Genomic DNA, 55,486 nt, shown 5'->3' on the forward strand with positions numbered 1-55,486 from the left:
GGCAACCCCTGGTGATCGGGGGTTCGAGAGGAGAACCCATGTCGCTCGACGTCTCACCGGCCCTACTCGAACAGGCCGAGCGAGGCGAGGTCGACGAAGCTGCCTTCGTCGACTGCGTCCGGACCTCCCTGCCCTACGCATGGGAGATGATCAGCTCCCTGGTGGCCCAGCTGAAGGTCGACGGCGGTCAGTTCGCCGACAACCAGACGCCTCCGCCGGACGAGCAGGCACGCGGTCAGCTGCTGCGTGCGCTCGCGAGTGACGCGATACGCGGCGCGCTGCAACGGCACTTCGGTGTGCGGCTTGCGTTCCAGAACTGCCACCGAGTGGCGGTCTTCCCGTTGGACTCCTCCGTCGACGAGACGCTCGCCCGCTTCACCTCGGTACGCAACCAGCTGTTGAACCAGTCTCCGGAGTTCCGGGACTGCTGACAGCAATGAGCTGCCGGCTTGCCGCTCCGTACGCAGGAGGTGCCTCAGTACCGGGGCGGCAAGCTCTCTGCCGGACAGGACAGTTGAGGGGGGTGGTCAGCCGAGGTGCGGGATGACCTCGGTACCGAGCCGCCGTACGTTCTCCTCGGTGGCCGCAAGGTCTCCCGAGCCCTCGACGAGCAGGGCGAAGCGGGAGATACCGGTCCGTTCGCTGGTCGCCGCGAGACGGTCGGCGCACAGCCGGGCGTTGCCCACCGGGTGCAGTCCGCAGAGCAGTTCGGTGTACGCCAGCGGGTCGCGCATCCGGCGTTCGCTGCCGTCCACCGTGACATGGGCGCCGAGCCCGTGCTTCAGCCAGCCCGGCATCGCCTTCAGCAGCGTCTCCACCGCGTCCTGGCGCCGGTCGGCGATCTGGCAGACGCCGGCCGAGACATGGCCCGCGCCGAGGACCACCGCAGGCGGATGCCCGCACGCGCGCGCGTGCCTGCGCCACAGGGCGACCATCTCGGCCTTTTCCTCGTCCCCCGCGTGCATCCCGAGCAGCATCGGCAACCCGCGCTCGGCGGCCAGCCGCACACTCGCCGGGGAGGTGCAGGCGACGATCACCTCGGGGCCGGCGGTGTCGGTCAGCGCCTCCGACGGCCGGGGCACGACCGGCACCTCGCGGAAGGTGAACCGCTCGCCTGTCGCGGCGACCGCCGGTTCGCGCAGCCAGCGCACCAGCAGATCGAGTGATTCCGGGAACCCCGACTCGTACGCCTCCAGGCCCGCGCCGAACACCTCCAGATCGACCCACGGACCGCCGCGCCCCACGCCCAGCGAGAAGCGGCCGCCGCTCGTCAGGTGCAGCAGCGCGGCCTGTTCGCCGAGGGCCACGGGGTGGACGGTGGGCAGCACGCTGACGGCCGTGCCGACCTGGATGCGGCGGGTGCGGCCGAGCAGCAGCGCGGCCAGGGTGATCGCCGACGGACATGTGCCGTACGGCACGAAGTGGTGCTCGGCCAGCCAGACCGCGTCCAGCCCGGCTTCCTCGGCCACCTCGGCCGAGCGGACCGCGCGGTGCAGGGCCTCCCCCTGGCCCTGCCCCGGGAACTGGGCCGCCAACACGAAACTGCCTACGTGCATCGCATTTCCTGCTTCCTTGGCTCCGACACGGAGCTCCCCCACCCGGCATAACCGTCTGACACGTGCCGAGGACACGGCCTGGCGAAGGGATTTGCGGATTGTCTGCAGAATGAGTCGCCGCGGAGGGGGACTTGCGAGGGTCCGTTCCCTGCCAGTACCCCGGCCCGTGCCGCGTACGCTGGACACGAGCCCTGCATCCTGTATAGCCCCGTGAGGTGTCCTGTGTCCCCGCGTCGCAACCGACCCAAGGGATCCGACTCGTCGAGCCACAGTGCCGAGGACGAGCGGCCCGGCCGTTACGGCGGCTGGGAGAGCGCGGAGGACTGGCGGGGCGAGCAGTGGAGCGTGCGGCACGTGGCCGGGGCGAGCGCCCAGGGCAAGACGTACCGCTGCCCGGGCTGCGAGCAGTTGATCCCGGACGGCGTTCCGCACGTGGTGGCCTGGCCGGAGCACTCGGGCGTCGACGAGCGTCGGCACTGGCACAAGGCGTGCTGGAACGCGAAGGACCGCCGCACCACGCGCGTGCAGCGGTCCCGTAACGCGCCGAGGTTCTGAGAACCCGGCCTTCCCGACGGGGTTACACGTCGCGCTTCTCCAGCAGGGCGTAGGCACCGGCGAACGCGACGGCCGTCACGCCGAGGGCGATCCACAGCGGGTCCCAGCCGGACGGGCCGGACTCGGTGAGGGAGTTGGAGTAGAAGACGCTGAGCTGGTTCGGGATGGAGTACTCGAACAGGGCCTCGCGCAGGCCCTCCAGCGACTGCGAGAACATGAACAGCGCGATGACCAGCGGGGCCAGCACCAGGCCGATCATGATGGTGATCGCGCCCGCCGAGTGCCGGATGATCGAGCCCACGACCAGCGAGATCAGCCCGAGCAGCGCGACGTACAGCGAGATGCCGACCGTGCCCTTGAGCCACTCCTGGCCGCTCGGCTCCTTGGCGCCGTCCAGCATGGCGACGTCCGCGAGCGCGACGACGACGGCCGACGCCAGGGTGACCACGAACGCGACCACGAAGAACACGATCGCCTTCGCCGCGAGGACCCGGCCGCGGGACGGGCACGCCACCATCGTGGTGCGGATCATGCCGGTGCCGTACTCGGAGGCCGTGGTCAGCACGCCGAGCGTGATGACGCACATGCTGCCGAGCAGCAGCCCGAAGAACCCGAACGACAGCGGGTTCTCGCCCTGAAGGCCGCCCGGGTCGGTGTTGCCGGCGACCACCGCTCCGGCCGCCAGGCCGATGCCGATGACGAGCAGCACGAACACACCGAGCGTCCACATCGTGGAGCGCACCGACTTGATCTTCGTCCACTCGGAGGCGAGCGCGTGCCCGAGGTGCGTGCGCACGACCGGGATCGGCGAGGTGTAGCTGGGGTACGACGGTCCGGGCGCCGCCTGCCAGGCGGGGGCGGCCTGCTGCATCGGGGGCTGCGGGGTGCTCATCGGGCGTCCTCGGGCTTGGTCAGGTCGGAGGCAGGGGCGGCGGGCGGCGCGGGCCGGGCCGCGGCGGGAGCGGCGGCCGGGGGCTGCGGCGCCGCCTGAGCTTGCGCGTACGGGTTGGGCGGGCCGCCCGCGGCGGGAGCGGCACCGGGCGCGCCGGGAGCCCCGTACGGCCCCGTGGGGGGCTGCGCGGGAGCCACCGGCTGGCCGTACGCGCCGGGCTGCCCCTGGGAGCCGGGGTGCCCCTGCGGCACCGGCTGCCCGTGCGCACCGGCCTGACCCGGCGAGAGAGGCTGGCCCTGCGCCCCCGCGAACGGCTGTCCGCCCTGCTGGGGCGCCGGCGGGGCGTACCAGCCCGGCTGGCCCTGTCCCGGTACCGGCATCGGCGGCTGCGCGCCGGGCGGCAGCGGTTGCTGGAGCCCGGCCTTCTCGTCGATGGTCGAGCGGTAGTCGACAGCGCCCTGGGTCATCCGCATGTACGCCTCCTCCAGCGAGGCCTGGTGCGGTGACAGCTCCCACAGGCGTACGTCGGTGCCGTGCGCGATGTCGCTGATGCGCGGCAGCGGCAGTCCCGTCACGCGCAGCGCGCCGTCCTGCTCCGGCAGCACGTGCCCGCCCGCCTCGGTGAGCGCGGACGACAGCTTCTCGCGCAGCTGGGGCTCGGTGTCGGGCGTGCGCACGCGGGCGAAGTCGGCCGAGTTCGCGGAGATGAAGTCCTTGATGTTCATGTCGGCGAGCAGCTGCCCGCGTCCGATGACGATCAGGTGGTCGGCGGTCACCGCCATCTCGCTCATGAGGTGCGAGGAGACAAAGACCGTACGGCCCTCCGACGCGAGCGCCTTCATCAGGTTGCGCACCCAGAGGATGCCCTCGGGGTCGAGGCCGTTGACCGGTTCGTCGAACAGCAGCACCTGCGGGTCGCCGAGCAGCGCGGCGGCGATGCCGAGCCGCTGGCCCATGCCGAGGGAGAAGCCCTTGGAACGCTTCTTAGCCACGTCCTGGAGACCGACCACGCCCAGCACCTCGTCGACCCGACGGGCCGGGATGCCGGACAGCTGGGCCAGGCTCAGCAGATGGTTGCGGGCGGCACGGCCGCCGTGCACGGCCTTGGCGTCCAGCAGCGCACCGACCTGGCGAGCGGCGTTCGGCAGCCTGCGGTAGGGATAGCCGCCGATCGTCACCTGCCCCGACGTGGGGTTGTCCAGGCCCAGGATCATCCGCATCGTCGTCGACTTGCCCGAGCCGTTGGGCCCGAGGAAGCCGGTGACGGCACCGGGCCGCACCTGGAAGGAAAGGTTGTACACAGCGGTCTTGTCGCCGTAGCGCTTGGTCAGGCCGACTGCCTCGATCATGCTCCGCACCCATCGCAAGGTTCAGGACAGCGGGGCACACGCCCCCCGTAAGGGTTAGGAGCTTATCGGGGCGCTGACGGTTCCGCTCAAATGAAAGCAAAGCCCAAGGCTTCGCGTGTCCCGCCCGGGGCTCAGGCGTCCCTCCTCTTGAGCAGCACATATCCTCCGGCGAGCGCGGCGAGCACCCACAGCGCCATGATCCCGAGGCCGCCCCAGGGGCCGTACGGAGTGTCGTCGTTGATCGGGGTGACCACCTGCATGATCTTGCTGCCGGCCTGGTCGGGCAGGAACCGGCCGATCTTCTTCGTGGCGGATACGTTCCCCAGGATGTTGGAGATCAGGAAGAAGAACGGCATCAGGATGCCCAGCGACAGCATCGGCGAACGCAGCATCGCGGCGACGCCCATCGAGAACATCGCGATCAGGGTCATGTAGAGCCCGCCGCCGATGACCGCGCGCAGCACCCCGGCGTCGCCGATCGACGCCTTGTGCTCGCCGAGCATCGCCTGCCCGAGGAAGAAGGTGACGAAGCTGGTGGCGAGGCCCACCGCGAGCACCAGCCCGGTGGCCACCGCGATCTTGCCGGCCAGGAAGGCGCCGCGCTGCGGCACGGCGGCCAGCGAGGTGCGGATCATGCCGCTGCTGTACTCGTTCGACACCACGAGCACCCCGAACACGATCATCGCGAGCTGTCCGAGGCTCATGCCCGCGAAGCTGATGTAGGTGGGGTCGAAGGACAGTTGGTCCTGCGCGTTCATCTTGTCGAACTCGTTCTTCGACAACGCCGAGATCAGCATCCCGAGCGCGATGGTGACGACCACGGCCAGCGAGAGCGTCCACACCGTGGAGGCCACCGACCGGATCTTGGTCCATTCGGACCGGACGACCTGGATCGCCGCCATGCTCAGTTCCCCTTCCAGCCGTCGCCCCACGGCTGCTGATCGGCAGGCGCGTCGGAGTGGGCGTGGTACTCGACCGACTCCGCGGTCAGTTGCATGAACGCCTCCTCCAGGGAGGCCTGCTGGGGGCTCAGCTCGTGCAGCACGAGCTGGTTCTGGGCGGCCAGCTCGCCGATGTACTCGGCCTTGCTGCCGTCGATCTCCAGCGAGCCGTTGCCGGTCTCCACGGCGGTGACCCCGGCACGGTGCAGCACGTCGAGGAGACGCTCGCGCTGCGGGCTGCGGACCCGGACGTACGATCGCGAGTTCTGCGCGATGAAGTCGGCCATGGAGGTGTCGGCGAGCAGCCGCCCCTGTCCGATGACGACGAGGTGGTCGGCGGTCAGCGCCATCTCGCTCATGAGGTGCGAGGAGACGAAGACCGTACGGCCCTGCGCGGCCAGCGTCTTCATCAGGTTGCGGATCCAGTGGATGCCCTCGGGGTCGAGCCCGTTGACCGGCTCGTCGAACATCAGGATCCGCGGGTCACCGAGCAGCGCGCCCGCGATACCGAGACGCTGGCCCATGCCGAGCGAGAACCCCTTGGCCTTCTTCTTCGCGACCGCGGTGAGACCCACCGTGTCCAGCACCTCGTGCACCCGTTTCTTCGGGATGCCGTTGCTCTGCGCGAGGCACAGCAGATGGTTGTGGGCGCTGCGGCCGCCGTGCATGGCCTTGGCGTCCAGCAGGGCGCCGATGTACGTCAGCGGGTCCTTGAGTTGGTCGTAGTGCTTGCCGTCGATACGGACGTCCCCGGCGGTGGGGCGGTCGAGACCGATCATCATGCGCATGGTCGTCGACTTCCCGGCGCCGTTCGGTCCGAGGAAGCCCGTCACGATGCCCGGTCTGACGCTGAAGGTCAGGTTGTTGACCGCCGTCTTCTCGCCGTACCGCTTGGTGAGGCCCTCCAGCTCGATCATGCGGACCACGCTAGGACCCGTGTTCCGCGAATGCCAACCGGCTGGGCAAACGGTGGCCGACGAGTGTGACAAGAAACGTGAAAGACGGCCGGGATCCGGCCACGGGCGGGCGTCGGCGAAGATCGTGGACGACGCGTCCCTGCCGCCGGCCGGGCCGACACGGGCACGACGAAGGCCCGCACCCCCTGAACAGGGGGTGCGGGCCTTCGTCGTACTACGTCGCCCGCTTCTCGGTTACCGGGACTGCTGAGCCGGGACACCCCGGGAGATCGGCTCGTCGTCCGGCGTGCCGGCGGCGGCCACCGCGGCGCCCGTGAGCGTGGCGAGCATCTCGCGCACGTTCGTCAGCTGGGCGTTGATGGAGTCGCGGCGGTTGGTGAGAGCCGCCAGCTCCCGCTCGGATTCCGAACGGATCCGGTCGGCCTTGGCGTTGGCGTCGGCCACGATGTCCTCGGCCTGACGCTGCGCCGTCTCGACGGTCTGACGGGCGCGACGCTCGGCGTCCGTGCGCAGCTTCTCCGCCTCCAGCCGCAGCTGCTCCGCGCGGTGCTCGATCTCCGCGAGACGCTTCTCCGCCTTCTGCTGACGGGACGCCAGGTCGCGCTCCGACTGCTCGCGGCGCTTGGCCAGGTTCGTCTCGAAGTCGGCGGCGGCCTGCGCGGCCTTGGCGCGGGTCTCCTCGAAGAGGGCGTCGGCCTCCTCACGCTTCGACTGCGCGTCCTTCTGAGCCTCGGAACGCAGCTGCGAGGCGTCGCTCTTCGCCTTCTCGATGACCCGGACGCCCTCGTCCTCGGCCTTGGCCTTGCGCTCCGCAGCGAACGATTCTGCGTCGTTGCGAACCTGCTGAGCCGCCGACTCGGCCAGCTCACGGTGCTGCTCGGCGGCGCGACGTGCCTCCTCGCGCAGATCCTTGGCCTCTTCCTCGGCGAGGCGGAGGATCTTCTCGACACGCGCGCCGAGGCCGGCGTACGACGGCTCGGCGTCGTTCACCTGGGCCTGGGCGTTCTGCGTCTCGAGGTGGAGCTCCTCGATGCGCTTTTCCAGAGCGGTGATGCGGGCGAGAGCGCTGTCACGATCGGAGACGAGCTTCGAGATCCGTTCGTCCACCTGCGCGCGGTCGTACCCACGCCGCACAAGCTCGAAGCCGTAGGGGGAAGTGTCGCTCATGGGGATCCTGTCAAATGAGACCGGTGAGGTGATAGGGGGAATCCTAGGGGCCGAAGCGGTCTGTCATCGAGCGGATACGTGTTTGATCTGGAGAATGACACCCCTTTTGGGTGGCTAACCGCAGGACGACTTGCCAAAGACTTGGTCAAAGGCCCCAGAAGGTGCCGGAATCAGCTCTGTGTTCTAGCCCTCTGACGCCTTGCCACCCGAACGAGGGGCACCGATCACGGCCCCCGCCTTGACGCCGTCCTTGCCCGCCCCGGGTGCCTCGAAGGATTCCAACGCCTCCAGGACGTCCTGGACACGGGAGATCTCGGCGTTGATGTCCTCGCGGCGGCGCACCAGGATCTCCAGCTCGCGCTTGCCCTCCTCGACCGTGCGCTTCGCCTCGCGGATCGCCTCCGCCTTGAGCTCCTCGGCCTCCCTGATCAGCGCCGCCTTCTTCTGCTCGGCCTCCTTCAGGAGCCCCTCGGCCTTCTTCACGGCGGCGATCCGGACCTTGCCCGCCTCGGAATTGGCCTCCGACACCAGTTCCTTGGCCTTCGCCTCGGCCTTGGCGAGCTGCTCCTCGGACGCCTTGATGAGCGCGTCGCAGCGGTCGCCGGTCGACTTCATCGTCTCGGCGGCCTCGCGGCGGGCCCGCTCGTGCAGGTTCTCGATCTCGCCCGTGATGCGTTCGCGCAGCTCCTCGGCGCGCTCCCTGATCGCGGTGGCGTCCCGGCGGGCACCGACGAGCAGTTCGTCCGCGTCGGTACGGGCCCGCTCCACCAGCGCGTTGCCCTCGACCGTCGACTCGGACACCAGCCGGTCCGCCTCGGCACGGGCCGCGCCGACCATGCTGTCGGCCTGGGCCTCCGCGTCCGCGGTGGCCTTCTGCGCCTGTTGCTGCGCCTCGGTGAGCAGCTTGTCGGCCTCGGCGGTGGTCTCCGTGATGAGCTTGTCGACCTGCTCGGCCGCCTCGGAGCGGCGCTTGTGGGCGTTCTGCCGGGCCTCGTCGAGGGTGTGCTCGGCCTCTTCGCGCGCGGAGTTGACCAGCCGCTCGGCCGCCGTCTCCGCCTCCGTCCTGACCCGCTCCGCCTCGGCGCGGACCCGCTCGGAGTGCTGCTGGGCCGCCCCGACGGTGTCGGCGGCCTCGGCGCGCAGCCGCTCGGCGTCGCCCCGCGCCTCGCCGACCAACTGCTCGGCCTGGGCGATGGCCTCGGACCGTACACGCTCGGCCTCGGCGACGGTCTCCGACCGCAGCCGCTCGGCCTCGGCCACCGTCTCCCGGCGCAGCCGGTCGGTGTCCGTGATCGTCTCGGTGGTGAGCCGCTCGGCCTCGTTGCGTGCCTCGGTGATGAGGGCGTCGGCCTGCGTCGCCGCGTCCGACCGGATGCGGTTGGCGTCCTCGCGGGCGTCCGCCCGGGTGCGCCCCGCCGCCTGGTCGGCCTCGGCGATGGTCTCCGACGCCTGCGTACGCAGCCGCTGGGCATGCTCGGAGGCCTCGGACCTGAGCCGCTCCGACTCCGCGATCGCCTCCGAAACCGTGCGCTCCGCGAGCGCCTTGGCGGCCTCGGACTCCTCGCCCGCCTCGCGCCGGACCCGGTTGGCGTCGTCGGTGGCGCGCTCCCGCTCGGAGTAGGCGTCGGAGCGGACCCGGTCCGCCTCCTCCTGGGCCTCCCGGCGGGTACGGTCCGCCGCGTGCTCGGCGGCGCTGCGCAGCCCGGTGATCTCCTCCTGCGCCTGCTCGTGCAGCCCGGCGACCGAGTCCCGCACCTGCTGGGCGTGCTGCTCGGCGGCGGACACCATCTCGGTGGCCCGCCGGTCGGCCTCCTCGACCAGTCGTACGGCCTCGGTCTGCGCCTCCTCCACGCGCTTGCGCGCCGAGGCCAGCAGCTCCTCGCTCTGCTCGCGGGCCCGCTCACGCTCCTGGTCGGCCTCCTGCCGGGCGGAACCGAGGTACTCCTCGGCCTCGCGCCGACGCCGGTTGGCCTCCTCCTGCGCGGCGGCCAGCGTCTCGGACGCCTCCGTCGACAGCCGCTCGGCGGCGGCCTGCGCCTCCGCCCGTACCCGGTCGGCGGTGTCCTGTGCCTCCGACTTCAGCCGCTCGGCCTCGGACGCGGCCTCGGACCGCAGGCGTACGGCGACGGCCTCGCCCTCCGCACGGGACGCGGACGCGTCCGACGCGGCCTCGGTGCGCAGCCGCTCCGCCTCCGCCTCCGCCTGCTGCTGGAGCGAACGGATCCGCTCGGCGGCCTCGGCGCGCAGCCGGTCGCCCTCCTCGGAGGCCTCGCGGCGGATCCGGGAGGCCTCCTCGCGGGCCTGAGTCAGCGCCTGCTCGGCGGCGGCGAGCCGCTCCTCGGCCTCGGTGTGCAGTCGCGTCAGTTCCTCGGCGGCGTCCGCACGGCGGGCCTCCATGGCCCGCTCGGTCTCCTCACGCAGCTCGCCCGCGGCCCGCTCGGCGGCGGCTGCGATCTCCTCGGACAGTTCGACTGCCTCGGCGCGCTGCTGCTCGGCCTCGTTGCGGGTGCGCTCCAGCGTCTCCTCGGCCTGCCGGCGCAGGGTGGTCGCCCGCTCGATGGCCTCCGTACGGACCTTCTCGCTGTCCGAGGTGGCCTTCTGGCGCAGCTCGTCCGCGTCCTGCCGGGTCTTGCCCAGCAGTTCCTCGGCGGTCCTGGCTGCCTCCTCGATCTGCTGGACGGCCTCCTTGCGGGCCTCGGAGCGGATCTTCTCGCCCTCGGCGACCGCGTCGGCACGCAGCTGTTCGGCCTCGCCGCGCAGCCGACGGGCCTCCTCCTGCAGCTCGACCGTCTTGGCGCGGTACTCCTTGGTGTCGTCCTTCGCCGTGCCCTTGAGCTGCTCGGCGATGTCGTGCGCCTCGGCCCGCAGCCGGTCCGCCTCGGTCTCCGCCTCGGTGCGGATCCGCTCGGCCTCCTCGGCGGCGGCCTTGGTGGTGTTCTGCGCGTCCTCCTGGGCCTTGGTCAGGACTTCCTCGGCGGTCCTGGCGGCCTTGGACAGCTGGGTCGCGCTCTCCTCGGCGGTGAGGGTGCGGGCCTTCTCGGCTGCTTCGTCCAGCAGCTTCTCGGCCTCGGCACGGGCGTCCGCGACGATCTGCTCGGCGGACTCCCTGGTGGTTTCGGCTTCCTTGGTGGCCTCGGTGACCAGCCGGGCGACCTGCTCCTTCGCCGTGCGGGTGCGCTGCTCGTTGGTCGACTCCGCGCTCGACAGCGCCTTCTCGGCGGCCGCCTTCGCCTCGGCGACCAGCTTCTCCGCCTCGGCGCGCGCCTCCCGCAGAGCCGTGTCGGCCTCCGCGATGCGCTGCTCGGCGGTCCGGCTCAGTTCCTGCGCCTCACGGCGGGCCGTGTCCGACTCGGTCGCGGTGGACGTCCGCAGCTGCTCGGCGTGGTCGGTGGCCTCCTGGGCCTGGGTGGAGGCGGCGTTCAGCAGGCGCTCGGCGTCCGTGCGGGCGCGCCGCAGCAGCTGTTCGGCCTCCGCGCGGGCGGACTCGGCCTCGCTCTGCAACCGCTGCCGGGCCTCCGAGGTCACCCGTTCGGCCTCCGCGCGGGCGGTGGCCATGGCCTGCTCGGTCTCCGCGCGGGTCTCGTCGAGAAGCCGGCGGGCCTGCTGCTCGGTCCGGGCGCGCAGCTGCTCCGCCCACGCCACGTTCTCGTTGACGTGCGACTCGACGGTCTGCCGCCGCTCGGACAGCTCCTGGTCCAGCTGCTGGCGGCGGGTGACCGCCTCCTGGTGCAGCTCCGCCTGGAGCCGGGCGGCCTGCTCGGCGTGCTCCTGGAGGATGCGCTGGGTCTGCGCCCGGGCCTGGCTCAGCTCACGCTCGGCCTCCTGGCGCAGCTGGTCGGCCTGGACCTGCGCGTTGCGCAGCAGCTGCTCGGCCTGGTAGCCGAGGTCGCCGCCGTCGAAGGAGGGCCGGGACATGATGGTGCGCCGCGCCTCGTGCAACTTGGCGCGCAGCACCTCGACCTGGTAGCCGAGGTCCTCGGCATGCTGAATCGCCTTTTCCCGCTCGGTCTTCAGCCGCTTCATCTCGGCTTCGAAACGAGTGAGGTGATCGACGTCAGCCGCCGGTTCCCGCTCCTGGCTCTCGTAGCCCCGCACTGCGCGGTCCCATCCGTCCCCTGGTCGCAAGTCTCTCCGTACGAGCTCCGTCCGTACGCCGAACGGGGCTCCCGGGGAATGGTGTCAGATCAACGGCGGAGCATGGGCTGCTGCCCCGACGCTCGTCCCCCGAAACCCGGACCCCGGACGGGCCCCGCCGTCACGACAGGACCCCGGTCGCCCTGGTTACGAGCGGCGACCGCCCCCAACCCTACCGGCCCATATGTACGAGGGTCAGTGCTCAGGTGACTCAACGGGCGCTGAAGTGACCAGTTCTGTCAGTACGCCATGGCAATCCTTCGGGTGCAGGAAGGTGATCCGTGACCCCATGGAGCCGCGTCGCGGCTCTTCGTACAGGACGCGGACGCCCTTGCCCTGGATGTCGGCGGCCTCCCCGTCGACGTCCGCCGTGCCGAAGGCGATGTGGTGGACGCCCTCCCCGTTCTTCGCCAGCCACTTCGCGACGGTGGAGTCCTCCCGCGTCGGCTCCAGAAGCTGCAGGTACGAGGCCCCGCCGTCGGACGTATCGTTGATCTTGAGCATGGCCTCGCGTACGCCCTGCTCCTCGTTGATCTCGGAGTGGAACACCTCGAAGCCGTAGGTGGCCCGATAGAACTCGACGGTCTTGTCGAGGTCGAAACAGGCGATCCCGATGTGGTCGATTCGCGTCAGCATGAATTCAGTGCAGCGCTCCGGAGGTGGTTACGCAACGTGCGCGCGATCACACCGACAGCCGGATGACGGAATGTGCTACCGCTCAGTACATTCGAAGTAAACCCTCGTTCACTCCTCGGCCTGTGCGGGCCGGTAAGGGGATCGCAGCTCATGACTGGATCGAACAGCACGACCTCGGTGATCGTCGCGGGCGCCAGGACGCCCATGGGACGGTTGCTGGGCTCGCTGAAGTCCTTCTCCGGAGCCGACCTCGGCGGCTTCGCGATCAAGGCCGCCCTCGACCGTGCGGGGATCGACGGCGACCAGGTGCAGTACGTCATCATGGGCCAGGTGCTCCAGGCCGGGGCAGGGCAGATCCCGGCACGTCAGGCCGCCGTCAAGGCCGGCATTCCGATGAACGTCCCAGCGCTCACCATCAACAAGGTGTGTCTGTCCGGCCTCGACGCCATCGCGCTCGCCGACCAGTTGATCCGTGCGGGTGAGTTCGACGTGATCGTCGCGGGCGGCCAGGAGTCCATGACCAACGCGCCCCACCTGCTGCCGAAGTCCCGCGCGGGCTTCAAGTACGGCGCGATCGAGATGCTCGACGCGATGGCGCACGACGGTCTCACGGACGCCTTCGAGAACATCGCCATGGGCGAGTCCACGGAGAAGCACAACACCCGTCTGGGCATCGCCCGCCCGGAGCAGGACGAGTTCTCGGCCCTGTCCCACCAGCGGGCCGCCGCCGCCCAGAAGAACGGCCTGTTCGAGGCGGAGATCGCCCCGGTGGAGATCCCGCAGCGCAAGGGCGAGCCGGTCGTCTTCAGCGAGGACGAGGGCATCCGCGCCGAGACCACGGCCGAATCGCTGGGTAAGCTGCGCCCGGCGTTCGCGAAGGACGGCACGATCACCGCGGGGTCGGCCTCGCAGATCTCCGACGGCGCCGCCGCGGTCGTCGTGATGAGCAAGACCAAGGCGCAGGAGCTCGGCCTGGAGTGGATCGCCGAGATCGGCGCCCACGGCAACGTCGCCGGGCCGGACAACTCCCTCCAGTCCCAGCCGTCCAACGCCATCCTGCACGCCCTCAAGAAGGAGGGCCTGGAGGTCTCCGACCTCGACCTGATCGAGATCAACGAGGCCTTCGCGGCGGTCGCGGTGCAGTCAATGAAGGACCTCGGAGTGTCCACGGAAAGGGTGAATGTCAACGGCGGCGCCATCGCCCTCGGCCACCCGATCGGCATGTCCGGCGCACGCCTCGTGCTGCACCTGGCCCTGGAGCTGAAGCGGCGCGGCGGTGGCGTGGGCGCGGCGGCGCTGTGCGGCGGCGGCGGGCAGGGTGACGCGCTGGTGGTGCGGGTCCCGAAGCCCTGAAGTACGTCGTACGTCCCTAGTGGAACGGAGCTGTGATGCAGGACGTCTCCTCGCTGGTCGCCCAGGCCAGGGAAGGCCGGCCGCGGGCCGTGGCCCGGCTGATCTCCCTGGTGGAGGGGGCGTCCCCGCAGCTCAGGGAGGTCATGGCGACACTGGCCCCGCTGACGGGCGGGGCGTACGTGGTGGGGCTGACGGGTTCGCCGGGCGTGGGCAAGTCCACGTCGACCTCCGCGCTGGTGACGGCGTACCGCAAGCAGGGCAGGCGGGTCGGTGTGCTGGCCGTCGACCCGTCCTCACCGTTCTCCGGCGGAGCGCTGCTCGGCGACCGCGTCCGCATGTCCGACCACGCCTCCGACCCCGGCGTCTACATCCGCTCGATGGCGACCCGCGGCCACCTCGGCGGCCTCGCCTGGGCGGCCCCGCAGGCGATCCGGGTGCTGGACGCGGCAGGCTGCGACGTGATCCTGGTCGAGACGGTCGGCGTGGGCCAGTCGGAGGTCGAGATCGCGTCCCAGGCCGACACCTCGGTGGTGCTGCTGGCGCCGGGGATGGGCGACGGCATCCAGGCCGCCAAGGCCGGAATCCTGGAGATCGGCGATGTGTACGTCGTCAACAAGGCCGACCGTGACGGCGCCGACGCGACCGCTCGCGAACTGAACCACATGCTCGGCCTGGGCGAGGCCCGAGGCCCCGGCGACTGGCGCCCACCCATCGTCAAGACGGTCGCCGCCCGCGGCGAGGGCATCGAGGAGGTCGTCGAGGCGCTGGACAAGCACCGTGCCTGGATGGAGGAACGGGGTGTCCTCGCGGAACGCCGGCGCGCCCGCGCGGCGCGCGAGGTGGAGGCCATCGCGGTCACCGCACTGCGGGAACGCATCGCGGACCTGCACGGGGACCGGCGCCTCGGCGCGCTGGCCGAGAAGATCGTCGCCGGAGACTTGGATCCGTACCGGGCGGCGGACGAACTGGTGGCGGGGCTGACGGAGGGCTGAACGCCGAAACGCCGGACGGGCTGGTTCTCCAGCCCGTCCGGCGCGTTCGCGAACGATCATTTCAGTCGTCGTCACGGTCGTCGCTGTCGGCGTTGGAGCCGGCGTCGTCGTCCGCCCGGTCCGCGGTGACCTTGCCGCTGTTCAGGCCGACGTTCCACTCCTGCTCGGCCTTGCCGGAGCTCTGCGTCTCCACGTCCCAGCTCTGGGACGTGCCGGAAGTGCCGTCCTCATCGAGGTCCACCGACGTCACGGTGCCCTTGCCGGCCGCGGCCTTCGCGGCCTCCGACGCCGTCACGGACGACCCCTTCAGTGCGGCCCGTACCTGGGCGGTGTCGTCCTCGCGCTCGCTGTGGGAGCCGAGGACCTTGCCGTCGGCGGGGTCGATCCGCACGCTGTGCCAGGTGTTGTCGGCGGCGAGCACGTCGACCTCCCACGCGGCCGGCCCCCTGTCGTCACCGTCCTGGTCGTCCAGCTCGGCGGAGACGGCGGTGCCCGGCGACTGCCGCAGCGCGGAGGCGATGGCGTCGGCGGCCGTCACCTTCGCGGAGGCGGCCCGCGCCGAGTCGTCGTCCGTCGAGGCCGCGTCGTCGTCCCGCGCGTCGTCACCCGAGACCCTCACGTCCGCCGCCTGCCGCGCCGTACCCGAGCCGTCGCCGTCGCCGCTCACCGCGAGGGCCGTGGCCGTCCCGCCACCGACCAGTGCGGCGGCTGTCACAGCGGCGATCACGATGTTGCGCTTCATGAGGATTCCTCCAGAGTCGTACGGCTTCGCGCCGATTGCGTTCGCTTTCGACGTTCACCACCATCACCGACCGACGCTGAGAGGAACCTGAAACCGTTCCTAAAGACTGAGCGGGAGTGGGTCCTGTTGCCAGAACTCGTGCTCAGCCGGGTGTCCCGAACGGTGTTGGGCACCCTGGTCGCCCGCTTTCGCTCCACGGTCCGGCGGCGCGCATCCGGTGCGCGGTCCGGGGATGTGGGGGCGGGTTTCCTCACGCCGTCGGGTCTGCGGTCGGGCCTGGGCGGTCCGATGCCCCGCACCATCACTCTGGTGCTGCGGGGGCGGTGCCGTCCTCCCCCAGTGCCTTAAGGGCCTGGGAGGTGCCCCCAGCCTGATCGGGTGTCCGAGGGCGCGTCGCCCGACCGCGATGCTCGCCGCATCGTGCCGGGACATTGTGCGAGTCGGTGTGGTCAGTGGTTTCTGCCAGTGCTGGGCACCCCACCGGGAGGTGTAGGCGGGGTCGACCGCAACGATCGCGATGTCCAGTTCGGCGGCCATCGACACCAGCCGCGCTTTCAGTTTCGCGGTGGGGAAGCGGGAGAGCAGGCGGCGGAAACGCTTGTTGCGGCCGTGCTTCTCGCGGCTTGTGCCCTCGCGGAAGTCGAGGTCTTCGATGGCGATCGCGGCTGCCCCGGTGCGGCGCGTGTAGTGGAGCAGCCGGGTCAGGGCGTGCCGGATCTGCGCGTCCCGGTGCGCGGCGGTGCCGGTCAGGTCGTAGAAGAACCGCTGCGGCTCGCCGACCGGGTTGCCGTGCACATCCAGGCGCCAGCAGGCGAGGTGGTCGTCGTTCATGTCCACCCCCACCACCCCGCGCGCCAGCGCCGCGTCCAGCGGCAGAACCGGGGCGATGGCGCGCTGCCACGAGGCGGTCACGTACCAGCGGCCGCGTGCCACATCGTGGTGGATGCGGTAGGCGACCGCGCGGTTGGCGGTGATCCGGTCCCGCCACTCCTCACCCCGGTGCTTGAACGCCACGGTCGCGTCCAGCAGATACCGGCCGTGCGACGCGTTGGCCAGATGGGCCAGTGGTGCGGGGAGCTTGATGGAGAGCTGTCCGGTGTCGGTGATGCGGATGGTCTCGTTGCCGAAGCGTTTGCCGGACTCTCCGTCGGCCGACAGGAACATCCGCTCCGCCCGCCACCGCTGTCGCCACTTCGCTTCGTCCAGTCCGGCCGTCTCCAGGTGGTGGCGGGTGTGGGCGAGGCGTTTGCCGCCGCGCACCACCCGCACCCGGCCCGCTGCCCAGTCCGCCTCCACTCTCGCGAGGCGGTCCTTCAGGGTGTGCAGGCGGCGGGACTTGGCATGCCACTCACTGCGCGTGGCATACCCGCGCACCAGCCCCGCCCGCTTGTCCGCCTTCGCGCCCAGCGGCCGGCCCAGCCGCGCCTCCACCGACGCGATCTGCCGCCGCAGCCAGGCCATGTGGGCGGCCTGCCCACGCCTCGCCAGCGCCCACTGGTCATGCGTGGCCTTGGTGATACTGCCCGCCCAACGCGCCGACGACCTCCCCGTCAACTCCCGCTTGCGCACCGCCCACCCGGCCGCATCATGCGCCAGCCCCTGCCGTGAGCGCTCCGCGAGATCACCCGCCAACAGCGAACCCAGGAACATCCCCACCTCTGCGAGGACCGCCGCGTCCGACTCGCTCACCCGCAGCCGGTCCCGCACCGCCACCCCAGCCGGGCCGGGCACCACGAAGGACGCCGCCAACTCCCGCAGTCCACCCACCCGTTCACCCCCACCCGGCCGAAGACCCCATCACCGCAGTCAACGACCACCACCCACAAAGGTCACCCATTCGACCCAAGAACTCCCGTTCCCCACAGGTGGGCGAAGCTCAGAACACCCCTTGGCAGCAGAGAACACCCCCAGCGCACCGCGGAGGACCGGACCCACACATCCGGCCTCGGCACTCACTCACACTCACCCGAGCTCACTCCTGCTTACTACTCCGCCAGCAGCTCCGAACCCCCTGAAGAGATCTTCAGCTTCACCCTGCGAACCTTGACCCCATGCGCCTGTTGATCGTGGAGGACGAAAAGCGGCTGGCCCTGTCGCTCGCCAAGGGGCTGACCGCCGAGGGGTACGCCGTCGATGTCGTTCACGACGGCCGGGAGGGCCTGCACCGCGCCACCGAGCAGCCGTACGACCTCCTGATCCTCGACATCATGCTGCCGGGGCTCAACGGCTACCGCGTCTGCGCCGCCCTGCGCGCCGCCGGTCACGACGTGCCGATCCTGATGCTCACCGCCAAGGACGGCGAGTACGACGAGGCGGAGGGTCTGGACACGGGCGCCGACGACTACCTCACCAAGCCGTTCTCGTACGTCGTCCTCGTCGCCCGCATCAAGGCGCTGCTCCGGCGACGCGGCCAGGGCGCCGGCGCCTCACCCGTGCACGTCCACGGCGACCTCAAGGTGGACACCGCCGCCCACCGCGTCTTCCTCGGGGAGGACGAGGTCGCCCTGACGGCGAAGGAGTTCTCCGTCCTGGAGCAACTGGTGCTGCGGGCCGGCGAGGTGGTGTCCAAGTCCCAGATACTGGAGCACGTCTGGGACTTCGCCTACGACGGCGATCCGAACATCGTCGAGGTCTACATCAGCACCCTGCGGCGCAAGCTGCGCGCCGGCCTCATCCGGACCGTCCGCGGCGCGGGCTACCGGCTGGAGGCGGAGCGATGAGACGCCTGTTCGGCTCCGTCCGGTCCCGGGCCACCCTCGCCTCCACGCTCGTCGTGGCCGTGGCGCTGGTCGCCGCCGGGGCCGCCGTCCTGCTGTCCCTGCGCTCCAACCTCATGGGTCAGGCCGGCACCCAGGCGGAGCACACCGCGCGCTCGGTCGCCACCGACCTGTCCCTCGGGAAGACCACCGGGCATCTGGACCTGGACCACGACGAGGAGCCGGTCCAGGTCGTCGACGAGAACGGGAAGCTCCTGGCGGTCTCCAAGGACCTGGAGCGGATCAGCGGCACGGCCACCGACGCGGTGAAGCTTTCTACGACGAAGCCCGCCGCGACCGGCGACCAGAGCGACGAGGACGCGGACGACGACGACTCCGACGCCGCCGAGCCCCTCGAACCGGGCGACATCGACGACAGGACCACCTTCACCAACGGTTCGGCGACCATCGACCATGAGATCGCCGACTACCGCTTCGCCGCCGTCCAGGTGGAGACCGAGAAGGCGGGCACGCTCACCGTCTACGCCGGCGCCCCCCTCTCCGCCGAACAGGGCGCCGTGCGCACCGCGCTGACCGTCATGCTGATCGGCTTCCCGCTGCTGCTCGCCGTCGTCGCGGCGGTGACCTGGCTGGTCACCCGGCGCGCCCTGCGCCCCGTCGAGGGCATCCGCGGCGAGATGGCCGCGATCACCGCCTCCGAGGACCTCGCACGCCGCGTACCGGTGCCGGACACGCACGACGAGGTCGCCCGCCTCGCCCGCACCACCAACGAGACGCTGGCCGCCCTGGAGAGCTCCGTGGAGCGCCAGCGCCGGTTCGTCGCCGACGCCTCCCACGAGCTGCGCAGCCCGATCGCGTCCCTGCGCACCCAGCTCGAGGTGGGCGCCGCCCACCCCGAGCTGCTGGACGTGGCGGGAGCGGTCGAGGACACCGTACGACTGCAACGCCTCGCCGCCGACCTGTTGCTGCTCGCCCGGCTGGACGCGGGGGAGCGGCCCGCGGCCGACGCGCGGTTCGACCTCGCCGCACTGGCGCGGGAGGAGGCCGACGGGCGCGCGGGCGTGACGGTCGAGGCGCCGGAGGGCGTGACCGTGGCGGGGTCGCGGGGCCAGATGGGGCGGCTGCTCACCAACCTGCTGGACAACGCCGGGCGGCACGCCCGCTCGGCCGTCCGGGTGAATGTGCGGCGCGCGGGGGAGTGGGCGCTGGTCGAGGTCGCCGACGACGGTGACGGGGTGCCGGCGGGCGACCGGGAGCGGATCTTCGAGCGGTTCGTACGGCTCGACGCCGCCCGCAGCCGCGACGACGGCGGTGCGGGGCTCGGTCTCGCCATCGCCCGGGACGTCGCCGTGCGGCACGGCGGAACCCTCACGGTCGGTGACGCGCCGGCAGGCGGAGCCCAGTTCGAACTCCGCCTGCCGGCGATCGCCTAGGGGGCGACCCGAACGAGACTCCCTATGTCGTCGGACTCGTCCTCAGGGTCGTCCCCGCTGCCCGCGGAGGTGTTCCGCGATGGGCTTCAGGCCCTTGTCGAGTTCCGTCAGGGAGTCGGGGGACAGCAGATCGATGAAGTGCCTCCGCACGGACGCCACATGATGGGGCGCGACCTTCTTCATCGTCTCCAGGCCCGTCTCGGTGAGAACGGCGTACAGACCTCGGCGGTCCGACTCGCAGTTCTCGCGCCGCACGAGATCCGCGTTCTCCATGCGGGTGATCTGGTGGGAAAGGCGGCTCTTGGACTGGAGGGTGGCGGACGCGAGGTCGCTCATCCGCATCCGTACGCCCTCCGACTCGGAGAGATTCACGAGGATCTCGTAGTCGTTCATTGTCAGGCCGAACGGCTGCAGGTCCTTTTCGAGCTGGTACGTCAACAGTCTGTTGACCTCCAGGTGGGTGCGCCAGGCGCACTGCTCCGCATCCGTCAGCCAGCGTGTGGCCGTCTCGGTCTCCATAAATGAAGTCTACCTAAAAAGTTGAAAGGCGAACTAGTGAGGGTGGCGGTGACATCGGCGCGCACACGTTCGACGTCACACTCCGCAGACTACCGCTCACAGCCCGAAGCGACGCTGGAGGTCCCCCAGCTGTCCGGGAAGACGCGGTGCGCCCGCCTGCTGTCCGGGGCCCGCGGGGCCCCCGCCACCGCCGGGTACTCCCGCCTGCTGCGGAACCGCCCCGGTGGCCTGCTCGGCCATGAGTGCCTCGGACGACTGGAGGAGGACCGTGCCGGCCCCGACGAACTCGAACTGGTGCTCCTCCCCGGAGGCCCCGCCGAGACCCGTCATCGCACGTAGACCGCCCATCAGGCCGGTCATGTAGCCGTGGTCGTAGTGATGGCACGGAGAGGGGCAGTCGGCCCAGCCGACGAGTGCCTGCGGGTCCACCCGGATCGGCGGTTCCATGAACACCACGGGGCCGTTGGAGGCCGCCACGAACTTTCCGGTTCCGATGAGTGTCAGAAAACCTGGCACGATCGACTGTTTGAGCGCGAGAGTTGGCTGAAAAGCGAGCAGGTTGCCTGAGCGAATGGTCAGGTTGCCGTTCTCCAGGTCGAAGGAGTTCACGTCGAAGGCCCGGTCGGCGAGGAGCATCTTGCCCGAGCCCTCCGCCACCACCCAGTCACTGGCGTGCAGAGGCGAATGGAAGGACGTACGGACAAGGCGGTCAAGTCGCCCGTGCCCGATGCCGTTGAAGTCCATCGAGCCGTAGTAGGCGATCATCTTCCCCTTCTGCAGGAACCACTGGCTCCCCTTGAGCTCCACGCAGAAGGTGTAGTTGTTGACGTTGTCGTCGGACGGCAGCGTCATCGGGTCGAAGACCGTCGGGCCGCCGCCCGGAGCCCCGTACATGCTCACAGTTTCTCCTCCGAGGCCTGGACGTACACCGCGCCGTTGCCGCTGAGCTCCAGCTGGAACGCCTCGCCGGAGCCGCGGCCCACCATGTCCCGCCAGCCCAGGGCGGTGGACAGCTTGTTGCGTACGTCGCCGTGGTGGGCGACGTACGCCTGCGGGTCGACATGGACCGGGCGCTGCGGGGTGATGGGGACCTCGATGACTCCGCCGTGTGCCATCACCGCGACGGCGCCGTGCCCGCGCAGGGTGGTCGTGAACAGCCCCTGGCCGGTGGCCTGGCCGCGGACCATGCCCATGACGCCGCCCTGGGAGCCCATGAACATCGTGCCCTGCTCCAGCGTGCCCTCGAAGGCGAGCAACCGGTCCGCCTCCACATAGAGGGTGTCGCCGGTCATGGTGATCACCTGGACGTGGTGGCCGCCGTGCCCGAACAGCACGGTGCCACTGCCCTCGACCGACATCAGCGGCGTCGCCTCGTTGGCCACCCGGCGGCCGATCATCGACATGACCCCGCCCTGGCCGCCCTGGATGTTCGGGGTGAAGGACACCTCGCCCTGGTAGGCGAGCATGGCCCCGCGCTGACTGAACAGCCGCTGCCCGGGCAGGACGGTCGCCTCGACCATCTTGGAGTTGATCTCACGCAAGGCCATGTCACACATCCCCCGCGATCGTGTTCCGCTCGCTCGGCTGGACGTACACCAGGCCGTCCCCCTCGAAGCGGACCTGGAAGGCCTCGCCGCCGCCCTCGCCCATGAACGTCCGGAACGTCACACCGGACTGGAAGGACTGCCGCAGGTTCCCCTGGTGCGCGACGTACGCCCCCGGGTCCACGGTCAGCGGATACTGCTGGCTCACCCGGAGCACGACCGCCGGCCCGTCCGACATGATCGCGGCCTGACCGTGCCCCTCGATCGTCGTCGTGAACAGCCCGTTGCCCTGGGTGGCACCGCGCATACCGGTGAACGACGTGCCGGTCCTCAGGCCCGAGTCGGTCGCGAGCAGATTGCTCGACTCCACGTACAGCTTGTCGCCCTGGAGGGCGACGAGGTTGATCTCCGAGGCCCGGTCCGCGAACCAGCACGTCCCGTGCCCCTTCACCTCCATCAGTGTCATCTGCTCGCCGGTGATCCGCCGGGTCACCATCCCCCGCAGGCCCTCACCGCCGCCGCTGAGCTTCTTGAAGTCCATCTGACCGTCGTACGCGACCATCGAGCCGTTCTTCGCCTTCACGGCGTCCCCGGTCATGTCGACGGCGAGCACCTTGCTGCCTTGAAGTCGGAACATCGCCACGCAGCGAAGGTAGCGGCCGCGAGGCTCCGCCGACAGGGCCTGCGGGAGGAGTGCCCCCTGATCGCAACCTGAGCACTCCTCGGGGCGTCGCAAAAGCGGTCCTCCCACCCCCGGCACGGTGACCGCACGGATGTTTGCCACAATGGGCGGACGTTTGTGCCCGTATTCACAAGCCGTCCGACATCTCTCCCACCGAAGGTGACCTGTGGACATCAAGACCGCCACCGCCCTGCGCCGTCTCCGCCTGGTCTCGGCCCCCGAGGCGATCTCCTTCCTGCTCCTCCTCGTCTGCTCGGTGCTGAAGCGGACCACGGACTTCAACGCGGTCCCCGTGATGGGCATGATCCACGGCGTCCTCTTCATCCTGTACGTGATCTTCTGGGCGGACGCCTGGAACCGCACCAAGTGGCCCCTGAAGACCGGCGCCCTCTACTTCGTCCTCTCCGTGCTGCCCACCGGTGGCTTCTTCGCCGAGCGCAAGCTGCGCCGCGAGGCGGAGGACGCGGTCATCGCCTCCCGCGCCCGCCAGGCGAAGGACGGGACCGTGAACGCATGATCGTCGCCTTCTCCGTGACACCGCTGGGTGTCGGCGAGGACGTGGGTGCCTACGTGGCCGAGGCCGTGCGCGTCGTCCGCGCATCCGGCCTGCCGAACCGGACCGACGCCATGTTCACCTCCGTCGAGGGGGAGTGGGACGAGGTCATGGACGTCGTCAGGCGGGCCGTGGCCGCGGTGGAGGCACGGGCACCACGCGTCTCGCTGGTCCTCAAGGCCGACATCCGCCCCGCAGTGACGGACGGCCTCACGTCCAAGGTGGAGACCGTCGAGCGGCATCTCGCCGAGTGACCCACGCACGGTGAGCAGGTCCCGTCGAGGACGCGGGCACGACGGGGCCCCTCGGCGTGCGGTGTCGGGGTGCTCGGTACGGTCTGCCGCGCGCCGCCGGCCCCGGAGGTCCGGCGGACCGAGGGGCGAGACGGGGCTGACCGCCATGTGACCGGCCGGTAAGGTCTGGGTCGTGCCGAAGCCGCTCAGCCTTCCCTTCGACCCCATCGCCCGTGCCGACGAACTCTGGAAGCAGCGCTGGGGAAACGTGCCGTCCATGTCCGCGATCACCTCGATCATGCGGGCGCAGCAGATCCTGCTCGCCGAGGTCGACGCGGTCGTCAAGCCGTACGGACTGACGTTCGCGCGGTACGAGGCGCTGGTGCTGCTCACCTTCTCCAAGGCCGGCGAGCTGCCGATGTCGAAGATCGGTGAGCGGCTCATGGTGCACCCCACGTCGGTGACGAACACCGTCGACCGCCTGGTGCGGTCGGGTCTGGTGTCCAGGCGCCCCAACCCCAACGACGGGCGCGGCACGCTCGCCACCATCACCGACAAGGGCCGCGAGGTCGTCGACGCGGCCACCCGCGACCTGATGGCGATGGACTTCGGGCTCGGGGTGTACGACGCGGAGGAGTGCGGCGAGATCTTCGCGATGCTCCGGCCGCTGCGGGTCTCCGCGAGCGACTTCGACGAGGACTGACCCGGGGCAAGATCTCCCGGAGTGCGTGGTTACGCTCGTACGCATGAAAAAGAGCGTGCTGACCCGCTATCGCGTCATGGCCTACGTCACCGGTGTGCTGCTGGTCCTGCTGACCCTCGGCGTGATCGCCAAGTACCTGCTCGACCTGGACGGCGCCGACGGCTTCACCCGTGTCGTGGGCATCGCGCACGGCTGGCTGTACGTCGTCTACCTGGTCTTCGCGTTCGACCTGGGCTCGAAGGCGAAGTGGCCGGTCGCCAAGCAGCTGTGGGTGCTGCTGGCCGGGACCATCCCCACGGCCGCCTTCTTCGTGGAGCGCAAGGTCACCCGCGAGCTGGAGACGAAGATCGCCGACGACGCTCCGGTGACCGCCAAGGCGTAACCCGCCCCGCCGTACGACACGCGTACGGCGGTCAGCGATCGACATTTATTAGGACGTCCTAGTAAATTCGAGGGTATGGACGCTGACGCGATCGAAGAGGGCCGCCGGCGCTGGCAGGCCCGGTACGACGCTTCACGCAGGCGTGAGGCCGACTTCACGACTCTGTCCGGGGATCCGGTGGAGCCGGTGTACGGGCCACGGCCGGGGGACAGGTACGACGGCTTCGAGCGGATCGGGTGGCCCGGGGAGTACCCCTTCACCCGCGGCCTGTACCCGACCGGCTACCGGGGCCGCACGTGGACCATCCGGCAGTTCGCCGGGTTCGGCAACGCCGAGCAGACCAACGAGCGCTACAAGATGATCCTGGCCAACGGCGGTGGCGGGCTGTCCGTGGCCTTCGACATGCCGACCCTCATGGGGCGGGACTCCGACGATCCGCGCTCGCTGGGCGAGGTCGGACACTGCGGTGTCGCCATCGACTCGGCCGCCGACATGGAGGCCCTGTTCCGGGACATCCCGCTGGGTGACGTCACGACCTCGATGACGATCAGCGGTCCGGCCGTCCCGATCTTCTGCATGTACCTCGTCGCCGCCGAACGGCAGGGCGTCGACCCGGGCGTCCTCAACGGCACGCTCCAGACCGACATCTTCAAGGAGTACATCGCCCAGAAGGAGTGGCTCTTCCAGCCCGAGCCGCATCTGCGCCTGATCGGCGACCTGATGGAGTACTGCGTGGCGGGCATCCCCGCCTACAAGCCGCTGTCCGTCTCCGGCTACCACATCCGCGAGGCCGGATCGACGGCCGCGCAGGAGCTGGCGTACACGCTGGCGGACGGCTTCGGATACGTGGAGCTGGGGCTGAGCCGCGGGCTCGACGTCGATGTCTTCGCCCCCGGGCTGTCCTTCTTCTTCGACGCGCACCTCGACTTCTTCGAGGAGATCGCCAAGTTCCGTGCGGCGCGCCGCATCTGGGCGCGGTGGATGCGGGACGTGTACGGGGCGCGGACCGACCGGGCGCAGTGGCTGCGCTTCCACACCCAGACCGCCGGTGTCTCGCTGACCGCGCAGCAGCCGTACAACAACGTCGTGCGTACGGCTGTGGAGGCGCTGGCCGCCGTGCTGGGCGGCACCAACTCGCTGCACACCAACGCCCTCGACGAGACGCTCGCGCTGCCCTCCCAGCAGGCGGCGGAGATCGCGCTGCGCACCCAGCAGGTACTGATGGAGGAGACCGGGGTCGCCAACGTGGCCGATCCGCTGGGCGGTTCGTGGTTCGTCGAGCAGCTGACCGATCGGATCGAGGCGGACGCCGAGAAGATCTTCGAGCAGATCAAGGAGCGCGGGCTGCGGGCCCACCCGGACGGACGGCACCCGATCGGGCCGGTCACCTCCGGGATCCTGCGCGGGATCGAGGACGGCTGGTTCACGGGCGAGATCGCCGAGTCCGCGTTCCAGTACCAACGGGCCCTGGAGAAGGGCGACAAGCGGGTCGTGGGGGTGAACGTCCACCACGGCTCCGTCACCGGCGACCTGGAGATCCTGCGGGTCGGTCACGAGGTGGAGCGGGAGCAGGTGCGCGCCCTCGGGGCCCGTAGGGACGCCCGGGACGAGGCCGGTGTGCGGGCCGCGCTCGACGCGATGCTCGCCGCCGCGCGGGACGGATCCAACATGATCGAGCCGATGCTGGACGCGGTACGGGCGGAGGCGACCCTCGGCGAGGTCTGCGGGGTGTTGCGGGACGAGTGGGGGGTGTACACGGAGCCGGCCGGCTTCTGAGACGCGTACGCGCCCCGTGCGCAGCCCGACCGCCCTGGTCGCCCGCCCCGGTCGTCCGGTCTAGTCCTCCGCCCCCGTCAGCCCCAGCAGCAGCACCCGGGTGAACTCGCGTGCCCACTCGTCGTCCGCCGGTTCCGCGCTGACCAGGGTGCGGTGGACGACCGCGCCGGCGACCATGTCGAAGATCAGGTCGATCTTGCGGGCGGTTTCCTCCGGGCCGGACTCGGGGGGGAGTTCACCGCGCCGCTGGGCTCGTGTGCGGCCCGTCAGGACCAGGCGCTTCTGTCGGTCCACGATCGAGGCGCGGACGCGTTCGCGCAGGGCGTCGTCGCGGGTCGACTCCGCGACCACCGCCATCAGGCCGTTCCTCGCCTCCGGTCGGTCCAGGATCGCCGCGAACTGCAGGACCACGCCCTCGATGTCGGCGGCGAGGCTGCCCCGGTCGGGGAGTTCCAGTTCGTCGAAGAGTTCCGCCACCGCGTCGACGACCAGCTCGTTCTTGCCGGCCCAGCGGCGGTAGAGCGTCGTCTTCGCGACGCCGGCCCGCCTCGCCACGTCACCCAGGGTGAGCTTGGACCAGCCGAGCTCCACCAGGGCCTCCCGGGTGGCCGCGAGGATCGCGGAGTGCGCGGCGGCGCTGCGCGGGCGTCCGGTGGCGCGCGGGGCGGGAGTGCGGCTCTGCATCCCACGACCATAACCGTGGGTTCGTGTGAGGCCGTGAGGGAGATCACCGGGGTGGGGTGTACCGGAGGTGTCCTGTGCCATTACGCTACGACGCGTAGCGAAACCACGGGCGCGAGGTGGGGACCCCGCGTCGAACAGCACGTGGCACGACCGGCTTTCAGAACGCTTTTCGCGCAGGCGGGGGAACGGGGGAGGATAGACGCATGCAGCCACGGAACATGTCCATGAGCGGAGTCGTCGACCTCGCCGCGGTGAAGGCGGCCCAGGAGGCCAAGGCGAAGGCGGAGCAGGCGCGCGCCGAAGCGGCCCGGGAGGGCGGTGGGGCGGGCGCGCTCTCCCCGGCCGATCTCGTCATCGAGGTCGATGAAGCAGGGTTCGAGCGGGATGTCCTGCAACGGTCCGCCGAGGTGCCCGTCGTCATCGACTTCTGGGCCGAGTGGTGTCAGCCCTGCAAGCAGCTGAGCCCTGTCCTGGAGCGACTCGCAGTCGAGTACAACGGGCGTTTTCTGCTTGCCAAGATCGATGTCGACGCCAACCAGATGCTGATGCAGCAGTTCGGGGTCCAGGGGATCCCGGCGGTCTTCGCCGTCGTCGCCGGGCAGGCCCTGCCGCTCTTCCAGGGAGCCGCCGCCGAGGCGCAGATCCGGCAGACCCTGGACCAGTTGGTGGAGGTCGCCGAGCAGCGTTTCGGTCTCACCGGCCTGGTGGTCGACCCGGACGGCGAGCCGGGCGACGCCGAGCAGTCGGCCCCCGAGGTGCCGGCCGGCCCGTACGACTCGCTCCTCGAAGCCGCCGTACGGGCCCTGGACGCCGGGGACTTCGGCGGTGCCGTCCAGGCGTACCGGAACGTACTGAGTGACGACCCGGCCAACACGGAGGCCAAGCTGGGCCTCGCCCAGGCCGAGTTGCTCCAGCGGGTGCAGGGCATGGACCCGCAGCAGGTGCGCAAGGAGGCGGCCGAGAGGCCGGACGACGCGCAGGCGCAGATCGACGCCGCCGACCTCGATCTGGTGGGTGGCCACGTCGAGGACGCCTTCGGGCGGCTCATCGACACCGTGCGCCGCACGGCGGGCGACGACCGTGACGCCGTACGCCGTCGACTGCTGGAGCTGTTCGAGGTGGTCGGTGGCGACGATCCGCGGGTCGCGGGGGCGCGCAGGGCGCTCGCGCGGGCGCTGTTCTGACCGGGATGACGACCGGGTTCTGACCAGTCGTTAAACGTCACGGCTTGTGATGCCCAAGTGAAAGATTGGCCGATGGTTGGCCGATGCGGCCGCGCTTTACCAAAACTTGGTAAACGCGGCCGCTGTTACTTGCAGTAAGCCAACGGCGCAGATCTGTCGGATTCTGTCCAACGATCAATAGCTTTGTCCTGGCCCCTGTTGACACCCAGCGTCGCCGACCGAGACCGGTGGGTCGTTGTTCGGTTATACGGCCGTTACTAGCGAGTAACGAACCCCCTTGTGTCAGCGGCGAGAATGCACCACGATCGGCCACGCTCGGTCCATTCCCGTACCCCGACAGCCGGTTGGGTCCACGGGATTCCCTGGGTCCCCACCGAGCAGAGCCGGCGGCGTGACGTCGGCTCTAGGACAGGGGGGTCTTCGCCCACCCGGCGAAGCCTGTCCAGCAGGGTTGTGCGTGATGCGTGTTCAGGCGCGACCAGTGGTTGTCGCTCGGGGGTGATCGCCGGTGATTCGGGCGCGGTAAGTGCCTCCGAGTGCAGGCGCTCCCCTTCCCGAGGACGTAGCACTTCTCCCATCCCTGCCCGGCTGAGCCATCGAGTCGAAGGGGCAGCCAGGGCCAGGAGATGTACGTCCGAGAAGGAGGAAATATGGAGTCCCAGGTGCGTGGCGGGACGAGATGGAAGCGGTTCGCTGTGGTGATGGTGCCCAGCGTCGCCGCCACGGCGTGTATAGGTCTCGCCCTCGCGAACAACGCCCTCGCGGCGTCGTTCAGCGTGTCGGGGCAGTCGTTCAAGGTCACGGCCGACAAGCTCGTCGGCACGGGCTTCTCGCAGTACGGGGCCGTTGACTCGGGGTACACCCTCAAGGGCCAGAAGGCGGCTCACCCCGTCGCGGTCTCGGCCTTCAAGAAGGCCTCGATCACGAACATGTGCCAGTCCGTGGTCACGCCCGACATCCCCGGGATCGGATCGGTCAGCCTGATCCTGAAGGCTGGCGGCGGTGACACGCCGGTACAGGCCGACAACCTGTACATCGATGTCGAGGACCTCTCCGCCGATGCCACGTTCGAGAACATCGACATCGGTGTGGCGGGCAAGGACCTCGACAAGGGTCCCGGCATCAAGAGCGGTGACGCCGCCAACCCGTTCGGCTTCGCGCAGCAGGCCACCAGGGCCACGCTGACCGACGTGAAGCAGACGGCGTGGGCGACCACCGCCGGTACGTTCAAGCTCAGCGGCCTGAAGATGTCGCTGTCCACGGGCGTCAAGGAGTGCTACTAAGCACTCGCGATGGGCGGGGGAGCCACCGGCACCCCCGCCCGTCCACTCTCCGTCCCGCAGTAACCACTCACCACAGCAACGCCGTTCCAGGGAGCTGTTTTCCATGAGCGCCGAAACTCCTGCCGCGCCCGGCCGCGATGAGCACTACCTCTCGGTCTTCCGGCGGAACTTCCGCGCCTGGCGGGGTACCCGGCCGTTCTGGGCCGGTCTGTTCGTCACGCTCGCCGGCTTCCCCATCCTTTACTTCCCGTACGCGAACCTCCAGTTGGGTCACGTAACGCTGGCCATGGCCACCACCGCGGGTGCCGGCTCCCTGATCATCGGCGTGCTGCTCTTCGTCCTGGGTCTCAGCCTCTGGTTCCAGAAGCACGTACGCACCTTCGCGGGCGTCGCGGCGATCCTGCTGGGCCTGGTGTCCCTCCCGGTGTCCAACTTCGGCGGCTTCGTCATCGGCTTCCTCCTCGCCCTCATCGGCGGAGCGATGGCCGTGTCGTGGGTACCGGGCCAGCCGCCCGTATCGCAGCCGCCTGGGGTCCCCGCGAGTGCGGGCGGTACCCCTGAGGGCGCGGTCCCGGGTGACCTGTTCACCAAGGGCACGGCGGCGACGGACCCCGACACCACGGTCCTCAGGCCGGTGGACGGGACGGACGGGGCGGACCGGCCGAACGATCTGTCAGGAATGATCCCGGTCAACGGGGCGAACGGGAGGCACAGTGCCGGCTGACGAGGTGACCCACGGGATTGACGTGGACGCGTCCCGTGTGAGAACCGGGCCGCGCCACGCGGCACCCAAGAAGCCGCTGTTCACCAGGTTCCACGTGCCGGCCGGCAAGGCGATAGCCCTGGCGGCGATGCCGACGGCGGTCCTCATGGGTATGGGATTCACGCCGACCCTCGCGCTCGCCGACGACCAGCCGGCGTCCAAGAGCCTGACGGCCGACGAGTACAAGGACTGCCTCACGGCGCTGGAGGACGGTGCGTCGCCGTCGGCCAGTCCGTCGCCTTCCACCTCGGCGAGCGGGGACGACAAGGACTCGTCCGACGGCTCCTCCGACTCCTCGGGCAAGGGCGACTCGGCGGAGCCGAACCCGGCCCCGTCCTCGGACGGCACGGGCTCCTCGGGTGACTCCTCCTCGTCGGATTCAGGTTCCGGCGAGAAGGCCGACCCCACACCGTCCCCCTCGGCCTCGTCGAGCGGGGAGAGCGACTCGGCGTCCGAGGCGAGCCCCTCGCCCTCCGAGAGCGGCGGGAACCTGCTGGAGGGCATCGGCGACGCGATCACCGGGATCTTCACCGGCGGTACCAAGGCGACGGACAGCGCGAGCCCGACGCCGTCGGCCACCCCCTCCGCCTCGGCGAGCCCGGACAGCTCCGACGACGGTTCCGACGGCGCGGCGAGCACCGACAAGGGCACGTCCGGCTCCCTCACGGACACCACCAAGAAGCTCACCGACACGGTGGGCGACACCGTGAAGGGCACGACCGACGGCGCCTCCAAGACGGTCGAGGACACCACCGAGGCTGTTGAGAAGGCCGTCAAGGAAGCAGGGGGAGCCGTCGGCAAGGCCGCCTCCCCGAGTCCGTCGGCGAGTTCCACCACGGACCCTGAGGACTGCCCGGCCGCCACGGACGACGAGGGCGGCGTCGACAACAAGATCCTCCTGCCCGACGACCCCTGGTACCTGGAAGCGAGCAAACTGACGCTCAAGGGTGCCGACTATCAGGGCGTCGTCGAGGTGAGGACGGCCAGCGGTGCCACCAAGAAGGTGCTGAAGTACGTCATCTCCAACGGCACCGAGATTGACGACCTGCATCAGATCGTCAAGGACAAGCAGTCAGGCAAGACCTACCACGTGCAGGCGGCCAAGGGCTCGACGTCCACGATCACGGGCGGCAAGACGGTGATGTACACGGAGAGCATCTCCGGGAACCTGCTCGGCCTCCTTCCGCTCACGTTTGACCCGGAGCACCCGCCGCCGTTGAACCTCCCGGAAATCATGTTCACCAACGTGAAGGTCACGCAGGCCGGCCAGTTCGGCGGGACTCTGCACATCCCCGGGCTGCACAACTACATAACCGGCTGAGCACCCCTGTAAGCCCGTTCGGGAGCCGCGCACAGAGCAGAGGGCGCCCCCTTGCAGGGGGTGCCCTCAGTGGCGTACAGGGCCTCTGAGGAGGAACAGGAAGAAGAGATGGTCACTTTCTCCTTCGAGCCTCGCGCCGACGACGTCTTGTGGTCCGCGGACCGGCGACCGGAGCACCCGGACCGGCCGGAGCACCCGGAGCTGACCGGCGCGGACTTCTCCATGAGCTACTTCCAGGCAGATGTGCAACTCGTCGTCCAAGGCGTGGATCTCAGCCTGCGCACACCGGGACTGCCCGTGGTCGACTTCGCGCTGATGCTGGAGTACGCGCGGACAGAGCTGGAGACCCGGAGTGACATCGCGGTGGAGACAAGCGTGACCGGGCACGTGTTCTCCCTCAGCCGTGGAGCGGAGGTCGTCACCCTCACGACGAACTACGCGCCGGGTGTGGTCGAGCTGTCCTGGGCTGAGCTGAGGCAGTTGACCGACCGGGCGAAGGCCGAGGCATTCCGGCTGATCACCACCGCCCATCCGGCGCTGCGCGACACCGCGTGGCTGCGGGAAACGGCGGGAACACCATCGAGGTCGTGATCACCGGCTGAGCTGGTGGGTTCGTTCCCGGGTGTGCTCAGCGTTCGGCGACGAGTTCCTCCGAGACCTCCCACAGCTGTGCGGCGTGCGCCGTGTCGTGCGACTGGCGGGAGCTCGCGCGCCGCCGACGCCCCGAGAAATAGGTCCCGGTGACATCGGCGACGTCGGGCGACGTGGCCAGCCAGGCCAGGTCGCCGCCGGAGCGGGCCACGGTGCGGGTGCCCGGCAGGATCCGGACGAGCAGCGGGGCCGTCGTGTGGTAGATCCGCTGCATCCAGGCCGGCCAGTCCCGGTCGAGTCCGGTCTCCGGCATCAGGCCCGGATCGAAGGCGTTGACGGTGATCCCGCGGCCGGCGAGGCGGGGGGCCAGCTCGTAGGTCAGATAGAGGTTGGCGAGCTTCGAGGTGGCGTAGCGGACGCGGCCCGCCTTGGCGGAGTCTCCCAGCTCGGTCTGTGCCGGGTCGGCCAGGGCCTCGGGGTGCTGCCAGTGCGGCGCGGGGAAGCCCATCGACTTGAGCGGGCCCTGGTGCACCTCGCTGGAGACCAGCACGATCCGGCCCGGCGCCGCGATGTGGTCGGCGAGCAGCTGGATGAGGAGGAAGTGCCCCAAGTGGTTGGTGGCGAAGGTCAGTTCGTGTCCGTCGGCCGACTGCCGCACGCCGTTGACGACCTGGACGCCCGCGTTGCACACCAGTCCGTGCAGCGGCGGCCGGCCGGTGTCCGCCAGCAGCTTCCCGGCCGCCGTACGGACCGAGTCCAGCGAGGCGAGGTCGAGTTCGAGCACCTCCAGGCCGGCCCCCGGAGTGCGGGTCCGGATACGGTCGGCCGTGGCTTCGCCGCGCTCGGCGCTGCGGCAGGCGAGGATCACATGGTGGCCGGCGGCGGCGAGCTCCCCGGCGGTGATCTCCCCCAGGCCCGCGGAGGCGCCAGTGACGATGATGGACGTGGTCACAGTTGAATTCCTCTGGTTGCGATGCGAGTTGGGGGCATTGGGAGGTCCGAGGATCACTGTGTCACGCAGGGCCTGTCGCCACGATGAGGACGAGGGCATGGGCGGCGAGCCGATCAAGTGGTTGTTCGAGGCAGCTGGGGTGATCGTTGGGTGACCGGGTACTTCGACGGCCTCGACCGGCTCGACCTCGACGCCCATCTGCGGCGTTGGTCGGCGCCGGACGCCGACCGGGCCCACGGGGCGGTGAGCCAGTGGATGGCCGCGGCCCAGCAGTTCGCCGCCCGACTTCGGGAAGATCCGACCGGGCTGACCGACGACCGGTGGCGCGCGGTCGGGCAGGCGTGGAGGGCATTGCTGGCGGGCGCCGAGCGGGCGACCGGACCGCAAGGCAACGAGTGGCTGCTGCGGGATCTGAACCTGCGGTCCTGGTTGCTGGAACACGTGGGGCCACGCGCGGGCGTCCCCCTGCTTGATCCGGAAGCCGTGCTGGAAGGCGCGCTGGCCGCCATGCCCCTGTCCGCCGAGGAAGCAGCCCGGTCGGCCCCGCACTGGCGGGAGCTGGACCGCGAGCAGATCATGGCGCTCCGGATGATCCGGCGACTGCTTGCTCCGGTACGGACCTTGGGCCCGCTCCTCGCGGCGTGCCCCCGCTGGGTCGAGTTCCAGGAGTGGGAGCGGCTGGCCGACGATCTGCCGTGAACCTGGTGGATGCGGCACAGGAGGGGTACGGCACGTGGGAGACGACGGGGCGCCCCCTGCGTCACAGGGGGCGCCCTCAGTGCCGTACTCGAGCCCTTAAGGGGTGCTCAGCTGCCGCCACCGAGGTGGTGCACCCGGAGCATGTTGGTCGTGCCCGCCACGCCGGGAGGCGAACCGGCCGTGATGATGCAGATGTCGCCCGGGTTGAAGCGGTTGAGCTTGGCGATCTCCTGGTCGACCAGGTCGACCATCTCGTCGGTGCTGTTCACGAACGGCACGACGTGCGACTCCACGCCCCAGCTGAGCGTCAGCTGGTTGCGGGTGGACTCGTCCGTGGTGAACGCGATGATCGGCTGGACCGCGCGGTAGCGCGAGAGACGGCGGGCGGTGTCGCCGGACTGGGTGAAGGCCACCAGACCCCGGCCGCCGAGGAAGTCGGCGATCTCGCAGGCGGCGCGGGCCACCGAACCGCCCTGCGTGCGCGGCTTCTTGCCCGGGACCAGCGGCTGCAGGCCCTTGGACATCAGCTCCTGCTCGGCCGCGGCGACGATCTTCGACATCGTCTTCACGGTCTCTATCGGGTACGCGCCCACACTCGACTCGGCGGACAGCATGACCGCGTCGGCGCCGTCCAGGATCGCGTTGGCCACGTCGGAGGCCTCGGCGCGGGTCGGACGGGAGTTGGTGATCATCGACTCCATCATCTGGGTCGCCACGATCACCGGCTTGGCGTTGCGCCGGCACAGCTCGATCAGGCGCTTCTGCACCATGGGGACCTTCTCGAGCGGGTACTCGACGGCCAGGTCGCCACGGGCGACCATGACGCCGTCGAACGCCATCACGACGTCCTCCATGTTCTCCACCGCCTGCGGCTTCTCCACCTTGGCGATGACGGGGACCCGGCGGCCCTCCTCGTCCATGATCTTGTGCACGTCCGCGACGTCCGAGGCGTCCCGGACGAAGGACAGGGCGACCAGGTCGCAGCCCATGCGCAGAGCGAAGCGCAGGTCCTCGATGTCCTTCTCGGACAGCGCCGGGACGTTCACGGCCGCGCCGGGCAGGTTGATGCCCTTGTGGTCGGAGACGACACCGCCCTCGATGACGATCGTCCGTACCTTGGGGCCCACGACCTCGGTGACCTTCAGCTCGACGTTGCCGTCGTTGATCAGGATCTGGTCGCCCTTGGTCACGTCGCCGGGCAGGCCCTTGTAGGTCGTCCCGCAGATCTGCTTGTCACCGGGGACGTCCTCGGTCGTGATGACGAACTCGTCACCGCGCTCCAGCTCGACCGGACCCTCGGCGAAGGTCTCCAGCCGGATCTTCGGGCCCTGAAGGTCGGCGAGCACACCGATGGCCCGGCCGGTCTCCTTGGCGGCGGCACGGACGCGGTCGTACCGCCCCTGGTGCTCGGCGTGTGAGCCGTGGCTGAAGTTGAAGCGGGCCACATTCATGCCGGCGTCGATCAGCGACACGAGTTGTTCATGGGAGTCGACCGCGGGGCCGAGAGTACAGACGATTTTCGAACGGCGCATGGGGCGATCCTATCGGTTTGTTTCGCTCCGGAATATTCCGTCTGGTGGAAGAACAGCGGAGAGAACAAATGGGCGGCTCTATGCTCAGGCGTGTTACTGCCGTGTATTGATCAGCCGGTCACGCGGCGGAGCCGCATATCGTTACTGCCCGACCAGTGCGTAGGTCTGTGTGGCGATCTCCAGTTCTTCGTCGGTCGGCACCACCGCGACGGCCACCCGCGCGTGCCCGGGCGAGATCAGCCGCGGCTCGTCGCCGCGTACGGCGTTGAGCGCGCCGTCCACGGCCAGGCCCAGTCCCTCCAGGCCTTCCACCGCAGCTTCCCGCACCTCGCTCGCGTTCTCCCCGACTCCCGCTGTGAAGGCGACCGCATCCACGCGTCCGAGTACGGCGTAATAGGCGCCTATGTACTTCTTCAGCCGGTGAATGTAGATGTCGAAGGCCAGTCGGGCCTGTTCGTCACCCTCGTCGATCCGGCGGCGGATCTCCCGCATGTCGTTGTCCCCGCACAGACCGATCAATCCGCTCTTCTTGTTGAGGAGAGTGTCGATCTCGTCCGTGGACATTCCGCCAACGCGCATCAAATGGAAGATGACGGCCGGGTCCATGTCTCCCGATCGCGTACCCATCACCAGCCCTTCCAAAGGCGTCAGTCCCATGGAGGTTTCCACGCACACCCCGCCCCGGACCGCCGAGGCGGACGCTCCGTTGCCGAGGTGCAGCACGATCACGTTGACGTCCTCGGGCGCCCTGTCCAGCAGCTTCGCCGTCGCCCGGGACACATACGCATGGCTGGTCCCGTGGAAGCCGTAGCGCCGGATCCGGTGCTCGTCGGCGGTCTTCACGTCGATCGCGTACCGGGCGGCCGACTCCGGCATCGTGGTGTGGAAGGCGGTGTCGAAGACGGCGACCTGGGGGAGGTCGGGCCGCAGCGCCCGGGCGGTGCGGATGCCGGTGAGGTTGGCCGGGTTGTGCAGCGGGGCCACCGGGATCAGCCGCTCGATCTCGGCGAGCACGGTGTCGTCGACGACCGTCGGCGCGGTGAAGAGCTTCCCGCCGTGCACGACCCGGTGCCCGATCGCGGCCAGCTCCGGGGAGTCGAGCCCCAGCCCGTCCTTCGCGAGCTCTTCAGCGACCGCCTTCAGGGCCGCGTCGTGGTCGGCGATCGGCGCGGTCCACTCCCGGGACTCCCCGCCGCGGGCGAGGGGCGTGTGCTTGAGCCGGGAGGACTGCTCGCCGATGCGCTCGACGAGTCCCAGGGCCAGCCGGCTGCTGTCCCGCATGTCGAGCAGCTGGTACTTCACCGACGAGGAACCGGAGTTGAGGACGAGGACTCGGGTCGCGCTCACTGGTCGACTGCCTTCTCGATAGGGGACGCGGCGAGTGTCTGGGCCTGGATCGCGGTGATGGCGACCGTCGTGACGATGTCCTGGACGAGAGCGCCCCGGGACAGGTCGTTGACCGGCTTGCGCAGACCCTGCAGCACCGGTCCGACGGCGATCGCGCGGGCCGACCGCTGCACGGCCTTGTAGGTGTTGTTGCCGGTGTTGAGGTCCGGGAAGATCAACACGCTGGCCTGACCGGCGACTTCGGAGCCCGGCAGCTTGGTCGCCGCGACCGACGGCTCCACGGCGGCGTCGTACTGGATCGGCCCCTCGATCCTCAGGTCGGGCCGCCGCGAGCGCACCAGCTCGGTCGCCTCGCGCACCTTGTCGACGTCGGCGCCCGAGCCGGACGTACCCGTCGAGTACGACAGCATCGCGATCCGCGGTGCCACCCCGAACTGCCCGGCGGTGGACGCCGACTGGACCGCGATGTCGGCCAGTTGCTCGGCGTTCGGGTCCGGGTTCACCGCGCAGTCGCCGTAGACGAGGACCTTGTCGGCAAGGCACATGAAGAACACGGAGGAGACGATGTCGGCGTCAGGCTTCGTCTTGATGATCTCGAAGGCCGGCCGGATGGTGGCCGCCGTGGAGTGCACCGAGCCCGAGACCATGCCGTCGGCGAGGCCCTCCTGCACCATCAGCGTGCCGAAGTAGTTCACGTCCGAGACGACGTCGTACGCCAGCTCCACCGTGACGCCCTTGTGGGCACGCAGCGCCGCGTACTTCCCGGCGAAGGAGTCCCGCAGCTCGCTGGTGGCCGGGTCGATCAGCTGGGCGTCGCCCAGGTCGATGCCGAGGTCGGCGGCCTTCTTGCGGATCTGGTCGACCGGGCCGAGGAGGGTCAGGTCGCACACCCCGCGGCGCAGCAGCACCTCGGCCGCGTGCAGGACCCGCGGCTCGGTGCCCTCGGGCAGCACGACGCGACGCCGGTCCGAGCGGGCCTGCTCCAGGAGCTTGTGCTCGAACATCATCGGGGTGAGGCGGTCGCTGCTCGGCGCGGAGACGCGCCGGTTGAGGTCGGCGGTGTCGACGTACCGCTCGAAGAGGCCGAGCGCGGTCTCCGCCTTGCGCGGGGTGGCCGCGTTCAGCTTCCCCTCCAGGGAGAAGAGCTCGGCGGCGGTGGGGAAGCTGGTGCCGGCCACCGAGAGGACCGGGGTGCCGGGGGCGAGGCGGGCGGCGAGGGTGAGGATGTCGTCGCCGGGGACCTCGTTCAGGGTGAGCAGGACGCCGGCTATCGGCGGGGTGCCGGCGCTGTGCGCGGCCAGCGAACCGACGACCAGGTCCGCCCGGTCGCCCGGGGTGACGACCAGGCAGCCAGGGGTGAGGGCGCCGAGGAAGTTCGGCAGCATCGCCCCGCCGAAGACGAAGTCCAGCGCGTCCCGGGCGAGCCCGGAGTCGTCGCCGAGGACGACCCTGGCGCCGAGGGCGTGCGCGATCTGGGCGACGGTCGGCGCGGAGAGGGCGGGTTCGTCGGGCAGGACGTGGCAGGGCACCGGGAGCCGGGAGTCGAGCTGCTCGGCGATCTTGTCCCGGTCCTCCCGGGCGACCCGGTTGGTGACCATGGCGAGGACGTCGCAGCCGAGGCCGTCGTAGGCGCGGTAGGCGTTGTGGGTCTCGGCGAGCACCGACTCGGCGGTCTGGCCCCGGCCGCCGACCACCGGGATCACCGAGGCGCCGAACTCGTTCGCCAGCCGGGCGTTGAGCGACAGCTCGTCCGGGAACTGGGTGTCGGCGTAGTCGGTGCCGAGGACCAGGACGACGTCGTAGTCACGGGCGACCAGGTGGAAGCGGTCGACCAGGGTCGACACCAGCTCGTCGGCGCCGCGCTCGGCCTGGAGGGCGGACGCCTCGTGGTAGTCCATGCCGTAGACCGTGGCCGGGTCCTGGGCCAGCCGGTACCGGGCGCGCAACAGTTCGAAGAGACGGTCGGGGCCGTCGTGGACGAGGGGACGGAACACGCCCACCCGGTCGACCTGCCGGGTCAGGAGTTCCATGACCCCCAGCTCGACGACCTGGCGGCCGTCGCCGCGGTCGATGCCGGTCACGTACACGCTGCGGGTCACGCGCGCTCTCCGTTTCGTCGTCGTCTTGGTCGGCTCGAAGACTCGTGGGCTGGAAGACTCGTGGGCTCGTGGGCTCATAAAAATCGCCCACCGAGGTGAGCAGAACCCTCTTGACAGTACCCCTGGCGATATATACGGCACCCGTCGGCAGAGGCGGCGACGTCGCCCTATAGGGCATGAAACAATCGGAACTGGCTCACCGGTATCAACAGCGAGCAGGAGACACAGCACGATGCGCATCGGAGTGCTCACCGCAGGCGGCGACTGCCCCGGCCTGAACGCCGTGATCCGGTCGGTCGTGCACCGAGCGGTCGACAACTACGGCGACGAGGTCATCGGCTTCGAGGACGGGTACGCCGGCCTGCTCGACGGCCACTACCGCACGCTCGACCTCGACGCCGTCAGCGGCATCCTGGCTCGCGGCGGCACCATCCTCGGCTCGTCCCGCCTTCAGCGCGACCGGCTGCGCGAGGCCTGCGAGAACGCGTACGACATCGCGCGCGACTTCGGCATCGACGCGCTGATCCCGATCGGCGGCGAGGGCACGCTGACGGCCGCGCGGATGCTGTCCGACGCGGGCCTGCCGGTGGTCGGCGTCCCGAAGACCATCGACAACGACATCTCCTCCACCGACCGCACCTTCGGCTTCGACACCGCGGTCGGTGTCGCCACCGAGGCGATGGACCGCCTCAAGACCACCGCCGAGTCCCACCAGCGCGTGATGGTCGTCGAGGTCATGGGCCGGCACGCGGGCTGGATCGCCCTGGAGTCCGGCATGGCGGCCGGCGCCCACGGCATCTGCCTGCCCGAGCGGCCCTTCGACCCGGCGGACCTGGTCAAGATGGTCGAGGAGCGCTTCGCCCGCGGCAAGAAGTTCGCCGTCGTCTGCGTCGCCGAGGGCGCCCACCCCGCCGACGGCACCATGGACTACGGCAAGGGCGCGATCGACCAGTTCGGCCACGAGCGCTTCCAGGGCATCGGTACGGCCCTGGCGTACGAGCTGGAGCGCCGACTCGGCAAGGAGGCCAAGCCGGTCATCCTCGGCCACGTCCAGCGCGGCGGCTCACCGACCGCCTACGACCGCGTCCTCGCCACCCGTTTCGGCTGGCACGCGGTGGAGGCCGCACACCAGGGCGAGTTCGGCAGGATGACCGCCCTGCGCGGCACCGACATCGTGATGGTGCCGCTCGCGGAGGCGGTGACCGAGCTGAAGACGGTCCCGAAGGACCGGATGGACGAGGCGGAGTCCGTCTTCTAGGCCGTTTCGTTTGAGGAAAGACGCCTTGTCGTCGCCGCCGAGGCGGGGCCGGACGACCAGGAGCAGCTTGCCGCGAGCAGTCGGCGGCGTTCCTCCGGCGGGATCCACCTGCCGTCGACGACCACGCCGTGGATGCGGCGGGTGTTGTGGATGTCGCGCAGAGGGGCGGCGTCGAGGACGAGCAGATCGGCAGCCTGTCCGCGGGCCACGGTGCCGACGGCGGGCAGGCCGAGGGTGCGGGCCGCGTCCCGCGTGGCCGCGCGCAGGGCCTCGGCCGGGGTGAGGCCGGCCGCCACGAGCAGTGCCAGCTCGTCGTGGAGGGCGAAGCCCGGGACGAGGTATCCGGTGCCGGTGTCGGTGCCCGCCGCCAGCCGCACACCCGCGCCGTGCAGCTCGCTCACCAGCCGGAGCCGGTGCGCGAAGATCCGGCGGATCTGCCGCTCCTGCTGGGGGGTGCGCCCACCGGTCAGGGCCGCCAGCTGCTCCGGCCAGCTCTCCGTCTGCCAGGCGGGCAGGTACTTCCACTCCTCGGCCCGGGACGGCACGTCCGGCCGGCGGCCGGTTCACGTGCGGGGCAACCCCAGCGCGCTGAGGCCCCCGGTGGTCCCAGCAACACCCCCACACGCACCGTCTGGCCGCACCGTCCTGTGATCACGCCGCCTCGCGCCTCTCGCCAGGGCGGTCAGAGGGCGCGGGGGGGATCAGAAAGACGTACTGTCCGGGTTGGCTGGACTCGGCGGCCGCGTTCGTCGGGAGCCCTGGGATCTCAGGGCTCCCGCGTGAGCGGCTGTGCGTGGCGTCAGCGTGCGAACTTTTCGATGGCCGCTGGGGTGACGGGGGTGAAGAAGTTGACGAGGTTGCCGTCGGGGTCGCGGAACAGCAGCGACCGGTTGCCCCAGGGCATCGTCGTGGGCTTGGTGACGAAGTCGGTGACGAAGCCGGTCAGGTTCTGGTGAACGCGGTCCACGTCGTCGACGAGGAACTCGGTGATCACGCTGTGGTTGTCCGCCGGGCGGGCAGAGCCCGGGGCGAACAGCGGGACGGTGCGGGTGCCGGCGATCGCGAGGGTGGCGCCCGCGGTCTTGAGTTCGGCGAAGTCTTCGGTGGCCCACGTCGCCCGCGCCCCTGTGGCTCGCTCGTAGAACTCGACGAGGCGCGCTACGTCGCTGGTGATGATGCGGATCGAGACGAACTGCATGGGGATCTCCTTGGCTGTGCTGGAGGCGTGCACGTCGCAGGCTAGGAGAAATAGGGGACAGAATCGGTCCTGTATTCGCGTTAGGTTGTGCACATGCCCCGACCCACTGCCCGCGTGCTGACACTCCTGGAGCTGCTGCAGTCGGGCGGCACCCGGACGGTGGCCGAACTGGCCGACCGGCTGGGCGTCGAAGGGCGCACCGTGCGGCGTTATGTGGACCAGCTGATCGAACTGGATGTGCCCGTGGAATCGGTGCGCGGCCGCTACGGCGGGTACCGGCTCGCTCCCGGGTACCGCTTGCCTCCGCTCATGCTCAGCGACGACGAGGCGCTGGCCGTGTTGCTCGGCCTGGTCGCCGGCCGCCGGGCAGGGCTGACGACGACGCAGCACACGGCAAACGAGACGGCATCGGCGAAGATCCGGCGGGTGCTGCCCAAGCACATCGCCCGCCGCCTCGACACACTCCTGGAATCCCTCGCCTTCACGGAACAGCCCGCAGAGTTCGACACCCCGGACGCCGGGGTCCTGCTCACCATCGCCGATGCGGTGCGCCACCGCCGACCCGTCTCGATCCGCTACACCGACCGCGACGGACGGCGCAGCGAACGCATGCTGCACGCGTACGGGATCGTCGCCCATGCGGGCCGGTGGTACGTCACGGGCAAGGACGCCCGGATCGGCGAGGACCGAACCTTCCGGCTCGATCGCATCGCGGACGCGCGGACCCTGCCCGGCTCATTCGAAGCGCCCGTGGGTCCCGGTCCGGCACAGCGCGTGTTGTCAGCGTTCGCCTCGGCCGAGTACAGGCATGAGGTGACCTTGCGGATCCACGGGACAGTTGAGCAGATCCGCGCCCACCTTCCCGCCGGCGTCGCGAGCCTGGAGGAGCACGAGCCCGCGGCAGGCGAGGACCGGGCGACCGAGCGCTGGCTGCGCGTCGAACTGCGGGCGGAGCGGCTCGACTGGTTGCCTCCAGTACTCGCCTCACTCGACCGGCCGTTCGTCATCGAGCGCCCCGATGAACTGCGCGAACTCGTCACCGCGCTGACCGATCGCCTTGCGTCCTACGCTCGCCAAGCCTGACCGCGAGGAACCAATGTCGTGAGATGGCACACCTGGGCCCGCCTTCCGAGCCGTTCTTGCGGGCCCGTTCTTCCGGACCCGCCTTCCCGGCCGGCTTTCCGGACCCGCCCTTGCGGACCGGCCCTCCGGAGCCGCTAGCCGGTGTTGTCCTGGACCGTGGTCCAGAAGTGGTCGACCACCCGGTCCAGGAAGTCCTGCCCGGTGTCACCGGCGTCGCGGCCGCGGCCCCAGCCGAGCGTGGAGACCGTCTGCCCCTGGTACTGCCGGTGCAGCTTCCTGAGGCTGTCCTCCAGGAGCCGCCGGCCCAGCGGCACGATCTTCGCGACCGGACGGACGTACGCCTGCCACCGGGTCGTCATGGCGTCGCGCAGCAGCCCGGCCAGCTTCGGCTCGCGGCCCGTGACGGTCACGAAGTCGGGCAGCGAGAGGTCCAGCAGGTCGGCCAGCGCGGACGACTGCCGGCCGGTGCCGCGCCACTCGTCGTGCTCCTCCATGCCGAGATACGCGAGGAGTTCGAGCCCGACGGCACGCGCCACGTCCTCGGGCGCGAACCCGCGGGAGAGCCGGTGCTCGCGCAGGGTGCGTGGTCTGCCGACGAGTTCACCGGGGGAGCACCACAACACCCCTGAGAGTCCGATGAGTTCGGGGTGGGAGGGAGAGGCGATCCCGCGCTCCCAGGCGATCACGAGGCCGGGGGTCACATAGGGGAGCCCGTACGAGACACGCATGCCGTAGGCGACATGTTCGGGCCCCATTCCGAGAGCGGTCCGGAGTCTGCGGGCAGCGGGAGCGTCGAACAGGGGAGGCGGCGGTGGGCTGGGCGGATTCGGCTGTGGGGGTCGGCGCACGGGCCACAAGCTAGGGGCGCGGACGAGCGGTGACTACGGTCAGTTCGGCCAGGATCACAGATTGTAGGAACATACGGTTTCGGCCGTGGGTTCGAGGTGGCCGAAGATCGTCTGTCGCCGGGCCCGTGGCTGGTAGGGAGGGCCGCGGAGGGCACCCGGACGGGCGCCCGGAAGGAGCGTGGCTTTCGTGCACGAGGCAAATGGCAAGGTAGAGGGGCATATTCGCGAGCGTCTGGAGGCGCCCAACTTCTGGCACCTCGCGACAGTCGGCGCCGACGGAGCACCGCAGGTCTCGCCCATGTGGGCGGACATCGAAGGTGAGTACGTCATGGTCAACACGGCGATCGGCCGTGTGAAGGAGGAGAACCTGCGGCGCAATCCGAACGTTTCCCTCTCCCACCACGACCCCGACAACCCCTACGACCGCGTGGAGATCCGGGGCCGGGTCGTCCGTTTCGTCGAGGGCGAGGAGGCGGAACGCTCCATGGACCGCCTCACCCAGAAGTACATCGGCGAGGAGCGGTACCCGTGGCTGCTCCCGGGGGAGCGGCGGGTGATGCTGCTGATCGAGCCGGAGCGGGTGCGCCGGGTGGTGGGGGTGGAGCCGTTCCGGCCCGGAGTGCTGCCGGAGGCGTGACGTGCCGGCTGAGGGGTGACGTGCCGCCGGAGGCGTGACGTGCGGGCAGGGCTCAATCCCTGCCGCGCTGCCGCCTGCCGTGCTGCCCCGGCCGCTCTGCCCCCGGCCGTGCTCACCCCTTGACCGCGCCGCCCAGCGCGAAGCCTCCTCCCAGTCGGCGGGCGATCAGGACGTAGAGAAGGATCACCGGCGTCGAGTAGACGACGGAGAACGCCGCGAGTTGGCCGTACGCCACCATTCCGCGGTTTCCGAAGAACTCGTTGATGCTCACGGAGGCCGGCATCTGATCCGGAGTCAGCAGCAGCATGAACGGGACGAAGAAGTTCCCCCACATCATGACGAAGGAGAACACCGTCACGACGGATACTCCCGGCCCCATGAGCGGGAGCACGATCCGGACGAGCGACTGGAGCGAGGACGCGCCGTCCGTCCAGGCCGCTTCCTCCAGCTCCTTCGGCACGCCGTCCATGAAGTTCTTCATCAGCCAGATGGCGAACGGGAGTTGGGAGGCGGCGAAGAAGAAGATCGTGCCCTGCATGGTGTCGATCAGGTCCACCTGGACGAACAGCGCGTACACCGGAACCATGATCGCCGTGATCGGCAGGCTGGTCGCGAAGAGGATGGTGAGCAGGAACGGGCGGTTCAGGCGGGACCTGAAGCGGGACAGGGGGTACGCCGCGAGCGCCGCGCACACCACCGTCAGCCCGGTCGCGCCCCCGCACAGGATCAGGCTGTTCAGCAGCGGGGTGAAGGTGATGTCGGACGTCAGGATCGCGTCGAAGTTGCCCAGGGTGAGGCCGTCGGGCGCCTTCACCCCGAGGCCGGCGTGCGGGTCCAGGGACGACAGGACCACCCAGGCCAGCGGCAGCGCGAAGGCGGCGGCGAAGGCGAGCAGTCCCGCGTCGGCGGCCAGCCGGCGGCTGCGGCGGCGGGAGGAGAGCGTGAGTGCCATGGGTCGTCAGACCTCCGTCCGCAGCAGGCGCAGGTAGATGAGGGAGAACAGGGAGCCGACCAGCAGCAGAAGGAGGGCCACGGCCGTGCCGTAGCCGATCATGCTGTTCTGGAAGGCCTGTTCGTACATGAAGAGGGGGAGCGTCTGGCTCTTGTCGCCCGGGCCGCCCCTGGTCATCACCCAGATGAGCCCGAAGACGGACAGGGTCTGGAGGGTGTTCAGCATCAGGTTCGTCCCGATGGAACGGCGGATCATCGGCAGCGTGATGTGCCACATACGGCGCCAGCCGCCGGCCCCGTCGACCTCTGCCGCCTCGGTGACCTCCTGGGGGATCTCGTTCAGGGCCGCCGAGTAGACCAGCATCGAGAAGGCCGTCCCCCGCCACACGTTCGCGAAGGACACCGCGAGGATCGGAAGCGTGAACAGCCAGTTCTGGGACGGAAGATGGAGCCAGTCCAGGATGGCGTTGAGGGTGCCCTCGCGGCGGAAGAAGGCGTAGAGCAGGAAACCGGCGACCACCTCCGGCAACACCCACGCCGTGATCACGATCCCGCCGGTCAGCGTGCGGACCGGTTTCGAGGCGCGCCGCATGAGGGAGGCGAGCGCCAGCCCGAGCGTGTTCTGCCCGATCAGGGACGACACGACCGTGAACACCAGCGTCAGCCATACGGCGTTGAGGAACTCCTCGTCCTGGAACGCCGTACGGAAGTTCTCCAGGCCGACGAACGACGACTCGGCCTGGCCGGTGAGCTGGAGGTCGGTGAAGGCGATCCAGACGCAGTAGACGATCGGGCCCGCGAGGAAGAGGAGCAGCAGGACCAGGGCGGGGGAGACGGGGAGGGCACGGACGAGGGAGCGGCGCAGGGGGACGCCCGGGGCATCGGGCGGTGAAGGGGGCGGGCCCGAGGGCGACTTCGCCGCCCCCGGGCCCGTCGCCTGAGGTGCGGCGGTGGTCACTTCTCGACCACCTGGTTGTCCGTTGCCTCCTTGAGCGCGTCGTCGTAGCCCCGCGCTGCCTGGTCTACGGGCTGGTCACCTGTCGTCACGCCCTCCATCGCCTCCTGGATGGCGGTGGAGACCTTCGGGTACGCCGGGTAGGCGGGCCGGTAGTGGGTGCTGGCGACCAGGTCGGTGAAGAACTTGATGCCGGGCTGGGCCTGCGCGTACGCGGGATCGGTGGCGACGTCCTTCCGGACGGCGATCCCCGAGTTGGCGACGTACCACTTCTGGGCGTTGGCCTTCGTCTGCATGGTCTTGATGAAGTCGAAGGCGAGGTCGGGGTTGGCGGACTTGTCCGGGACGGACCAGGTCCAGCCGCCGGACATGCTCACCTTGCCGGGGGCCTGGCCGTGCTGGGTGGGCATGGCGGCGAGACCGAGTTCCTTCGACCACTCGGGCCACTCGTGTCCACTGCCCTTCAGCCAGTCCTGCGGGAGCCATGAGCCGTCGAGGGCGATACCGAGCTTGCCCTTGGGGAGCCACTCGCCGCGGACCCTCGTCATGACGTTGGGGTCGAGGGCGTCCTCGATGTCCGGACCGAGCTTCTCCTTGTAGACGGTCTCGACGAAGGAGAGGGAGTCCTTGAAGCCCTCGCCTCCGGCGACCCACTTCTTCGACGCCCGGTCGTAGAGGGGATCCTGGCTGCCGGCGTCGTCGGTGCCGTAGAGCAGCATCTCGAAGGTCTGCATGGTGGCGGCCTCGCCGACCGGCTTGCCCGTGTAGACGTTCAGGGGGATGACGTCGGGGACCTTCCGCTTGATCGTGCGGGCGGCGGTGAGGACGTCGTCCCAGGTCTTCGGCTGCCAGCCTGCGGGCAGGCCGGCCTTCTGGAAGATGTCCTTGCTGAACCAGAGGCCGCGGGTGTCCGTGCCGTCCGGGACGCCGTACGTCTTGCCGTCCTCGGCCTTGGCGGCGGTCTTCGCGGTGTCCATGAACTGGTTCCAGTCCGGCCACTTGGCGAGGTAGGGGTCGAGCGGCTTCAAGTACCCGCTGGTGATGTCCGAGTTGATGAGGAACGTGTCCTCGTAGACCAGGTCCGGGGCGGTCTTGGGGGAGCGGAGCATCTGCTGGAGCTTGGTGTAGTACTCCGAGTCCGGGGCCTTGATGGGGACGAGTTCGACCTTCTTGCCGGGGTTCTCCTTCTCGAACTGCTTCTTGACGCCGGCGAGGTAGTCGTCCATGACATGGATCGAGTTGTCCGTGGACTGCTTGAAGGAGACCTTCACGGTGTCAGGGTCGCTGCCGGAGCCGTTGCCGCAGGCGGTGGCGGCGGTGGCAACGAGGGCGATCAGTAAGGCAGTTGGACGGGCGGCGGTGGGGCGCACGGGCATGACCTCCTGCGGGCACGTCGCTGTGGCCGGGATGGCTGCCGTGTGAACGTAAGAGGAGTGGTCTAGTCAGGTCAATGCGTGTGCGGTGGATATCGGGGTGGGGGCCCCTTCAGGTGTTCGGCTCGCGCTCTTCGGGTGCGTCGCCGGAGGGCTCCGGCATTGCGATGACGTACGTCCCCTTGGCGGGCAGAGTGGCGACGAGCCCTCGTTTCCGGAGTTCGACGATGGCGCGACGCACGGTGCCGATGCTCACGCGGTGCAACTCCGTCATGGCTCGCTCGCCCGGCAGCGCGGCCCCCTGCGGCAACGTGCCGGAGGCGATGTCCGCCGCGATGGCGTCGGCGAGTTTCACGTACTCGTAGCGCGGGAGCTCACTCATTCCTCCACCGTGCCGCAGCCCAACGCTTGACGCAGAGTTGGGACGCGTCCCGCAGCGGTGGGTAGCGGTAAGACGCAGTGGGGTGCGGGGGGACGCAGTTGGCGGTATGGTCGAAATGACAGACCCCGGCGAGGTGGCTAGACCTCCCGGGGCACGGCCAACGCTTAATCAGGAGCGTCGACATGCACGACCTTATCCGCCGCACTCTCGAATGGCTGCGTCTCCTCTTCGCGCCCGGCACCGGCAAACGGCGCCGCCCTCGCAGTCACCCCTACTCCAGCCTCCACCTCACCCCCGTACGCCCCTCCGCCCCCCTGCCGCGCCACCGCTCCCCGTACGGGCTCCCCACCACCCTCGACGGCACCGCCTCCGCTCTCGTGCGCCCCTACCTCGCCGCGCTCGAACAGGAAGCCGCACTCCAGCAACACCGCCGCCTGGCCCTCGTCCTCGCCGCCGACTTCGGGATCGACCTCGACCGGCACCTGATCGGCGCGCAGGAGGTGGCCGCCTGATGGAACCCACAACGCGACACGTCACGGACCCCACGACGGCCTCCGCCTCAGCACCCCGTCTCCTGCCCTGGCCGTCCCCCGGCGGCAATCCGTGTTACCTGGTCACGGACGGCGGCGGGTACGTGTCCCGCCTCGCCGACGAGCTGGAGGCCACGCAACTGGCCATGGGCGTCGACGTGCTCGGCCTCGCCCGCACGGTGCTGGAGGACCCCACGTCGCCGTACACCGAGGTCCGCTACGCCGGCATCCGGCTCGCCGAGTGCCTGACCGACGCCCTGCGCGTCGCCGAGTCCCGGGGCCTGCGCCTGCCCGCACCGGACACGGAGGGCACCCAGGATGCCTACGCCTAACGCCCTCGCCCCACTACTCCCCGCACCCACCGATACACCAACTCCGGACGCCCCACCTGCCCGTACACCGGCGCTCGTTCCGCCCTGCCGGACTCCACGAGATGCTCCAGGTACCGACGTGCCGTGATCCGGGAGATGCCCACCGCCTCGGCGATCCCCGCCGCGGTCAGGCCCTCCTCGGCCTCCCGCAGCGCGCCGGTCACCCGTTCCAGCGTCGGTCCGCTCAACCCCTTCGGCAACGCTGCGGGCCCTGGCGCCCGCAGCGTCGCCAGGGCTCTGTCGACCTCGTCCTGGCCGCTCGCCTCGCCCGCCGACGCGTGGAACTCGGCGTAGCGCACGAGGCGGTCCCGCAGGGTCGCGAAGGTGAAGGGCTTCAGGACGTACTGGACGACTCCGAGGGAGACCCCCTCCCGTACGACGGTGAGGTCCCGGGCCGACGTCACCGCTATCACGTCCGCGTGGTGGCCGGCGGCCCGCAGGGAGCGGGCCAGTTGGAGGCCGTGCACGTCCGGCAGGTGGAGGTCCAGGAGGAGCAGGTCGACCGGTGTGCGGTCCAGCGCGCGGCGGGCCTCCGCGCCGGTGTGGGCCTTTCCGACGGCGGTGAAACCGGGGACACGGTTGACGTACATGACGTGGGCGTCGGCCGCGACCGGGTCGTCCTCCACCACCAGGACCCGGATGGACTGCTGCTCGGTCGTCGTCATGCTTCGCCTCCAGAAACCGGGTTGCCGCCGGACACCGTGCTGTCCCCGGAAACCGCACTTCCCCCCGTAACCGCGCTGCCCGCCGAAGTCGCGCCGCCTCCGGAAACCCTGCCCCCGGTAACCGCGCTGCCCCGAGAAGCTCCAGAAACCCCAGAAACACTGGAGGCCCCGGAAGCCCCGGAGGCCCCGGAAGCCTCAGAAGTCCGGCCCCCGGGGACGACCCCGCTCCCCGACACCACGGCCCCCTCCGACACCCGCTCGGATCCGTCCCCGCCCTCCAGCGACAGCCGTACCTCGAACTGTGCCCCGCCCTCGTCGGCCTCCGCCACCGTCAGGGACCCCTCGTGCCGGTTCACCGCCTGCCGTACGAGAGCCAGGCCGAGCCCCCGGCCGCCCGGTCCGGCCGGCTTCGTCGAGAAGCCCCGCTGGAAGACCGCCTCCGTGTGGGCGGGGTCGACGCCGGCTCCGGTGTCGCAGACGCGCAGCACCAGCTCACGGTCTTCGGTGTACGCCGTCACCGTCACCCGCGCCGGCACACTGCCCTGCGCCGCGTCGACCGCGTTGTCGATCAGGTTGCCGAGGATGGTGACCAGGTCACGGGAGGGGAGTGAGGGCGGGAGCAGGCCGTCGTCCAGGCGGCTGTCGTCCGAGACCACCAGCTCCACGCCCCGCTCGTTGGCCTGTGCGGTCTTGCCCAGCAGCAGGGCCGCCAGCACCGGTTCGCCCACCGCCGCCACCACCTGGTCGGTGAGGGCCTGGGCCAGCTCCAGTTCGGCGGTCGCGAAGTCCACCGCCTCCTCCGCGCGGCCCAACTCGATCAGGGAGACGACCGTGTGGAGCCGGTTCGCCGCCTCGTGGGCCTGGGAGCGCAGGGCCTGGGTGAAGCCGCGCTCGGAGTCCAACTCGCCCATCAGAGACTGGAGTTCGGTCACATCACGCAGGGTGACCACGGTTCCCCGGCGCTCGCCGCCCGACACCGGGGACGTGTTGACCACCAGCACCCGGGCCGCGGTCAGGTGGACCTCGTCCACCCGCGGCTCCGACGCCAGCAGCGCCCCGGTGAGGGGGGCGGGCAGGCCAATTTCCGCCACCGAACGGCCCACCACGTCCGCCTCGGACGCCACCCCGAGCAACTCCCGCCCGCCGTCGTTGATGAGCGCCACCCTGAACTGTCCGTCCAGCATCAGCAGACCCTCGCGTACGGCGTGCAGGGCGGCCTGGTGGTAGTCGTGCATGGCGCTCAGTTCGGCCGCGTTCATGTTGTGGGTGTGGCGGCGCAGCCGGGCGTTGACGACGTACGTGCCGATCGCGCCGAGGGCGAGTGCGCCGGCCGCGACCCCGAGCATGGCCGTCAGTTGTCCCTGCACCCGCTTGCTGATCTCCTCGACCCTTATGCCGGCGCTGACCAGGCCGATGACGCGGTGGTCGCCGTCCTCGACGGGGGTGACCGCGCGGACCGACGCGCCCAGCGTGCCCGTGTAGGTCTCGGTGAAGGGCCTTCCCTTCAGGGCGGGGGCGATGTTGCCGCGGAAGTGCTGGCCGATCTCGGTCTCCACGGGGTGGGTCCAGCGGATGCCCTGCGGATTCATGATCGTGACGAAGTCGACCTCGGCGTCCGTCATCACCCTCATCGCGTACGGCTGGAGCTCGGCCGTCGGGTCGGAGGTGCCGATCGCCTCCCGTACGGAGGGGGAGTCGGCGACGGAACGCGCCACCGCCAGGGCCTGCCGACGGGCGGAGTCCTCCGCCTGGCCGCGGTCGCTGACGTACGTGAACAGCGCGTACCCGGCGACGACGACCGCGATCAGCACCGCCTGCATGGCGAAGAGCTGGCCGGCCAGGCTGCGAGGTCTCGGGACACGGACGTACATGTCGTCAGTCTGCCTCTTGGCTGATTGTGAACTATATGAACGGAAGGGTGACCGCCCTCACACGACGGGAGATAGTCACCGCATCCCCCCATGCAGAACCGCCATACACAACCCCATCCAAATCCCCCGGACGTGAGCCGCACGCCGGTGATGCCGACGACGTCGTCAAGGAGGGCCTTCCGTGACCAGCGCAGCCGATACGGCACCTGCCTCACCCAAAGCCAAGCGGGACCGCACCCACTATCTGTACATCGCCGTCATTGGCGCGGTGGCGCTCGGCATCGCGGTCGGTCTGATCTGGCCCGATTTCGGGGTCGAGCTCAAGCCCCTGGGCACGGGCTTCGTGAACCTGATCAAGATGATGATCTCGCCCATCATCTTCTGCACCATCGTTCTGGGCATCGGCTCGGTACGGAAGGCCGCGAAGGTCGGTGCCGTCGGCGGCATCGCGCTCGGCTACTTCATGGTGATGTCCCTGGTCGCGCTGGCCATCGGCCTGGTCGTGGGCAACATCCTGCACCCGGGCGACGGGCTGCACCTGACCGAGGCCCTCAAGGCGTCCGGCCACGACCAGGTGTCGGCCGACGCGCTTCCGCCCGTCGAATTCGCGCTGTCGATCATCCCGGTGACGTTCGTCTCCGCCTTCACCGAGGGCCAGGTTCTCCAGACCCTTCTTGTCGCGCTGCTCGCCGGCTTCGCCCTGCAGGCGATGGGTTCGGTCGGTCAGCCGATTCTGCGGGGTGTCGAGCACATCCAGCGACTGGTGTTCCGCATCCTCGCCATGGTGATGTGGGCCGCCCCGATCGGTGCCTTCGGTGCAATCGCCGCCGTGGTCGGATCGGCGGGTCTGGACGCGCTCAAGAGTCTCGCCGTGCTGATGATCGGCTTCTACATCACCTGTGTGCTTTTCGTCTTCGTCGTGCTCGGGACGCTGCTGCGCGTGGTCGCGGGACTGAACATCTTCATGCTGTTCAAGTACCTCGCCCGGGAGTTCCTGCTGATCCTGTCCACCTCTTCCTCCGAGTCGGCGCTGCCGCGGCTCATCGCGAAGATGGAGCACCTGGGCGTGAGCAAGCCGGTGGTCGGCATCACCGTTCCGACCGGCTACTCCTTCAACCTTGACGGCACGATGATCTACATGACCATGGCGTCGCTCTACATCGCCGATGCCTTGGGGACGCCGATGTCGATCGGCGAGCAGATCCCGCTGCTGCTCTTCCTGCTGGTCGCCTCCAAGGGCGCGGCGGGCGTCAGCGGCGCGGGTCTGGCCACCCTGGCCGGCGGTCTGCAGTCGCACAAGCCCGCTCTGGTGGACGGCATCGGCCTGATCGTCGGTATCGACCGCTTCATGAGTGAGGCGCGGGCCGTGACGAACTTCGCGGGCAACGCCGTGGCTACCCTCCTGATCGGCACCTGGACGAAGGAGGTCGACCGCGAGCGCGTCGACCAGGTGCTCGCCGGACACCTGCCCTTCGACGAGAAGACGCTCCTGGACGACGGTGCCGACGGCGGCCAGGACGTCCACGCGGAGCTTCCCGAGCAGGGCGGCGAGAAGGAACTCGCAAAGGCCTGACGACGCCGCGCGGCACCGGGGGCCCCGACGCCGGGGCCCCCGCCCGACCGGCGTCCCCGGCCGCCGGCCTCGCGGCCACCCGGGCCTTCGATCTCGCGGTCGTGCGGCCACCGGCCACCCGGCCTTCGGTCGTGCGGCCACCGGCCACCCGGGCCACCGGCCTCGCGGCCACCCGGGCCACAGGCCTTCGTTCGCGCGGCCACCGGCCGCTGCGCCCTCCGGCCACTCCGGCCCACCGCCACTCCGGCCCCACAGCAGGGCCGGGCCCGGCCTGAACCCGGGCTCGTCCCTTGGTCCCCGGGCGGCTGAGTACTCCCCCGTAGCTCAGCCGCCCGGTCCGGCTTTCCAGGCCCTCACGCCGCTCTCGCCGTCACTCGGCGGTTGCGGCGTTTTCGGCGTTCTGGCCTGCCACCTTGGCCCTCACGTCCCCCTCGGCCTCATCGCTCAGCTTCGCCACCAGCGCGGTGGCGCGGGAGGCGGGTACACCTGCCGCGGTCAGTACGGTGATCGCGGCCGAGCGGCCCGCCTCCCGCGCTGCCAACAGGCCGTCGTTCACGGCCTCCATCAGCGCGATCAGGGTCTGCTCCTGGACGTACGCCAGTGCCGGCGCCGGCAGTGGTGAGTCGAAGACGCCCTCCTCCAGGCCGCGCCGCAGCAGCTCCACGCTGGCCCCGCGCACCGGGGTGAGGCGGTCGCGGATGCCCTGCATCGTCACGCTGCGCTGGGCGAGTGCGACCAGGATGCGATAGCGGTCGGCGACCTCCCAGACCGCCAGCACCGAGCGCGCCACGGCCTCCGCCGGGTCGTCCACGCCGTCCCGGCCCGCCGCGTGGGCCGCCGCCACCGACTCCACGGCACCGTCGACGAGCGTGCCGATCAGCGCCTCGCGACTGGGGAAGTGGCCGTACACCGTCCGCCGTACGACTCCCGCGGCGCGGGCGATCTGGTCCATGGACGCGTCGGGATCACGCAGCAGCTCCGCGAGGGCGACGTCGAGGATGCGGCGCCGGTTGGCGTCGGCGCGACTGGTGGGGCCGGTGGTCATGCAAGCCATTCTGCACGCCCGTCTGCGAGCAGCCCGTGTCCCTCCACCAGGGCTCCACCTCCTCGATTTGCACAGCACTGTGCAGTCGCCGTACATTGCACATCGTTGAGTAATTGCACATCCATGTGCAAGCGATACGGCACTCTTGCGGAACTCCGCGAGGAAGGCGACCCCTGACATGCGACTCGTCATGAACGAACCGGTCGAGACGATGGACCGCCCCTACGCCCGGCGTTGGTGGGCGCTCCTGGTGCTGTGCCTGAGCCTGCTGATCATCGTGATGGCGAACACCGCCCTCACCGTGGCCGCGCCCGACATGACCCAGGACCTGGGTCTGTCCAGCGCCGACCTCCAGTGGGTCATCGACGGCTACACCGTCCCGTACGCGGCGCTGATGCTGCTGCTCGGTGCGATCGGCGACAAGTACAGCCGGCGTGGGGCGCTCGTGCTGGGGCTGTTCGTCTTCGGGGGCGGAGCCGTGGCGGGGTCGCTCGTCGACAGTTCCGCCGGTGTCATCGCGGCCCGCGCGGTGATGGGCGTCGGTGCCGCCATGATCATGCCCGCGACGCTCTCGCTGCTCGCCGCGAGCTTCCCGCGCGCCGAACGCGCCAAGGCGATCACGCTGTGGACCGCCACGGCGGGCCTGGCGATCGCGGCCGGCCCGCTGCTCGCGGGCGCGCTGCTGGAGCAGCACAGCTGGAAGTCCACGTTCCTGATCAACGTCCCGGTCGCCGCGCTCGCCGTCATCGGCGCGCTGGTGCTGGTGCCGCCGTCGAAGGCCGCCGAGAAGGGGCGTATCGACTACGTCGGCGGACTGCTGTCGGTGGTCTGGATCGGCTCGCTGGTCTACATGATCATCGAGGGTCCGCACTTCGGCTGGGGCGTCAAGGCGATCACGGCCGCGGTGGTCGCGGGCGTCGGCCTCGCCCTGTTCGTGGTGTGGGAACTGCGCCACCCGCGCCCGGTCGTGGACGTCCGCCGCTTCACCGACCGTCGGTTCGCCGGCTCGAACCTCGCCGTGTCGCTGTTCTTCCTGGCCGTCTTCGGCGCCTTCTACTACCTCACCCAGCACCTGCAGTTCGTCCTCGGCTACAGCGCCCTGGACACCGGTCTGCGCATGCTGCCCCTGGCCGGCGCGGTCTTCGTCGGCTCGGCCCTCACCGGCTATCTGACGCCGAAGGTCGGCATGAAGTGGACCGTCACCGCCGGCATGGTCGGCGGCACGGCGGCCCTCGCCCTGCTCACCCAGGTCGACGCGGGTTCGTCGTACGGCGATCTCGTCGCCCCCCTCGCCGTCCTGGGGCTCGCGATAGGGCTCGCCCTCTCACCCTGCACGGACGCCATCATGGGCGCCTTTCCCGAGTCCGAACTGGGCGTCGGCGGCGCCGTGAACGACACCTCGCTGGAGCTCGGCGGCTCGCTCGGCATCGCCATCCTCGGCTCGCTGCTGGCCACGTCGTACTCCGACCACCTCACCGACGCGACCTCCGGCAGCAAGCTGCCCGCCTCGACCCTGGCCACCGCACAGGACTCGGTCGGCGCCGGATACGGGGTCGCGCGGGGCATCTCCGAGCAGGCCCGGAAGGTCGCCGCGCAGGCGGCCGGGGCGAAGGACCCGCAGCAGGCCGCCCAGTTGAAGGCCCAGGCCGATCAACTCGCCCAGGGGGCCCACCGGATGGCCGACGCGGTCGGCTCCTCCTTCTCGGACGCGGTCGCCCACACCAGCCTGATCGGCGCGGTGGTCCTGGGCGTCGGCACGGTCGTCGTCGCGCTGCTCCTGCCGCGTGGCAAGGAGACCGAGCGGGCCGAACAGCCGGAGACGGAGAAGGAACTGGCCGGCGCCCGCTGACTCACCGAACTCTTACCCGGCCGAACTAGCCTGCCGCACCGGACCGACCGGTGCGGCAGGCTCATGCGGAGGCACGCGGGGGATGAAGATCGACTGGGACCGGCGGACCTGTGCCCGGCGCGGGCATGTGACGTACGCGCCGGACGAAGCCGCGCTGCGGGAGCGGCTGCACGCGGAGACCGCCCTCGGCGCGGCCTGGCGCTGTCTGCGCTGCGGCGACTTCGCCCTCGGCGCCCCGCACGGCTCCGGGCCGGCCGACCGGGCCCCGCTCGTCCCGCGCGGCAAGGTGCTGCGCGACCTGTTCATCCTGCGCTTCCTGGCGGTCGAGCGAGCCGTGCGCGGGGTGTTCATCGTGCTGGTCGCGGTGGCGGTGTGGAAGTTCAGCAACTCCCGGGACGCGGTCCGCAAGCTCTTCGACGAGTACCTGGACGTCTTCCGGCCCGTCTTCCGCCACTTCCACTACGACCTCGACCACTCGCCGGTCGTCGGCAGCCTGCAGAAGACGTTCGGCTACCGGCACTCCACCCTGGTGCTGGTGGCGGTCCTGCTGCTGGCCTACGCGCTGATCGAACTCGTCGAGGCGGTCGGCCTCTGGTACGTCAAGCGCTGGGCGGAGTACCTGACCGTCGTCGCCACCGCCGCGTTCCTCCCTCTGGAGATCTACGA

At 70.1% G+C, this 55,486-nt stretch carries 54 protein-coding genes (1 of these 54 running past the window's edge); 25 read left to right on the forward strand and 29 right to left on the reverse strand.

Going from position 1 to position 55,486, the window contains the following annotated elements:
- Positions 1 to 38 precede the first annotated feature (38 nt).
- Positions 39 to 431: an SCO5389 family protein gene (locus tag OHA64_RS32620; protein WP_405619218.1), complete on the forward strand. Its 393-nt coding sequence runs from the start codon at positions 39 to 41 to the stop codon at positions 429 to 431.
- 96 nt (positions 432 to 527) lie between these two features.
- On the opposite strand, the gene OHA64_RS32625 is transcribed toward OHA64_RS32620, so the two are convergent.
- Entirely contained in the window at positions 528 to 1,556 is a 1,029-nt protein-coding gene (locus OHA64_RS32625; protein ID WP_405619220.1) for an LLM class flavin-dependent oxidoreductase, read from the reverse strand.
- A 222-nt stretch (positions 1,557 to 1,778) separates the two neighbouring features.
- On the opposite strand from OHA64_RS32625, the gene OHA64_RS32630 reads away from it, so the two are divergent.
- Positions 1,779 to 2,111: an ATP/GTP-binding protein gene (locus OHA64_RS32630; protein WP_405619222.1), complete on the forward strand. Its 333-nt coding sequence runs from the start codon at positions 1,779 to 1,781 to the stop codon at positions 2,109 to 2,111.
- A gap of 22 nt (positions 2,112 to 2,133) precedes the next feature.
- On the opposite strand, the gene OHA64_RS32635 is transcribed toward OHA64_RS32630, so the two are convergent.
- From OHA64_RS32635 to mce, 7 genes are all read right to left on the reverse strand, one after another.
- Entirely contained in the window at positions 2,134 to 3,003 is an 870-nt protein-coding gene (locus OHA64_RS32635) for an ABC transporter permease subunit (protein ID WP_405619224.1), read from the reverse strand.
- Entirely contained in the window at positions 3,000 to 4,352 is a 1,353-nt protein-coding gene (locus OHA64_RS32640) for an ATP-binding cassette domain-containing protein (RefSeq protein WP_405619226.1), read from the reverse strand. Before OHA64_RS32640 ends, OHA64_RS32635 begins: the two co-directional genes overlap by 4 nt.
- Positions 4,353 to 4,483: 131 nt before the next feature.
- Positions 4,484 to 5,254 (reverse strand): ABC transporter permease, encoded by a 771-nt coding sequence (locus OHA64_RS32645; protein WP_405619228.1) that lies wholly within the window; start codon positions 5,252 to 5,254, stop codon positions 4,484 to 4,486.
- Between the two features lie 2 nt (positions 5,255 to 5,256).
- The gene (locus OHA64_RS32650; RefSeq protein WP_405619230.1) at positions 5,257 to 6,210 is read right to left on the reverse strand and encodes an ABC transporter ATP-binding protein; all 954 of its coding nucleotides are present in this window, start codon (positions 6,208 to 6,210) and stop codon (positions 5,257 to 5,259) included.
- 234 nt (positions 6,211 to 6,444) lie between these two features.
- Positions 6,445 to 7,377 (reverse strand): cellulose-binding protein, encoded by a 933-nt coding sequence (locus OHA64_RS32655; protein WP_405619232.1) that lies wholly within the window; start codon positions 7,375 to 7,377, stop codon positions 6,445 to 6,447.
- Positions 7,378 to 7,560: 183 nt separating this feature from the next.
- Positions 7,561 to 11,472 (reverse strand): polarized growth protein Scy, encoded by a 3,912-nt coding sequence (scy, locus tag OHA64_RS32660; protein ID WP_405619234.1) that lies wholly within the window; start codon positions 11,470 to 11,472, stop codon positions 7,561 to 7,563.
- 234 nt (positions 11,473 to 11,706) lie between these two features.
- A complete protein-coding gene (gene mce / locus OHA64_RS32665; RefSeq protein WP_405619236.1) occupies positions 11,707 to 12,147 on the reverse strand; it encodes a methylmalonyl-CoA epimerase in 441 nt (146 codons plus the stop codon).
- 150 nt (positions 12,148 to 12,297) lie between these two features.
- On the opposite strand from mce, the gene OHA64_RS32670 reads away from it, so the two are divergent.
- Together OHA64_RS32670 and meaB are read left to right on the forward strand one after the other, a co-directional pair.
- Positions 12,298 to 13,500 (forward strand): acetyl-CoA C-acetyltransferase, encoded by a 1,203-nt coding sequence (locus tag OHA64_RS32670; RefSeq protein WP_405619238.1) that lies wholly within the window; start codon positions 12,298 to 12,300, stop codon positions 13,498 to 13,500.
- Between the two features lie 35 nt (positions 13,501 to 13,535).
- Positions 13,536 to 14,492, forward strand: coding sequence for a methylmalonyl Co-A mutase-associated GTPase MeaB (meaB, locus tag OHA64_RS32675; RefSeq protein WP_405619240.1), 957 nt, complete (start codon positions 13,536 to 13,538; stop codon positions 14,490 to 14,492).
- A 61-nt stretch (positions 14,493 to 14,553) separates the two neighbouring features.
- Here meaB and OHA64_RS32680 read toward each other — a convergent pair whose 3' ends face one another.
- Positions 14,554 to 15,234: a PepSY domain-containing protein gene (locus OHA64_RS32680; RefSeq protein WP_405619242.1), complete on the reverse strand. Its 681-nt coding sequence runs from the start codon at positions 15,232 to 15,234 to the stop codon at positions 14,554 to 14,556.
- A 99-nt stretch (positions 15,235 to 15,333) separates the two neighbouring features.
- Positions 15,334 to 17,001: an IS200/IS605 family accessory protein TnpB-related protein gene (locus OHA64_RS32685; protein ID WP_405619244.1), complete on the reverse strand. Its 1,668-nt coding sequence runs from the start codon at positions 16,999 to 17,001 to the stop codon at positions 15,334 to 15,336.
- A gap of 284 nt (positions 17,002 to 17,285) precedes the next feature.
- Here OHA64_RS32685 and OHA64_RS32690 point away from each other — a divergent pair, with 284 nt between their 5' ends.
- Together OHA64_RS32690 and OHA64_RS32695 are read left to right on the forward strand one after the other, a co-directional pair.
- A complete protein-coding gene (locus OHA64_RS32690) occupies positions 17,286 to 17,954 on the forward strand; it encodes a response regulator transcription factor (RefSeq protein WP_405619246.1) in 669 nt (222 codons plus the stop codon).
- The gene (locus OHA64_RS32695) at positions 17,951 to 19,384 is read left to right on the forward strand and encodes a sensor histidine kinase (RefSeq protein ID WP_405619248.1); all 1,434 of its coding nucleotides are present in this window, start codon (positions 17,951 to 17,953) and stop codon (positions 19,382 to 19,384) included. Before OHA64_RS32690 ends, OHA64_RS32695 begins: the two co-directional genes overlap by 4 nt.
- A 42-nt stretch (positions 19,385 to 19,426) precedes the next feature.
- On the opposite strand, the gene OHA64_RS32700 is transcribed toward OHA64_RS32695, so the two are convergent.
- From OHA64_RS32700 to OHA64_RS32715, 4 genes are all read right to left on the reverse strand, one after another.
- On the reverse strand, positions 19,427 to 19,903 hold the full coding sequence (locus tag OHA64_RS32700) for a MarR family winged helix-turn-helix transcriptional regulator (RefSeq protein ID WP_405619250.1): 477 nt from the start codon (positions 19,901 to 19,903) through the stop codon (positions 19,427 to 19,429).
- A gap of 96 nt (positions 19,904 to 19,999) precedes the next feature.
- Positions 20,000 to 20,797: an AIM24 family protein gene (locus OHA64_RS32705; RefSeq protein WP_405624215.1), complete on the reverse strand. Its 798-nt coding sequence runs from the start codon at positions 20,795 to 20,797 to the stop codon at positions 20,000 to 20,002.
- 2 nt (positions 20,798 to 20,799) lie between these two features.
- A complete protein-coding gene (locus OHA64_RS32710) occupies positions 20,800 to 21,450 on the reverse strand; it encodes an AIM24 family protein (protein WP_405619252.1) in 651 nt (216 codons plus the stop codon).
- Position 21,451: 1 nt separating this feature from the next.
- A complete protein-coding gene (locus OHA64_RS32715; RefSeq protein WP_405624216.1) occupies positions 21,452 to 22,084 on the reverse strand; it encodes an AIM24 family protein in 633 nt (210 codons plus the stop codon).
- A gap of 211 nt (positions 22,085 to 22,295) precedes the next feature.
- On the opposite strand from OHA64_RS32715, the gene OHA64_RS32720 reads away from it, so the two are divergent.
- The 5 genes from OHA64_RS32720 (at position 22,296) to OHA64_RS32740 (ending at position 25,776) form a co-directional block, all read left to right on the forward strand.
- Entirely contained in the window at positions 22,296 to 22,646 is a 351-nt protein-coding gene (locus OHA64_RS32720; RefSeq protein WP_405619254.1) for a DUF3817 domain-containing protein, read from the forward strand.
- Positions 22,643 to 22,936, forward strand: a complete 294-nt coding sequence (locus tag OHA64_RS32725) for an MTH1187 family thiamine-binding protein (RefSeq protein WP_405619256.1) — start codon at positions 22,643 to 22,645, stop codon at positions 22,934 to 22,936. The genes OHA64_RS32720 and OHA64_RS32725 overlap by 4 nt, the downstream gene beginning before the upstream one ends.
- Before the next feature lie 172 nt (positions 22,937 to 23,108).
- Positions 23,109 to 23,618, forward strand: coding sequence for a MarR family winged helix-turn-helix transcriptional regulator (locus OHA64_RS32730; RefSeq protein ID WP_405619258.1), 510 nt, complete (start codon positions 23,109 to 23,111; stop codon positions 23,616 to 23,618).
- 43 nt (positions 23,619 to 23,661) lie between these two features.
- The gene (locus OHA64_RS32735; protein WP_362446547.1) at positions 23,662 to 24,000 is read left to right on the forward strand and encodes a DUF3817 domain-containing protein; all 339 of its coding nucleotides are present in this window, start codon (positions 23,662 to 23,664) and stop codon (positions 23,998 to 24,000) included.
- Between the two features lie 75 nt (positions 24,001 to 24,075).
- A complete protein-coding gene (locus tag OHA64_RS32740; protein WP_405619260.1) occupies positions 24,076 to 25,776 on the forward strand; it encodes a methylmalonyl-CoA mutase in 1,701 nt (566 codons plus the stop codon).
- Positions 25,777 to 25,836: 60 nt separating this feature from the next.
- Here the strand turns inward: OHA64_RS32740 and OHA64_RS32745 are convergent, their stop codons facing one another.
- A complete protein-coding gene (locus tag OHA64_RS32745) occupies positions 25,837 to 26,460 on the reverse strand; it encodes a TetR/AcrR family transcriptional regulator (RefSeq protein WP_405619262.1) in 624 nt (207 codons plus the stop codon).
- A gap of 203 nt (positions 26,461 to 26,663) precedes the next feature.
- Between OHA64_RS32745 and OHA64_RS32750 the strand changes: the two genes are divergently transcribed.
- From OHA64_RS32750 to OHA64_RS32770, 5 genes are all read left to right on the forward strand, one after another.
- Positions 26,664 to 27,644 (forward strand): tetratricopeptide repeat protein, encoded by a 981-nt coding sequence (locus OHA64_RS32750; RefSeq protein ID WP_405619264.1) that lies wholly within the window; start codon positions 26,664 to 26,666, stop codon positions 27,642 to 27,644.
- A 650-nt stretch (positions 27,645 to 28,294) separates the two neighbouring features.
- Positions 28,295 to 28,927, forward strand: coding sequence for a DUF6230 family protein (locus OHA64_RS32755; protein ID WP_405619266.1), 633 nt, complete (start codon positions 28,295 to 28,297; stop codon positions 28,925 to 28,927).
- A 103-nt stretch (positions 28,928 to 29,030) separates the two neighbouring features.
- Entirely contained in the window at positions 29,031 to 29,651 is a 621-nt protein-coding gene (locus OHA64_RS32760) for a DUF6114 domain-containing protein (protein ID WP_405619268.1), read from the forward strand.
- Positions 29,641 to 31,011 carry a hypothetical protein gene (locus tag OHA64_RS32765; RefSeq protein WP_405619270.1) on the forward strand — a complete coding sequence of 457 codons (1,371 nt, stop codon included), beginning with the start codon at positions 29,641 to 29,643 and terminating at the stop codon, positions 31,009 to 31,011. The genes OHA64_RS32760 and OHA64_RS32765 overlap by 11 nt, the downstream gene beginning before the upstream one ends.
- A gap of 108 nt (positions 31,012 to 31,119) precedes the next feature.
- On the forward strand, positions 31,120 to 31,602 hold the full coding sequence (locus tag OHA64_RS32770) for a hypothetical protein (RefSeq protein ID WP_405619272.1): 483 nt from the start codon (positions 31,120 to 31,122) through the stop codon (positions 31,600 to 31,602).
- 37 nt (positions 31,603 to 31,639) lie between these two features.
- On the opposite strand, the gene OHA64_RS32775 is transcribed toward OHA64_RS32770, so the two are convergent.
- Positions 31,640 to 32,554: an SDR family NAD(P)-dependent oxidoreductase gene (locus tag OHA64_RS32775; RefSeq protein ID WP_405619274.1), complete on the reverse strand. Its 915-nt coding sequence runs from the start codon at positions 32,552 to 32,554 to the stop codon at positions 31,640 to 31,642.
- A 150-nt stretch (positions 32,555 to 32,704) separates the two neighbouring features.
- Between OHA64_RS32775 and OHA64_RS32780 the strand changes: the two genes are divergently transcribed.
- Positions 32,705 to 33,253 carry a hypothetical protein gene (locus OHA64_RS32780; RefSeq protein ID WP_405619276.1) on the forward strand — a complete coding sequence of 183 codons (549 nt, stop codon included), beginning with the start codon at positions 32,705 to 32,707 and terminating at the stop codon, positions 33,251 to 33,253.
- 107 nt (positions 33,254 to 33,360) lie between these two features.
- Here OHA64_RS32780 and pyk read toward each other — a convergent pair whose 3' ends face one another.
- The 3 genes from pyk to pta form a co-directional block, all read right to left on the reverse strand.
- Positions 33,361 to 34,785, reverse strand: a complete 1,425-nt coding sequence (gene pyk, locus OHA64_RS32785; RefSeq protein WP_405619278.1) for a pyruvate kinase — start codon at positions 34,783 to 34,785, stop codon at positions 33,361 to 33,363.
- A 141-nt stretch (positions 34,786 to 34,926) separates the two neighbouring features.
- Positions 34,927 to 36,132, reverse strand: coding sequence for an acetate kinase (locus tag OHA64_RS32790; RefSeq protein WP_405619280.1), 1,206 nt, complete (start codon positions 36,130 to 36,132; stop codon positions 34,927 to 34,929).
- Positions 36,129 to 38,231 (reverse strand): phosphate acetyltransferase, encoded by a 2,103-nt coding sequence (gene pta, locus OHA64_RS32795; protein WP_405619282.1) that lies wholly within the window; start codon positions 38,229 to 38,231, stop codon positions 36,129 to 36,131. The genes OHA64_RS32790 and pta overlap by 4 nt, the downstream gene beginning before the upstream one ends.
- Before the next feature lie 232 nt (positions 38,232 to 38,463).
- On the opposite strand from pta, the gene OHA64_RS32800 reads away from it, so the two are divergent.
- Entirely contained in the window at positions 38,464 to 39,489 is a 1,026-nt protein-coding gene (locus OHA64_RS32800) for an ATP-dependent 6-phosphofructokinase (RefSeq protein ID WP_405619284.1), read from the forward strand.
- Here the strand turns inward: OHA64_RS32800 and OHA64_RS32805 are convergent.
- Both OHA64_RS32805 and OHA64_RS32810 read right to left on the reverse strand, forming a co-directional pair.
- Entirely contained in the window at positions 39,486 to 40,034 is a 549-nt protein-coding gene (locus OHA64_RS32805; protein WP_405619286.1) for an amidohydrolase family protein, read from the reverse strand. The two genes, OHA64_RS32800 and OHA64_RS32805, sit on opposite strands and share 4 nt — an antisense overlap.
- A 254-nt stretch (positions 40,035 to 40,288) precedes the next feature.
- Positions 40,289 to 40,687: a VOC family protein gene (locus OHA64_RS32810; RefSeq protein ID WP_405619288.1), complete on the reverse strand. Its 399-nt coding sequence runs from the start codon at positions 40,685 to 40,687 to the stop codon at positions 40,289 to 40,291.
- A gap of 93 nt (positions 40,688 to 40,780) precedes the next feature.
- On the opposite strand from OHA64_RS32810, the gene OHA64_RS32815 reads away from it, so the two are divergent.
- On the forward strand, positions 40,781 to 41,770 hold the full coding sequence (locus tag OHA64_RS32815) for a helix-turn-helix transcriptional regulator (protein ID WP_405619290.1): 990 nt from the start codon (positions 40,781 to 40,783) through the stop codon (positions 41,768 to 41,770).
- Positions 41,771 to 41,904: 134 nt separating this feature from the next.
- On the opposite strand, the gene OHA64_RS32820 is transcribed toward OHA64_RS32815, so the two are convergent.
- Positions 41,905 to 42,618, reverse strand: a complete 714-nt coding sequence (locus tag OHA64_RS32820; protein ID WP_405619292.1) for a helix-turn-helix domain-containing protein — start codon at positions 42,616 to 42,618, stop codon at positions 41,905 to 41,907.
- A gap of 178 nt (positions 42,619 to 42,796) precedes the next feature.
- Between OHA64_RS32820 and OHA64_RS32825 the strand changes: the two genes are divergently transcribed.
- Entirely contained in the window at positions 42,797 to 43,255 is a 459-nt protein-coding gene (locus OHA64_RS32825) for a PPOX class F420-dependent oxidoreductase (RefSeq protein WP_405619294.1), read from the forward strand.
- A gap of 112 nt (positions 43,256 to 43,367) precedes the next feature.
- Here the strand turns inward: OHA64_RS32825 and OHA64_RS32830 are convergent, their stop codons facing one another.
- From OHA64_RS32830 to OHA64_RS32845, 4 genes are all read right to left on the reverse strand, one after another.
- The gene (locus tag OHA64_RS32830; RefSeq protein WP_405619296.1) at positions 43,368 to 44,207 is read right to left on the reverse strand and encodes a carbohydrate ABC transporter permease; all 840 of its coding nucleotides are present in this window, start codon (positions 44,205 to 44,207) and stop codon (positions 43,368 to 43,370) included.
- Between the two features lie 6 nt (positions 44,208 to 44,213).
- Complete coding sequence (locus OHA64_RS32835; protein WP_405619298.1) at positions 44,214 to 45,164, reverse strand: carbohydrate ABC transporter permease; 951 nt, start codon at positions 45,162 to 45,164, stop codon at positions 44,214 to 44,216.
- A complete protein-coding gene (locus OHA64_RS32840) occupies positions 45,161 to 46,537 on the reverse strand; it encodes an extracellular solute-binding protein (protein ID WP_405619300.1) in 1,377 nt (458 codons plus the stop codon). The genes OHA64_RS32835 and OHA64_RS32840 overlap by 4 nt, the downstream gene beginning before the upstream one ends.
- A gap of 109 nt (positions 46,538 to 46,646) precedes the next feature.
- Positions 46,647 to 46,916 (reverse strand): GntR family transcriptional regulator, encoded by a 270-nt coding sequence (locus OHA64_RS32845; protein WP_405619302.1) that lies wholly within the window; start codon positions 46,914 to 46,916, stop codon positions 46,647 to 46,649.
- A 182-nt stretch (positions 46,917 to 47,098) separates the two neighbouring features.
- On the opposite strand from OHA64_RS32845, the gene OHA64_RS32850 reads away from it, so the two are divergent.
- Both OHA64_RS32850 and OHA64_RS32855 read left to right on the forward strand, forming a co-directional pair.
- A complete protein-coding gene (locus OHA64_RS32850; protein ID WP_405619304.1) occupies positions 47,099 to 47,428 on the forward strand; it encodes a hypothetical protein in 330 nt (109 codons plus the stop codon).
- The gene (locus OHA64_RS32855; protein WP_405619306.1) at positions 47,428 to 47,778 is read left to right on the forward strand and encodes a hypothetical protein; all 351 of its coding nucleotides are present in this window, start codon (positions 47,428 to 47,430) and stop codon (positions 47,776 to 47,778) included. Before OHA64_RS32850 ends, OHA64_RS32855 begins: the two co-directional genes overlap by 1 nt.
- Here the strand turns inward: OHA64_RS32855 and OHA64_RS32860 are convergent.
- Both OHA64_RS32860 and OHA64_RS32865 read right to left on the reverse strand, forming a co-directional pair.
- Complete coding sequence (locus OHA64_RS32860) at positions 47,775 to 48,482, reverse strand: response regulator (RefSeq protein WP_405619308.1); 708 nt, start codon at positions 48,480 to 48,482, stop codon at positions 47,775 to 47,777. The genes OHA64_RS32855 and OHA64_RS32860 overlap by 4 nt on opposite strands.
- On the reverse strand, positions 48,479 to 50,353 hold the full coding sequence (locus OHA64_RS32865; protein ID WP_405619310.1) for an ATP-binding protein: 1,875 nt from the start codon (positions 50,351 to 50,353) through the stop codon (positions 48,479 to 48,481). The genes OHA64_RS32860 and OHA64_RS32865 overlap by 4 nt, the downstream gene beginning before the upstream one ends.
- 181 nt (positions 50,354 to 50,534) lie before the next feature.
- On the opposite strand from OHA64_RS32865, the gene OHA64_RS32870 reads away from it, so the two are divergent.
- Positions 50,535 to 51,926 (forward strand): cation:dicarboxylate symporter family transporter, encoded by a 1,392-nt coding sequence (locus tag OHA64_RS32870; protein WP_405619312.1) that lies wholly within the window; start codon positions 50,535 to 50,537, stop codon positions 51,924 to 51,926.
- A gap of 370 nt (positions 51,927 to 52,296) precedes the next feature.
- Here OHA64_RS32870 and OHA64_RS32875 read toward each other — a convergent pair whose 3' ends face one another.
- Positions 52,297 to 52,971: a TetR/AcrR family transcriptional regulator gene (locus OHA64_RS32875; protein ID WP_405619314.1), complete on the reverse strand. Its 675-nt coding sequence runs from the start codon at positions 52,969 to 52,971 to the stop codon at positions 52,297 to 52,299.
- Between the two features lie 178 nt (positions 52,972 to 53,149).
- On the opposite strand from OHA64_RS32875, the gene OHA64_RS32880 reads away from it, so the two are divergent.
- The gene (locus tag OHA64_RS32880; protein WP_405619316.1) at positions 53,150 to 54,820 is read left to right on the forward strand and encodes an MFS transporter; all 1,671 of its coding nucleotides are present in this window, start codon (positions 53,150 to 53,152) and stop codon (positions 54,818 to 54,820) included.
- A gap of 82 nt (positions 54,821 to 54,902) precedes the next feature.
- Positions 54,903 to 55,486 carry the 5' portion of a DUF2127 domain-containing protein gene (locus OHA64_RS32885; protein ID WP_405619318.1) on the forward strand. Its footprint extends 181 nt past the window's final position, so 584 of the gene's 765 nt are visible here — the first part of the coding sequence; its start codon is at positions 54,903 to 54,905; its stop codon lies beyond the right edge, outside the window.

The sequence above is a fragment of the Streptomyces sp. NBC_00076 genome (genome assembly GCF_045041235.1).
In the GTDB taxonomy this organism is placed as follows: Bacteria; Actinomycetota; Actinomycetes; order Streptomycetales; family Streptomycetaceae; genus Streptomyces.

What these genes read in the sequence shown, in the direction of transcription:
- OHA64_RS32620 (WP_405619218.1), top strand. Translation starts at nt 39, where the DNA reads ATGTCGCTCGACGTCTCACCGGCCCTACTCGAACAGGCCGAGCGAGGC.
- OHA64_RS32625 (WP_405619220.1), bottom strand. Translation starts at nt 1,556, where the DNA reads ATGCACGTAGGCAGTTTCGTGTTGGCGGCCCAGTTCCCGGGGCAGGGC.
- OHA64_RS32635 (WP_405619224.1), bottom strand. Translation starts at nt 3,003, where the DNA reads ATGAGCACCCCGCAGCCCCCGATGCAGCAGGCCGCCCCCGCCTGGCAG.
- OHA64_RS32640 (WP_405619226.1), bottom strand. Translation starts at nt 4,352, where the DNA reads ATGATCGAGGCAGTCGGCCTGACCAAGCGCTACGGCGACAAGACCGCT.
- OHA64_RS32645 (WP_405619228.1), bottom strand. Translation starts at nt 5,254, where the DNA reads ATGGCGGCGATCCAGGTCGTCCGGTCCGAATGGACCAAGATCCGGTCG.
- OHA64_RS32650 (WP_405619230.1), bottom strand. Translation starts at nt 6,210, where the DNA reads ATGATCGAGCTGGAGGGCCTCACCAAGCGGTACGGCGAGAAGACGGCG.
- OHA64_RS32655 (WP_405619232.1), bottom strand. Translation starts at nt 7,377, where the DNA reads ATGAGCGACACTTCCCCCTACGGCTTCGAGCTTGTGCGGCGTGGGTAC.
- mce (WP_405619236.1), bottom strand. Translation starts at nt 12,147, where the DNA reads ATGCTGACGCGAATCGACCACATCGGGATCGCCTGTTTCGACCTCGAC.
- OHA64_RS32670 (WP_405619238.1), top strand. Translation starts at nt 12,298, where the DNA reads ATGACTGGATCGAACAGCACGACCTCGGTGATCGTCGCGGGCGCCAGG.
- meaB (WP_405619240.1), top strand. Translation starts at nt 13,536, where the DNA reads ATGCAGGACGTCTCCTCGCTGGTCGCCCAGGCCAGGGAAGGCCGGCCG.
- OHA64_RS32680 (WP_405619242.1), bottom strand. Translation starts at nt 15,234, where the DNA reads ATGAAGCGCAACATCGTGATCGCCGCTGTGACAGCCGCCGCACTGGTC.
- OHA64_RS32690 (WP_405619246.1), top strand. Translation starts at nt 17,286, where the DNA reads ATGCGCCTGTTGATCGTGGAGGACGAAAAGCGGCTGGCCCTGTCGCTC.
- OHA64_RS32695 (WP_405619248.1), top strand. Translation starts at nt 17,951, where the DNA reads ATGAGACGCCTGTTCGGCTCCGTCCGGTCCCGGGCCACCCTCGCCTCC.
- OHA64_RS32700 (WP_405619250.1), bottom strand. Translation starts at nt 19,903, where the DNA reads ATGGAGACCGAGACGGCCACACGCTGGCTGACGGATGCGGAGCAGTGC.
- OHA64_RS32705 (WP_405624215.1), bottom strand. Translation starts at nt 20,797, where the DNA reads ATGTACGGGGCTCCGGGCGGCGGCCCGACGGTCTTCGACCCGATGACG.
- OHA64_RS32710 (WP_405619252.1), bottom strand. Translation starts at nt 21,450, where the DNA reads ATGGCCTTGCGTGAGATCAACTCCAAGATGGTCGAGGCGACCGTCCTG.
- OHA64_RS32715 (WP_405624216.1), bottom strand. Translation starts at nt 22,084, where the DNA reads ATGTTCCGACTTCAAGGCAGCAAGGTGCTCGCCGTCGACATGACCGGG.
- OHA64_RS32725 (WP_405619256.1), top strand. Translation starts at nt 22,643, where the DNA reads ATGATCGTCGCCTTCTCCGTGACACCGCTGGGTGTCGGCGAGGACGTG.
- OHA64_RS32735 (WP_362446547.1), top strand. Translation starts at nt 23,662, where the DNA reads ATGAAAAAGAGCGTGCTGACCCGCTATCGCGTCATGGCCTACGTCACC.
- OHA64_RS32740 (WP_405619260.1), top strand. Translation starts at nt 24,076, where the DNA reads ATGGACGCTGACGCGATCGAAGAGGGCCGCCGGCGCTGGCAGGCCCGG.
- OHA64_RS32745 (WP_405619262.1), bottom strand. Translation starts at nt 26,460, where the DNA reads ATGCAGAGCCGCACTCCCGCCCCGCGCGCCACCGGACGCCCGCGCAGC.
- OHA64_RS32750 (WP_405619264.1), top strand. Translation starts at nt 26,664, where the DNA reads ATGCAGCCACGGAACATGTCCATGAGCGGAGTCGTCGACCTCGCCGCG.
- OHA64_RS32755 (WP_405619266.1), top strand. Translation starts at nt 28,295, where the DNA reads ATGGAGTCCCAGGTGCGTGGCGGGACGAGATGGAAGCGGTTCGCTGTG.
- OHA64_RS32760 (WP_405619268.1), top strand. Translation starts at nt 29,031, where the DNA reads ATGAGCGCCGAAACTCCTGCCGCGCCCGGCCGCGATGAGCACTACCTC.
- OHA64_RS32770 (WP_405619272.1), top strand. Translation starts at nt 31,120, where the DNA reads ATGGTCACTTTCTCCTTCGAGCCTCGCGCCGACGACGTCTTGTGGTCC.
- pyk (WP_405619278.1), bottom strand. Translation starts at nt 34,785, where the DNA reads ATGCGCCGTTCGAAAATCGTCTGTACTCTCGGCCCCGCGGTCGACTCC.
- OHA64_RS32800 (WP_405619284.1), top strand. Translation starts at nt 38,464, where the DNA reads ATGCGCATCGGAGTGCTCACCGCAGGCGGCGACTGCCCCGGCCTGAAC.
- OHA64_RS32810 (WP_405619288.1), bottom strand. Translation starts at nt 40,687, where the DNA reads ATGCAGTTCGTCTCGATCCGCATCATCACCAGCGACGTAGCGCGCCTC.
- OHA64_RS32815 (WP_405619290.1), top strand. Translation starts at nt 40,781, where the DNA reads ATGCCCCGACCCACTGCCCGCGTGCTGACACTCCTGGAGCTGCTGCAG.
- OHA64_RS32830 (WP_405619296.1), bottom strand. Translation starts at nt 44,207, where the DNA reads ATGGCACTCACGCTCTCCTCCCGCCGCCGCAGCCGCCGGCTGGCCGCC.
- OHA64_RS32840 (WP_405619300.1), bottom strand. Translation starts at nt 46,537, where the DNA reads ATGCCCGTGCGCCCCACCGCCGCCCGTCCAACTGCCTTACTGATCGCC.
- OHA64_RS32845 (WP_405619302.1), bottom strand. Translation starts at nt 46,916, where the DNA reads ATGAGTGAGCTCCCGCGCTACGAGTACGTGAAACTCGCCGACGCCATC.
- OHA64_RS32850 (WP_405619304.1), top strand. Translation starts at nt 47,099, where the DNA reads ATGCACGACCTTATCCGCCGCACTCTCGAATGGCTGCGTCTCCTCTTC.
- OHA64_RS32855 (WP_405619306.1), top strand. Translation starts at nt 47,428, where the DNA reads ATGGAACCCACAACGCGACACGTCACGGACCCCACGACGGCCTCCGCC.
- OHA64_RS32860 (WP_405619308.1), bottom strand. Translation starts at nt 48,482, where the DNA reads ATGACGACGACCGAGCAGCAGTCCATCCGGGTCCTGGTGGTGGAGGAC.
- OHA64_RS32865 (WP_405619310.1), bottom strand. Translation starts at nt 50,353, where the DNA reads ATGTACGTCCGTGTCCCGAGACCTCGCAGCCTGGCCGGCCAGCTCTTC.
- OHA64_RS32875 (WP_405619314.1), bottom strand. Translation starts at nt 52,971, where the DNA reads ATGACCACCGGCCCCACCAGTCGCGCCGACGCCAACCGGCGCCGCATC.
- OHA64_RS32880 (WP_405619316.1), top strand. Translation starts at nt 53,150, where the DNA reads ATGCGACTCGTCATGAACGAACCGGTCGAGACGATGGACCGCCCCTAC.